The sequence below is a fragment of the Chloroflexus sp. genome (assembly GCF_049970315.1).
Taxonomy (GTDB): Bacteria; Chloroflexota; Chloroflexia; order Chloroflexales; family Chloroflexaceae; genus Chloroflexus.
The window spans coordinates 1-57,671 of record NZ_JBMFNE010000024.1 but is presented as its reverse complement, the minus strand read 5'-3'; the positions used below and the strand labels follow the sequence as shown (position 1 = coordinate 57,671).

Sequence of the window (57,671 nt, the reverse complement as noted above, 5' to 3'; positions counted from 1 at the left end):
TCACGCCATCTGGCGCCCACGCGACGGCGCGTAGTCCGGGGGCCACGCGGCGGACTGCCTGGTGGTGGAGCGAATTGATCATCAGGTCGGTTGTCCCCAAGAAGCAGGCGAGGCGGGCATCGGGAGCGATGGTCATTGTATGGGCCAGAAACGTCCAATCCTCGCGCGCATACGACTCGTTATGGTCGATGGTTGATCCGATTTGCGAAGGAATATCCTGATAGAGCGAGCCGCCGAGTGCGACATTAATCAACTGGACACCACGACAGATACCGAGCAACGGTTTATGATCGGCGGTGGCCCAGCGTGCAAGGCGCAATTCGGCCATATCACGAGGCAGATCGATCACACCTAGTCGCTCGTGAGGTTGGTCACCGTAGTGATTAGGCGATATATCGCCACCACCGGCGAGGAGCAACCCATCCAGACGGTCGTAAATGGTGCGCAGCGCAGTTGCGTCGAGCAGTGGTGGGATGAGTAATGGTACGCCACCGGCGCGCAGCACAGCATCAACGTAGGTTTTGCGGTGACCATAAGAAGGTGGGCACCAGTCGCGGTCGTGGAAAGTACCGCACGATATTCCAATCAGAGGCGTCATGCGCGCTTCCTCCATCGTAGCGATTCGTTATTATGAGTGCGCATTATAACACAAGACGCTTGTGAATCATCGGTCGAGAGGTTGATTAAGCCCGTTCGGCAGCAACCGGGAGCGCAATAGAGAAGGTACTCCCTTGACCAACTGTACTCTCAACCCAGATGTGCCCACCGAGCAACTGCACCAGTGGTTTAACAATCGACAGACCGAGACCCGTTCCACCGGCTTCTACTTTAAGCGGGTTTTCGGCGCGGAAGAAGCGGTCGAAAATGCGCGGGAGATCTTCAGGGCGAATCCCCACACCGGTATCACTGATACTGAGCAACAAATAGCGGTGATTCGTATTCAGGGTACTGCGCACCGGTTCAGGAAAATCAACATTCAGAATTTCGCGGACGGCAATGGTGATTTTGCCACCGGCAGGAGTGTACTTTACGGCATTGAGTAGCACGTGATAGAGGATTTGGTGTAAGCGCATTGCGTCGGCCCGGATGAGTGGTAAACCGGGCGGAATCGAAATAGTCAATTGATGCTGGCGTTGGCTAATGTGCGATTGTAATTCGGCAATCACACCACTTAGCGCCTCGGCAAGATGGAGTGAGCGCCATTCGAGGTGAATACTACCCGACTCGATCTTGGTAATTTCGAGCACATCGTTGATAAGGTTGATCATGCGCTCGGTATTATTGTAAATCGTATTCACAAACTCGCGTTGGGTGTCATTCAACTGACCAAGACCACCCATCGCCAACAACTGGGTAAACCCTTTGATGGCTGTCATTGGGGTACGTAGTTCGTGCGACATCGTGCCGATAAACTCATTTTTCATCCGGTCGGCCTCGACCTCGCGGGTAATATCACGCAGTACCAGCAACGCACCGAGGGTACGGTCATTTTCGTTGAGCACCGGACTCAGTGAAACATTGATCGTCGCATTCCCAATTGTCGTAGTCGTCGAAAAGGTGCGCGGTGTGCCATCGGTGGTCAACGGCCGACGAAAGAGTTCCTCGAGCGGCAAGTCCGCGGCGTGGGTGCTGAGGCAATGCTGAATCAGATCGTGCATATTCCAGAGCAGGAGTTCTTCCATCGGACGGTGCAAAATGCGACCGGCTGCCTGATTCACACTGAGGATACTACCGTTGATGTCGCATACCAGTACACCATCGAGCAGGCTTTGCAGGATGGCCGTAATCTGGCTCGTCTCACGCTGTTGACGTTCGAGCAATTCAGAGCGCCGGTTCGACTCATCGATAATCATCCGGTACAGCTTCGCGTTGTTGATCCCAATCGCGATGGTACCGGCGCAGGCGTTGAGCAACCGCACGTGCCCTTCGTGAAAAAAGTTGGGGCGCGAATGGGAGAGGGTCATCACACCGAGCACCTCACCCTGCACGAAGAGTGGGACCGCGATCATCGAGCCTTCACGCTTGCGGTTACTACCGGGTATCGTTACCCACCGATCGTCTTGTTGCACATCGTTCACCAACACCGTCTGCCCGTGTTGAGCGGCCCAGCCGGCAATTCCCTGTCCAATTGCAAAACGAACCGTATTATCCGGGGTGACTTTCCGTCCCAAAATAGCCCGTGTTGCCAGCAAGCTCGGTGATTCCTCCTCGGTGAGTAAGATCGAGGCATGTTCAGCTTGCACAATATGTGCCAGCATTTCGAGCGAATTATTCAAAATAAGGTCAAGATCAAGCGAGCGATTTACTTCAGAGGCAATCGCGTGGAGGGTCGCGAGGCGATCTTTCTCCTCCTCCAATTCGCGTGTTCGTTCGGTAACGCGCTGCTCAAGTTCGGCGTTGAGGGTCCGGATCGTATGGTACAAATCGGCATTCTGCAATGCAATTGCAGCTTGGCTGGCGATGCTCTGCGCCAAATCCTGCATAAAGCGTAGATCGAGCGGATTATGCCGCTCTTGCAGGGTCACTGCACCGATCACCCCTTCGCCACCGGTCATTGGAATCACCAGCACGCTACATCCGGCTAAAAGCCATTGATGGCTGGGATCGGTTGGTGCAGTCGGCCAAAACATGCCAGACGTACCGGTAAATGCAGCCTGGATCACCGGGTTGGTCTCCGGTAAGACATACCCGATTGAAGGCCCTTCGGTGCTCCCACGACAGGCAACTACTCGGAACCGCCGGTCGCTATCGGTCAGCCAAAGGGCAACGTGATAAGCATCGGTGAGGCGGTGTAGGCTATCGATCACGATCTCGATCAATGCATCATGGTCGAGCGTTGCCGAAAGACGTTGTGAAATATCGTTCAGCGCCTTGAGTTGCAGGGCACGATGGTCGGCGGCGGCTGAGGCAGCATCGAGACTAGCGGCAATAAATTCGCGCTCATGGATCAATTGGTTCGTGTGTTCCGACCACACCTCGGCCAGGATTACAAGTGCGTGCTCAAACAACTGGGCGAGCGAATCGATCGTAGCCGGATCGGCATTATCGTGCAGCAGGGCTGTGCGTGCAATCCGATGCAACTGATTGAGATGGCGCACAAGCGTGGGCAAATCAGCATCGCTTTGATCGGCGATCAACTCGCTGAACAACGCACGGAGCGATTGGTCATCGCCATTCGCCGCAGCAGTGAGCGCACTAGCAAACCGTTGAGGATCAAGGTAGGACAGAATCGCCACTGAACCTGTTGTGACATCGTGTAGATGAGACCACCATTGCAACAGATTGTTCTGCTGCATTTGTAACCAGTGGCTTAAGACGTGTTTCATATGTGCGCCAGGAGGCTTCCGTTATTCACAGCGTACCACCACAACGGTTGCGTCATCGTTCTCTTTGCCGAAGCGGGTCAGGATTTCTTCAGCAATCTGCTGTGGCGGTTGGTGTAGATCGGGTAGCGGTTCGGTAACAAACCGACTGGTGATGCCATCACTGTATAAAACGAAAATGTCTCCCGAATTGTAGGTGTACGTGAGCCGTAGGAGTTGGGGTAAACGATAACCAACAATGCCATTTTTCGAGATCGGTTTAATCACGAGGTTGCTATGCACGTGGACGCCGATATTACCGACACCGACGAATTCTGCCGTGCGGTTACGGTCGTCGAGTCTCAGCAGCGCCATCACCGCACCACGGCTACCGGAGAGGGCGCGATCGACACGTTGCATCAAGTCATTTAGATCAAGGTTTGGATGGCTCTCTAATACGGTGACTGCACGGCGGGCTGCGTCGGCAGCCGCTTCACCACCACCCAACCCGTCGATCACCGACACAAGCACCTGATCGGTATCGTATGGTAAGACAAGATAGGCGTCACCGCTCACATGCTGGCCTAGTTTTGGGCGCAGCGCCGCTCCCCAGGTAATCGTCATACTGCCTCATCAACGGTGGCTTGTTCGCCATTTCACCGCCCGGACCGTTGTTCCAACGCCGGGTGTCGAATCAATATAAAAATCATCCATCAACCGGCGTACTCCGGGCAAGCCTGCACCGAGCGAGTTGGTTGTGCTAAAGCCATCACGCAAGGCCAGCTCGACATCGGGGATACCGGGACCGGTATCGCGTGACTCTACGGCCAGCCCGATCTTGGCGGGATCACGATGAACCTGGGCAAGCGTGATCTCCCCGCCACCGGCGTGACGAATCAGATTGTGCGCCAGTTCGAGAATGCAGATTTCGATCCGAGTACGGTCGGTCTCACTAAATTGTAGTTCGTTAGCGAGTCGGCGACCGGCACTCAGCGCAACATAGATATCTGCTTCACGCTGAACGCGAAACGTTATCGATTCCATACCCTTCATTATACCGGAATTGGAGAAAGGGGGTGTAACCATACAACTACTTTACCCGACGTGGTAAGCGTAATTCGGCACTATCCATCACGATCGTGACCGGGCCATCGTTGACGAGGGCAACCTGCATCATAGCACCAAAGACGCCGGTAGCAACCGGGATGCCGTATGTACGTAGCGCTGTGGTGAACGCATCGACCAGAGGGGCAGCGATTTCGGGTCGAGCAGCAGCGGTAAAACTCGGACGGCGGCCCTTGCGGGTGTCGGCATAGAGGGTAAACTGTGACACGACCAGTGCAGCGCCACCGGTATCGAGCAGCGAGAGATTAAATTTGCCTTCTTCATCGCTAAAAATACGAAGATGGGCAATTTTTTCGGCAAGGAGCGCAACATCGTCGCGCGTATCGGTCTGGTTGACACCTAATAGAATCAGGAGACCGGGGCCAATCGCTCCGACAACTTGACCGGCTACCGTCACCGATGCTTCAGTGACGCGCTGAATGACGGCACGCATTATTCCTCCTCAACTGGGACGGCAAACACCAGGCGACCGGTCTGGGTTTGGTGAATGCGGGTCACAATCACTTCAATCGTTTGCCCGATCAGATGACGGGCATTTTCTACGATCACCGGGGTACCATCATCGAGATAACCAACCCCTTGCTGGCGCGTATTACCTTCGTTGCGAATCAGCACGTGCAGTCGTTGGTCTTGCATAACCGGTGGGCGGAGGGCATCACTCAACTGATTCATATTCAGGACAGTTATCCCTTGCAGACCGGCGACCCGATTGAGATTGTAATCGTTGGTGATAATCGGGCAGTGATATTGGCGCGCCAATTCGATCAGTTTGTCGTCAACCCGCAGGGCATCGGGTAGATCGTGGTTGATAATCTCGATAGGCAGAGGTGACGATTGCTGCATCTGATTAAGCAACTCAAGCCCACGACGTCCCTTTTGGCGGCGGAGATCGTCGTTCGAGTCGGCCAATATCTGAAGTTCGGTAAGAACAAACGAAGGCACCAAGAACATTCCCTCTAAAAATCCGGTACGGGCGACAGCAGCGATGCGACCGTCAATGATTGCGCTCGTATCGAGCAAGTACCGACGTTGAGGTGTTTCTGGCGCTATCGGCGATACCGCTTCAGGCGAAGGTTTCGCTAGTGGAGTGGAAGCCGCGCGTTGTTGACGGAAGAGAGCGATCAACTCCATCAGGTCACGTTTACGCAAATACAAAATCGATGCACCAAAGTAGACAAAGATCGCAGTAACGATAGTGGGTAAAACGTTACCGTAAGGTGCGGGCAATGTAGATAATGGAACAGTTGCAAAGACGCCGGCGAATAGACCGAACATACACCCCATGATCACCAATATAACGTCGCTGAGTGGCACCGTGCGGGCTTGGCGAAAAAGTGAGCGAAGCGGATTGATAATTAAGCGCTGGGTGAGAATGAGGCCAATCGAACCACCGGCGATCGTGAGGAGTGCCGTTGCCCAAACCTGCTCTGCATTCGGATTGGGGCCTGAAAGAGTACGGCCTAGCAAAAAACCGAGATAGGCCATCCAGCCGAAGCCGAGCCAACGCACGATAAAGTCGAGACTCAGTCGCATGGCTCACCCTTAATCGGTTTCAGTCTGCGATGCATTAGGTTTGCGGGTGAGGAGTTCAACGGCTTCAGTCAGCGAGCGCACCAGCGTGATTGTCAAGCCGGGGGGTGTTTCGAGCGTCGTATGGGACGGTACCACTGCGTGGCGGAAGCCGAGTTTGGCCGCTTCGCTGAGGCGACGATCGATCTGGCTCACGCTACGCAATTCTCCCGATAGCCCAACTTCACCAAGACAGACCACGTCGGGATCGATGCGCTGATTGCGGTATGAAGAGGCAATTGCCAATGCCACGGCGAGATCGGCAGCCGGTTCACTAATCCGTAGTCCACCGACAATATTGACGTACAGGTCTTGATTAAACAGTGGTAAGCCAACCCGCTTCATCAACACGGCGGTCAGCATCAGCAACCGATTCAGATCAAAGCCATTGGTCGTGCGGCGAGGTTGGGAATTGGCTGTATGAGAAGTGAGGGCCTGCACTTCAACCAGCAATGGGCGAGTCCCTTCGAGGGTCACGGCGACGGTGGAGCCGGGACTGTGGGTATTGCGTTCGGCAAGAAAGACTTGTGATGGGTTGCGTACTTCGCGCAACCCATCACCGGCCATTTCAAACACTCCAACCTCGTTGGTGCTCCCGAAGCGATTCTTCACGCCGCGCAAGAGACGAAATTGGTGAAATCGATCACCTTCGAGGTAGAGCACGACGTCGACAATATGCTCCAGTACGCGCGGGCCGGCAATTGCCCCTTCTTTAGTAACATGACCGACTAGCACTATCGGAATCGCCGTCTCTTTCGCCAGTTGCATAAGGCGCAGCGCACCTTCGCGGACTTGCGAGACACTGCCGGCAGCGCTTGTCAATTCGGGCAGGTAGATGGTCTGGATCGAGTCGACGATCACCAGACGTGGGCGCAAGGTACGGATGTGCTCGATAATCAAATCAAGCGATGTTTCGGCCAATACGAAGAGGTCATCAGCGGTAAGACCAAGGCGTTCGGCCCGCATACGGATCTGTTGAGCCGACTCTTCGGCGCTGACGTACAGGGCCGGGCCAACACTGGCGGCAAAATGGGCGGCCACTTGGCCGAGTAACGTCGATTTTCCAACACCGGGATCACCACCGATTAAGACGACTGAACCGGGAACTAACCCACCACCGAGGACGCGGGCGAACTCTTCAGCGTAAACAGGTAATCGTTGAAAATCGGCCAGTGGAATATCGCGTAGGCGCGTGGGTTGGTTCTGGCCGAGAACAGTCGGGCGACCGGTACCGGTTGCGCGCGCAGGAGCGATCAATTGCTCAACCAAACTATCCCATGCACCGCATTCTGGGCATCTGCCCATCCAGCGACTCTGCTGAGCACCACACTGTTGACAGACGAAGATAGTACGTATTTTTGCCATATATTCATTATACCACCGCGCTTGCTCACCGATGGCATGTCCAGGTAATGGGGGCTTCCGGTGGCGGAACGGTCTTGGTACATTATGTTTGAGCCGGCGATGATTGAGCAAGCGCTAATGAACTTAGCCCGATTCGGCTACTCATTGCGAGGAGCCAGAAGCTCATCGCCAAATCAGGCCAGAAATAGAACGCATCGACCGATCCATGCACGAGTGCCCCGGTCATTGTTGCGGTAATCCCAATAGCGAGTGGTAGGGTAGGGTAGCGAACTGCGGTACGGATCATACACCACGTAGCCCAGCCTAACCCGATGAGCAGCAGGGGGCCGCCTCGCAAGAGGAGATCGAGGATCAGATTGTGCGGATGGGGAGTGTAGATCTCGTTGGTATTCGTCAGGGTCGGATCGATGTAACGAGGATAGACAACGAGAAACTGATCGAGTCCTATCCCCAGCGGATGATCGACCAACATTGCGAACGCAGCACGCCATGTGGCGAGGCGAATAGTGCTGCTACCGGTCATGAGACTAAGCCGTTCGATACCAATGGTAAGGCCAGCTCCGGCTGCGAGAACGATGACGACGCCACCGGCGATCAGCGACAGGCGACGATAGCGCGGGGGTGTGGCGAAAAAGAGTAGTACCCCGCCGGCGACGATTGCGCCGAGATATGCCCCACGGGAAAATGAAACGCCAAGGGCAGCGAGGCTAAGGATTGCGCAGGATGCCAACACCATTGCCAACCAACGTCGTTGCCGCTGCCATGCAGCCCACGCCAGTGCTGCCGCTAACGGCCAGACCCGACCCATCGCCAGACCGAGGTTGTTGGGATGACCGTAGAAACCGGTGGCGCGTATCACACCTTCGGTGGCAATCAGGTCTTCGCTATACCCGATTTTGACACCGAACAACGGTACAAGATTGATCCCGCCGGCTTGAGCAAGCGCTACCAGTGCCGAGATGGCGCCGGCAGCGATCCAGCCGATAAGAGTTGGCGTAATAACGGCGCGACCTTGCCGTTCGTGCCACCAGAGGAGGACAGCAAACAGCAGCGGTTCGACGATCATCCAGCGCAGCTCACGCAGAGCGGGGCCGCGTGCTTCGGCAATCAGCACACCCCATACGCCGGCGAGCAAGACGAGCAACGCAGGTGTGAGTGCGATGAGGGTGGTTCGCGAGCGGAGGATGGTAGGATTAAGGTACAGGAGATGTGACCGGTCGCGTACCACCGTCGCAATGGCGGCAATGAGCAAGACTACTTCGTGGAGTGGCAGATAGATGCCGCTCTCACGAATGCCAAATCTGGCGTCAAACAGACCTTTCGGCAAAAAGTAGAGTGGCACCGTTATAGCTACCCAACGCACGGTAAGTGCAGGATAGGCAATAGCTAAACCGATAAACGGTAGGAGACCAAGCATCGTGAGCGGGAGTTGTGCCGAAGCGCGATAGGCCACTGCGAGGGTGAGACCTTGGGCGAGAAAGATGATCCATTCGCGCCAATGGGCAGGGAGCGTTTGCCAACGCATCAGCAGATGATCGAGCACGTGCAAGGCCGTGCGCATTGTCAGCGCAGCAGTCGCCGCTAAAGCCACAATTAGCACCAACGGCCCGTAATCGGCAAGCGGACGCCATGGCAAGCTCCGCACCACGACAAACTCGGTTGGCGGCATACCGCCACGCAGTTCGAGGGTATGCACCGCATCGGGTAAACCGCGCAGCGCGTGCCCCGCTAGTTCTACCGGTGCACCATCGAGCAATGCCGCTGCCGGCGCGCCGCCACGCAACTCGATGTCGGTGCCGGCAAATCGCACCTGCCAGCCATCAGCAGTGCTCGTCACAGCGGGGTGATCCCAGCGATGCACGCCAACGGCAGCAACCGCGGGAGATTTGACATAATCGCGCAGAATGGCATACGAAGGCAAGGGCTGCCAATCGCGGCTCACCAGCGCAAAGTACGGGGTGGGATCATCAGGATGCGGCTCGGCATAGCCGCCGTAGCGCAACATCCAGACATTCATCACCCCCATCCACGGCCACTCGCGGCGGGCGCGCTCGATTTGGGCTGTGAGATAGGCGCCCTTAGTCGCTTCATCCACCGGCGGTCCCCAGACAAAGCGACGCTCAGGCGGTATTCGATCCGGCGCAGCGTTATAACCAAACTCGGTGACCCAAACCGGTGTTGCCAGATCGCCGTGGCGCTCCATCACCTCGCGCAGCAGCACTACCCGGCTGACATCGTTGCGGGTATCGATGGGACGATCCCAGCGCCAATTGTCGCGTCCGCGCAAAAAGACGTAGCGATGTTCACTCGGTGGTTGGCCGAGGCCATAATTCTGTGCAGCCATAATATCGAAATAGGCTTCGCCGCCAAGCCGATAGATTTCATCGAGGTACTCCAACTCGGTCATTGGCGCCCGCGGATCAAGGCCATCGGTGGGAGCTAGACCGGGGAAGATCACGACTGCATCGGGGTTAGCCGTCTTCACTGCTTCGTAAGCAAGGCGGAGCAGCGCGAGAAAATCGGCAGGTTTGGGTGTTTGCCAACCCCATTCATTCTTGAGATTCGGCTCATTCCAAATCTGAAAATAGCGTACTTGTCCGCGATAACGCTCAACGAGGATGGCGAGAAAGCGGGCATAATCGGCCAGATCATCGGGTGGAGCCATCGAGTTGCCATCGATGGCCAGGCCGGCCTGAAATTCCGGGGTCGAGCATGCAGCGGCGCAAGCCCACAGGGGAGGCCGGTCGACGCGCATAATCAACTCGATATCGTGGGCCACCGCCGAAGCAACGATCCGGTCATACTTCGCCCAACTCGACACCACACCGATCGTCGCCGCGTTACGGTGGTCGGTAAAATCACCGCGGCCGTGAATCTCGATGTCATCCCACGGTACCTGCATACGGGCATAGCGTGCACCGAGATCGCGGGCAAAGGCGAAGGTTCGGTCAATAGTGGCGGGATCGGGTTCGAGATGAAGGTTGAACAGATTGACACCGAGGGTGGGGCCGTTGCTGTATGGGAAGGGGGCCGCGATAGGCGAACGTTCGGCGACACCGCGCAAGGAGGCATTGTCAACCCAGACGGCAACGCCGAGCACAGCGACAAGCAGCGCATTGAGAAGAGCAAGCCAGCTAAAGCGGGTCAGTGCAGTACGCATAGCGCAGAGAGTATAGACGGCGAGCGGAGCGGTGTCAAGGCGGGACGCTATTGCTGAAAGGCATCGTTTTCGCTGAAGGGGGAGATTGCTTCAGGGGCGGGGCGCGCCACTGCGCGGGGTGGCCCTACCCTTGCAGTGACAGATGGGCTGCTTCCCACTGCGCGGGGTGGCCCTACCCTTGCGATGACCTTCAAGGGTAAACAGAACGTATGAGCGCAGATGTGGTTGATGGCTTTGGAAAGCGTCGTTTTGCCTTCACTCCCGGCTTCTCTCCTACTGGCGCGAAAGAGGGGAGCGTAGCGCCGGGCGTTGCGGCATCGCACAGCGATCAATCAATGGTTGTGCTCGGCTACATGTTTTTTTCATCCCTCAACCTCTGTTGCGAGGCGTTGTGCTGAAGAGGGAGATTGCTTCGGTTGGGCGGTGCCAGCCCTGCTGGATGCTGCCCAACCGAAGCAGTGACAGATGGGGGTGTGATGGCGCGTCGTTGGCAGTGGTGGAGCGAGCTGTGGTGCGGGCGGGAGGGATAAGCTCAGCATGGTTCGCACTGAAGGAGGGGATTGCTGCGGGGGCAGGGCGTCTGAATCCAGTGACATTGGGTTGCAATGGTGCAGTATATGATGATAAAATATCATGGGTGTTCATTATTTCTGCTGAAGCTATAGGATCCAAATATGTCTTCGTCTTCCCAAGATTGGCCCAACATAACGTTCAGCGGTCATGAAACCTTTACCCCGCGCAGCAATTGGCTCAAGAAAGCTTTTGATCTCCTCCAAGACATTCCCGATCTATTTCGTCGGGATGATGCGTTTATATTGCTCGGTGTTGGCAAAAATATGGCGCAGTCAATCCGCTTTTGGGGTCGAGCCACCGATCTCTTCGAGCGCACCGAGACGGGCGATATGCGGGCGACTGAATTGGGTGCAGCGCTGTTAGCGGATAACGGATGGGATCCGTTTCTGGTTACGGCAGCGGGGCGGTGGCTGTTGCACTATCAAATCGTTTCTAACCCTGATCGGGCATTTACATGGTATTACACGTTTAATCTCTTAAAAAGAGGAGATTTTACGGTCAAATCACTTCATTCAAATATTATTGATTTCATAAACCAGAAAATAAATAAAATACCATCAGAAAATACATTAAATAGAGATATTGAATGCATGGTGCGTTGTTATGTGCGCACACCGGCCCGATCACGTGCGCAACCGCTCGAAGAGGTATTGCATTGCCCGCTCTTGGATTTGAACCTGATACAGGCATTGCCCGAACAGTCAGGCTATCGATTGGCGAGCGGCGCGCGGCCTGACCTGCCTAACGCGCTTGTAGCGCTTGCTGCGTTCCGGCAAGCACGTTGGCACCAACGAGCAACGCTCTCGTTCAATGATCTGGCGTATGGCGAGCGTTCACCCGGACGCATCTTTCGGCTTGATGAGGATAGTTTACTCAGTCGCCTCTTCCTGTTAGAAGAGGTTACAGGCGGTATCGCGTCGTATAGCGACAGCGGCGGTATTCGCCAAGTCATCTGGCGTGATTTGAGTCAATCTCAACTTGCGTTCAAGCTGATCGAGTCTGCCTTTGCCTCAGAAAACACCTATGCCTAATCTGATTTCAGTTGCAGCGCGTTTTACGCGGTCTGTTCATATTCGCCATGATTTCCGTGATCTACGCCATCGGCTTGATGGTTATATTGTCACACCATTGGTTTTGCAAACAACCGCACGTATTGTTGGTGGCTTGCACCCTGAGAGCCGTGAACGCGCGTTCTCGATTACTGGCCCGTTCGGGGCTGGTAAGTCGGCGTTTGGCGTATTTCTCACGCATTTTTTGGTGCGTAATTCCAGCTCGCGCCGCACGCTGCTTCGTTCGCTGCATGTTGATGAACATCCATTGCCGCTTGATGTACCGTCGTTGGTACCGGTGTTAGTTCCGGGCAACAATAGCTCGTTGCGGCGTGCATTGGTGCAAGCGCTCGTCGATGCGTTGCGTACATGGCACCCCAACGTGTCTGAGCAACTGAGCCAACACATTGCGGAAGCGCTCCATGAACCGGCGCTCGATCCGGTGCAGACAGCGATGCTCGTTGAGCAGACGGCTCAGTATCTACGGGCACACAGTGATTATGCCGGCCTTGTGCTCATCATTGACGAACTTGGGCAGTACCTTGACTATGCCGCTCGCCACGATGATGAGCGCGATTTGTTTGTCCTGCAAACGCTCGCCGAAATGGCGGCGCGGAGCGGCGATGCGCCGGTGCTCGTGGTAACAATGCTGCACCAAGCATTTGAGCACTACACGGTGTATGCCGGTGCGCAGCGCCGGATCGAGTGGGCTAAGGTGCAAGGCCGGTTTGTTGATCTCGCGTTTCAAGAACCGCTCAGTCGGATGGTGCGTCTGATTGCGGCGGCGCTGCGTCCGGCGGGGACTGATCCGCTCCGTGAGCAACGCTTGCAGTGGGCCGAGCGAATGGTACCGCTGACAGAAGCTTTGGGGCTGCGTCCAGCCGAAATCGGCAGCCACGAATGGCGCCAGATCGTGGCCGACAGTTTTCCCTTGCACCCGATGACGATGCTGGCTCTACCCGGCATTGTGCGCCAATTAGCGCAGAATGAACGGTCATTATTCGCGTTTCTCGCTTCTGATGAGCCATGGGGTTTGCGCGATGTCACGAGGCAGGCGCCGGATGGTACCGTGCCGATATACCGTCTCAGTCATTTGTTCAATTATGTTGAAACAAACCTGGGTGCTCGTCTCTTTGCCCGCAGCCTTGGGCGACGTTGGGCTGAGTTGGTAGAGGCGCGTGCAGATTTGACAGGCGTTGATCCGCTGCTGCTTGATACATTAACGGTGGTAGGAGTGTTAGGGGTGCTCGAACGCGCTGCCGGCATGCGTGCCTGCCAATCACACGTTGCGTTTGCGCTTACCGATGATCCATCTGATCCAACAGTAGCTGCTGCGTTGGCAACGTTGCAGAAGCGCCAGCATATTATCTACCGGCGTTTCCGCGATAGTTTTGTGCTTTGGGAAGGGAGTGATCTTGATCTTGAGCTGCTGACACAACAAGCGCGCCGCACGCTCGCTGAGCGGTATTCGCTGTGCCAGCTTTTGATGCGGTATGCCGATACCACGCCACGGATTGCATACCGTCATAGTTATCGCACCGGTGCTACTCGCGCCTTTGCAGTACGCTATGTTGATGTGCAACAGCTCGCCGATACGATGACCGTACCAGCAGGGTTGGCCGGCGAATTGCTGTGCGTCGTACCATCTGATGAAGAAGAATTGAGCCGAGCAGAGCATTGGGCGTGCCATCCTGACCGGCGACAGGAAACGGCCCGGATTATTGTTTTGCCGTGCCATGTTCACGAAATGCGGGAAATGGCACTAGATGTAGCAGCATTACGAATGCTCACCGAGGAACATGAAGCGCTCGAGCACGATCGGGTAGCACGGCGTGAGATCCATAGCCGGTTGATCGAAGCTGAACAGATATTGCGCGATACGCTGGCCGAAGCGTATGGCGTGCAGAGTCGCTGGTTTTACGGCGGCCAGCACGTACCGGTGGCAAATGCGCGGCAGATCGATGATCTGCTTTCCAAGGTGGCTGACGAAACCTATCGGCTAGCGCCGCACATATGGAATGAGTTGGTCGGGCGAGATGCCATTTCCTCAGCGGCGGCCAAAGCGCGCCGGAATGTTGTGGTAGCAATGCTCGAGCAGGCAGACCAAGCGTTGCTCGGCATTCAAGGGTATCCGCCGGAACGGGCAATGTATGCCAGCATTTTGCAGCGTGGTGGGTTGCATCGCCAAAATGAGCAAGGTACATGGGAAATTGGCCCGCCACCGCCCTCCGATCCGCTTCGTCTATTACCGGTATGGCACGCCATTGAAGCCAAATTGATGGAGGCTGGTACGCAGTCATTGGCGCTTGCGGCGTTGTATACGTTGCTTCAGCAGCCTCCCTATGGCATCAAAGCCGGTATCATCCCAATCTTATTTGTCGCCTTCTATGTTGCACGCGCCGGTGAGATGGTCTTCTACGAACACGGGAACTATGTTCCGGTTCCTGATATGGCGATGTTTGAGCGTCTCTTAGCGCGGCCTGACTATTTCGCCGTTCGTCTTTGCCGAGCCGAAGGCATGCGTTTCGTCTTCTACCGCCAACTTGCCGAGACGTTTGCGCCACAAGCGTTAACGCATCAGGTGCAACCGGCGCTGCTAGCGGTGGCGTTGCCTTTGCTTCGTACCTATCATCAATTGCCGGCGTACAGCAAGCAAACGAAGCAGCTTAGTCCGCAAACTCAAGCGGTGCGGCAAGCGCTGCGCGAGGCGCGCGCACCTGATGAATTGTTGTTTGAACTGCTGCCGCTAGCGTTTGATGTACCGCCAGTTTCCGAGCATGCGTCCGTGTCGTTGGAGCAGATGCATACGTTCATCGAACAGCTCCGGCAGAGCATGCGTGAGCTGCAAGAAGCCTTTCCAAGATTGCGACGCACTCTTCTGGCGCGTACCATGCGCGTATTCGGGCTTAGCGATGATGGCGTCGTAGCGCACCGTGAATTACTGCAACGATACCAGCGCATTGCTGCTTTCACCAACGATACCCAATTGCACGCGCTCGGCGCCCGACTTGAGACAGCCGTGCCTGATGGTGAAGCGTGGGCATTGAGTGTAGCCGCGCTGGTCGTAAAGCGACCACCTGATCAGTGGCACGATGCTGATGTACCGGTGTTTCACGCGGTAATTGCCGATCTCGCCCGCCGTTTCCACGCTGCGGAAGAACTCAGTGTGACTGCGCCAATGTTGCCATCGTCTTCTCGTGAAGTGATGCGAGTCGGCATTACGAACGGCAATGGCGAAATGAGCCGTGTGATCCATCTCTCCGCGCAGAGCGATGTCCAACGCTTGCGCAGCGAGGTGCAAGCACTTTTACACCGTTATGCGCATCTCAGTACGGAGCAACAGCTCGGCGCACTTGCGGAAGTATTGCAGCAATTGCTGCTCAATGAGCAACAGGTAGCCTAAGGAGTCTTTATGCTGATGAAATCCGACGTGATTGACGAATGGGCAGCGCGCCCCGGACGCCATATTGTCAATTTAAGTGGCGGGAAAGACAGCACCGCGCTTGCCATCTTTTTACACGACAAAATTCCGTGCATTGAATATGTGTTTTGCGACACCCATAAAGAATTACCGGAGACGTATGAGTATCTTGACCGGCTCGAAGCGTTCTTGCAGCGACCCATCACTCGCCTAAACGCGCAGCGTGGCTTTGATCACTGGCTTACTATGTACGGCGGGATGTTGCCGTCAGCCCAAGTGCGCTGGTGTACGCGCAAGCTGAAGATTGAGCCGTTTGAAGCGTTTGTCGGTGATGATACGGTATGGAGCTATATCGGTATTCGCGCCGATGAAGGGCGTAGCGGGTATATTTCGACCAAGCCGAACGTTCACCCGGTGTATCCTTTTAAAGAATTGGGGATGACCATTGCCGACATTGAACGTATTCTCGAAACGAGCGGGTTAGGGTTGCCGGCGTACTACTCGTGGCGACAACGGAGTGGTTGTTTCTTCTGCTTCTTCCAGCGCACCGGCGAGTGGGTCGGTCTCAAAGAGCATCATTCTGAGTTATTTGAGCAAGCAAAGCGCTACGAGACGGAGCGCGGCGGTGAGCACTTTTATTGGCGACAGCGAGAAAGCTTAGCCGAACTCGAACGACCGGAACGGATTGCGCAGATTAAGCGCGAGTATGCACTGCGCCTTGAGCAAGAGCGCAAAAAGCGCCCGAATCGCCCGTTGATCGAGTTGCTTGGCGCTGTGTTGGATGCTGAAGATGATGAACGAGGTTGTGATATCTGTCATCTGTGAGGACGGCTTATGGGTTGGGTTAGCAATCGCTTTGTCGCCTTGCTCAATCGCTATACCACTGCATCGCCCGATCACGAAGCGGCGTTTGATGAATACGTTTCCAACGGACCGGAGCCGCCGGCAGGATCGTTGCGGCTGACAACCAAAATTGAACAGTTTCTGACCAACCGGTTTCGCCAACCCCACCCACCCTCAGTGATCCTAACCGGTAATGCTGGCGATGGGAAAACATATTTATGTCGGCAAATCGTGAACGTATTACGGGGAAAAGAACCAGAACAATGGGAGGTGTTGATCGATCAGCCGATTGAATACAATACCATGCGGTTTTTCATTGTAAAAGATTTATCGGAATTGAGCGAGGAGAAGGGTAAAGAAATTCTGCAACGTCTGAGTCAGACGTTGCAAACCTCGGATCTGCGTGATCGGTATCTGATAGCGGCAAATGAAGGTCGATTGCGGGATCTGATCAGCACTATTGCCGGTCACAAGGAGCTAAAGGAGGCCGTTCAAACTCAGCTTGATCAAGGGCCGGCTTATCATCAGTCTCTCATTGTCCTCAATTTGAATCGCGTTGCAACTTCGACCTTTGTGCCGGCAGCGTTGGCGTGGATGACTAATCAGCGCAATTGGCAGGACTGCGACGAATGCCCTGTCCGAGAGAAATGTCCTATTCGCTTCAATGTGACCCGATTAACTGCGCAATCGGTGCAACAACGTATCAAGATGTTGTACGAGTTGCTTGAGCGAAGCAACGAGCATGTCACTATTCGGGATATGCTCGTTCACTTGGCGTACACCATTAGCGGTGGGTTTGATTGCTCTCAAGTGCAACAACAGGTGCAAGAGCGCGAAGATATGTATATGTCGCGTCTTGCATACTATGAGAATATCTTTGGGCGTGACGACGATGTAAGCTTTCGCCAAAAATCGCATGTTGCGCGCTTGCTGCATCGGTTCAACATTGGTTCGCAATCGATCTTTGCCATTGACGAGTTTATTATTAACGGCGGCGAAACGATTGCGGAGCAACAACACCAAGCAATATTTGGCGAGACGGTTGATCTGCACTTCAAAGCGTTTCATCAGGCGCGCTGGGCTTATACCGAAGGCATTGAGAGCGAACGTGACCAAGCGTTGTTACGGTGGCTGCCGCATTGTCGGCGTAAACTGTTCTTCGAGCGCAATCATCCAGATGATCAGCAGCTATTACCGTTTCGCTACTTTTCCATCTATCAACGACTGCTCGATCAACGGCAAGGCACACACGAAGGTATCGTTAGCCAGTTGATCAAAGGTCTCAATCGGGCATTCTCACGCCTCTATTTGACGCAGACCGAGCAACTTCGGGCCAATGAAAGACTGTACATTACTACCCAATATGTTCATAGCGTCAATCAACCGCATCCGATCGTGTTACTGACGTTGCCGATTGAAAATATTAGGCTTACTGTGAACACAACTAGTGATCAACACCTTGATCTACCAGAGCGCTCCCTCTATCTCCATATTACGCCGCCACCGATCCAGCGTCATGCTGAGCCAGTAGAGTGGCCATTAAACATCTTGCTCTTCGAGCACCTGATGCGTATTGCCGACGGCTGTCACATCTCGATCTTGGCTGACGAATGCGAACTCGAGGTACGTCGGCTGAAGAACGTCTTGATTCAACAATTCACTACGGTTGATACTTCGGCCAACGAAGTGGCATTTTTTGTGCCGGCGCGCCACCGTTACGAGTTGCGCCGGTTACGGATCGACGAACAAGGACGGCTGGCTATTAGCTGACCGCTCAGGCTGGTGATGGTATGAATACATACGGTAATTTTAAGAATGATAAAGGTGATGAATATCAACCTGAGGTCATGGTTTGGGGCCACCGGTTGCGAGAGGGCCAGCACTGGATGGAGTATTTGCTGGAGTTTTTGAGCGTACTAGCGGGATATGGCTATCAGTTTGGCCGTACCGATGATTACCGGGTGCCAGCGCGGTTAGGGTTGAAGCGGTTTGTGTTCTACGATGAATACGAAAAGACCCAAGATCCGCGTGATCGAAAGGCGGTCGATTTATTGCGGCAAGAGCTAGCGAAGCATGTGCAAGCCAATGGCCATCAACCTGAAGCAGTCTTGGAGCAGTTGCGCACATTACTGCGTTCATTTTCCGTGATTGAAGCGAATCGTTCTTGGTTTGCCAAAAGCTTGTTCCCTGTGCATGAAGAATTGTTGCTATGGGAAGCGTTGCGCAAGGGGTCAACCAAAAACGTTTACCGGGCTCAGGTTGATAGTCTGACAATCGAACTATTGGATGCGGGGATTGAGTTTTTGCCGAGAAATTTTTTTGCGCGCGGCGGTGAGTTGTACTACTTGATGATTTCAGCCGGAACTGAACAATCGCCGGAGCAGCGCCAGCGTATCGGTCATCGATTGCGCGAACTCTTAGTCGAGCGCAATCAGACGCTAGGGCGATTTGCGCAGATGATCAACGCCTGTTATTCGGCATTGATCGGTGAAGAGCAGGTCGTTAAAACGGAACCGGGATGGCTGCCTGATCCGACTTGTTCGTTGTACCGGCAATGTGCGAAGGATGTTGATCATTTGCTCGATAACAGGCTTGATGCGCTAGAGAGCCTTGAACTGCTAGCTCACCTGATTGGATTTCATATCATTATTTATATTTACCATCGTGCGCATCCCAATCATAACGATCACATTCATCACACAGGACAATGTCTTGATCAGTGCCGGCCTGAGCTCCTGATTGATATTCCCGGTGATGAGGATAGCCGGGTTATCCGGCAAATATCGGCCAGCCAACTATTACGGCACGAACAATGGCAGATTCATCGAATTCGGACATGGTTCCGCAGTGATGCTGTGGCGATAGCACAGCATAAAACCGCCGAAGCATTGATAAATGCACTTGTTGATCGAGCAGAACAACGTGTCAAGGGTAAACGTAAGGTTACTCCCCAAGCCTTTCAGGACCGCATTACCCAATTTCGTTGGCAAGCGCTCCAACTTAAAAACAATACGGATACGATCATCGAACACTATAGCCAGATGATGTATGAAGTGACAGAACATAACTTCCGTCAGCATTTTATTCCCATCCATCGCCGGCTTGGCCGGTCAATTGGCTTGATCGCACCACAGCGCGGCCCGCAGCCACGGTTTGTGTTGGGTGATACGTTACTCAAGACATTGACGATGACCGTTATCAAGCCGCTTGAGCAGGCCATAAGCTTTGGCGAATTTCTAACCCGATTATATGAACAGTACGGCATTATCATTGGGCCGGGGGAAGCGCGTGCTTCAAGATTGCTAGAGCGGGCTGGGGTAAATGAAGGTGTGTTTGCCCGTAATCGTGAGCGGCTACTTGAGCGGATGAAATTTGCTGGTTTGGCAACCATCTATTCTGATGCGACGGCAATGGTGCATCGAGCGTAGGTAGCGGAGGCGCTATGATAACGAGTCCTAATCAGATTATTGCCAATGCAATTATGCACTGCTTAGATCGTTTTGTTGCGCATGATCAAACTAGCCGGGTATTTGTGCGCTTAGAAGATTTTTCAGTCGACGTGTATCGTCACGTGCTCGAAACGATCCGGTCCACCCTGAAGGGTCGCCCCGTGACAGTGCGGACGGTTGGTCCGATTAAGGGTTTTGAACAATTTCAAATCGAATCTGACAAATCAGCCACCTGGTATCGCAACAACTTGAAAGCAGGACACATGCTCCTACTGATTTTTAACCGGCGTGCGAGCGATGCGCAAAGCCTAAAAGATATGTATGTGCTTAATAGCACAGCTCTGCTGCGTGACTATGTAGATGAATTAATCGAAGCCAGTCTTCAGTATTATCAAGTAAGTCGAGATGAACAAAAAGTATTGAGCAACTTCGTGCGTGTTCGCTTGCATCAGTTAGGAATCGAATCGTCACTTGAACATATAGTATCGTTTTTTATCGAAATCGATCGATTATTAAATGATCACGTCACCATCGAGGAGGCAATTGCCCAAACTTTACCCCATCTGCGCTTATTCCGTTGTGCTGAATTAGCCAAACACTTTCATACCGCACGCGCCCATAAGCTGCTGTGTGACGTGCGGGATGCAGCACGGATCGGTTTTGAGATCATTGATAAGCAACGAAGAGAACAGTACCTTAGCAATCTTGAGCGGGCCGAACTGAGTGACGAGGAGGAACCCGACGGTTTATCATCTGCGCAGAAAAAGCAGTTGCTCCGCACTTTTATATTGGGTGAACTTGATGATCCGGCTCAGCTTCGCCAAGCCCTTGCGCTTGATTGGGCCGAGGTGCAACAGATCATCAAGCCGCGCCGCAAGAAAGCGAGTCTTGAGCAGGTTATTCAAGAACTCGATACAGATGATAAGTCTGTGCAAGAATTAATCATCCAACTCCAGAATGGGTCTGAGGTTGAGCGATCGCTGATCGAGCAGATATTGGCAAATTACGGTGGGATACTGTCGGACGAGAGTCGAAAGGTACTCCGCGCGACTATACGACCGCATGAAGTTAGAAGTGCTGATTTTTTGACCGGCTTGCTATCAGCATTGATAGATCTGCGCCATTTGCGTGAGGATAACGAGGCTGCTGGCGCACAAGTAGTGGTGCAATTTCAGCCGTCGAAAGAAGAGCAAGCGTTGACGGAGGCCGTGCAAGTGTTTCGCTGTTTATACGGCGGTATTGAGACAGTCATGAGCTCCATTCGGTGGGAATTAGCTGAGTTATGGAAGTTAGCTGTGGATCAAACCGAAGAAGAGGATCTAGGTAGTGATGAGACCGAACGGGTGAAAACGGGTAAGCTGGCCTTCAATGTTCTGCTTCAGCGTAAGAATCGGACAATCGCGTCAACCACATTGATCTGGGAATATCGCTCAAATAGTCTAGCAGCAGCGACCTATCAAGCGCTAGCATACGAGAACAGTTTATTTCAATCGTCTCTCCACAGCCCTCTATTTGCCGCTGCATCGCCATCGTTACGGATTCCATTCTACACTTCTTGTAAGCTTCCGGCTAACACTGTCGATCTTGATCTTCATCGTCCTTTGTATACATTCGGCAATTGGCACCAACAAGCGGATGTTGAACGCAATAACCTGCGGTACGCGCTCGAAAAAAACTTCCGCGATCTACGAGTGCCCGCTGAAGCGGGATCTGCCCTGATGAACGCCCTCGATAGTCTTGAACAGGCATGGGCTAACGTTGTGCAAGCGGCATTGAAAGGATTGTTTGATGCACCGATTATTCAATTTATACAGGCATACCAACAATTTCTAGCGAAAACTCTCGAATATTTGTCAAAAAAGCAATATAAAGAAATTTATCAAACTATCAATAAAGCTTGGATCATAAGCGAATCTTCGCAAACAGATTGGGCAGTAATACCGCTCATCCATCCGTTGAAATTAGATTGGTGGTATAAACGGGCAATATATTATCACGATATTATTACCCAGATGTTTCGTGATTCAACACCAGCGCGCGCCATTGACGACAAACGGTTTCGGCGGGAAATGAGTCTCATCGACAGCGCATTAGCGACTCCGCCGGTTATTGCGCTGGCCAATGATCTGCATCAAGGGTATTGGTATGTAGCGCATGAAGATGTGCAGGGGTACACGCTCTTCCGTGGGGTACGCGAGGCTGACAACATTACCGGCACTAATGTTCACGAGCTAGCCACAGATGAACAAGAGTTGATGGAAAGTCAGGCCGTCGAAACACTGGTTGGGATTCTGCAAGACTATATTGAAACATACCCCTTTGCGCGAGAGGGCATCACGGTCGTACTCCTCGAATGCCATAACAGCGCTCTGCCGGTATTGATGCTCAAACGCTTAAGTAAAGCAACAGAGCGTAATCCTGAGCGAATTCATCTTATTGTGCATACATCCACTTACGGGGGATCGATCTACCGGCGGCTAGATGAGTGGCTTGCTAGCGAGCCCCCGGGAACCAAGCGTGAAGGGGCGGCCTATTTGCCGCGCATTGTGGTTGAAGTACGCGAGTGCGCGCTTAATGAACTCTTACAGTCAGTGAAAAGGTCAGATGTCGTTGTATTGGTCGATCTGTTCAATCGGGCGAATCAACCGCTCAAAACAAAGCTTAATGGGCTCACCCAGTGGGATGCAGGCAATACAATCATTGACTTCTATCCCGCGCGACCGGAACCGTTCCGAGAAGGTGCAATTGAACGGTTGTTGCAGTTAATCCCGAACAATAAACCGGATGTATTGCGCCTCTTCCTGCTCTGCCAGTATGCCGGCAATCTGCAGCCGGGAGCTGAAATGCCAGCGGTAATGAATGATCTGGAGTTAGCGCAAGTGCTCTCGCTCAATGCATGGCAAGCCGATCTTGAACGGTTGCATCATCACTTCAATTGGGTGGTGTGCTACGATCAAGTTATTGATCGCTTCTTGCTCAAAGCGGCGTGCCATAATCGCATCCAAATCGTTCGCTATGCGCTAGGGCTAGGCGTACAACGGCTGCATCATTTGACGGTCTCTTCTGCTAGTCGAACCCAAGAGATTGTGGTCAAACGTCTCGCCAACAGGCTAGCTAACATGGTGCCGCGCATCGAGCGAAGCCAGTGCCAACAGATTGCGGCTCATTTAGCTGAAATGGCCAATCGGATTTCAGGTAATATTGTGTTGCGGGCCGCCGGGCCGGGATTGTTTCTCAATGAGTTGATCGGTCTCGTTGTGGCAATGTTTCAAGCTGAGCAGGCGTTTCAGCGCCAATATACGCAGGCGCTTAGTGTATGGATCTTGCTTGATGATTATAAGCATTGGTTCCGAAGCGGCAAAATGCCTGATTTACTCTTGATTGGATTGCAGAAAGTGGATGAACGGGCTCTAGTTCATTTACAGCTCGTGGAAGCAAAATGCGTTAACGCGACCGCATTCGAGCGAGAAGCAAAAGATGCGTGTTTGCAAGTGCGGAGCGGGGTAAGCCGATTAGCCAGCATCTTTGCCCCCGGCGGCCGCCATCTCGATGCGCCATTCTGGTACGATCAACTCTATCGTGCTATTGCCGGCAATGTCCAATTTAATGATGAGCAGTTTGAGGTTTGGGAGGTAGTTTCTGAACAGATCCATCGTGGTGAGTATGATTTCGTCATTAGTGGCGCTAGTTATGTTTTCTGTTATGATGATCAAGTAGGAATTTTCAATGGTCCAGACATTCGTCCATTTACCGAAACGGCTGCTGACGCCCCAGCGGCATCATTGACTGAACATCGCTATGGGCGCAATGAGTTGATAGCGGCGCTGCGCCAGCTTGTGCAGCAGACGAGTGCGCTTGATCCGCAACAGATATTTGATTGGACGCCTGATCCGGCTAAACGTTCGCACGATGTCGCTGCGGAGGCGGTGGGTCTGACCGCAAATGTGCCCGCCTCTCATTCCCGAGTGCTCTCGCCGATATCAAACACGCCGGGTGAACAAATCTATCTCTCATCACCTCGTGTCACACCTCAGGTACAGCAGTTCGCGATTGCCGAAGGTCAAAATAATAGTCCAAGTGTTCAATCCAACGAGGAACCGCTAGCCCCTATCCCACCGGTCGAGACCGCATGGCTTGAACAAAAAGCGCGCGATATCGAGCGTGCCCTCCGCCAGCGCGGTGTCCAACTCTATTCCATCAATGCCAATGATGCGGATCACGGACCGAGTATTGTGCGGTTCAAGTTTCGGCTAAAGCCAAATCAGCAGTTGAAACGAGTGCAGGCAATGGCCGAAGATCTGGCACGCGATTTGAAACTATCTGCACCACCGTATATCGACAATGTGCCGGAAACAGACTTTGTCGGAATAGACATTCCACGGCCACGGCGTGAAACGATCTATTTACGTCCATTCCTTAAGCGATTACCTTTGCCAAAGCCAGCAGAACTGCCGATTGTGATAGGGATTGCACCGGATGGCCAACCAATTATTGAAGATTTCGCGGAATTTCCTCATCTGTTAGTAGCCGGTGCTACCAAGTCGGGTAAGTCAGTCTTCTTACGTAATCTGTTGCTCAGTCTGTTAACGGTCTATCGTCCGGGAGCATTGGAGCTGCTGATCATCGATCCGAAACAAACAGACTTTACTTTATTCAATAAGCTGCCCTATTTGCGAGGGGGTAAGGTCATCGTTGATCGCAAGGCAGTACAAGAAGCATTGCTTGACTTAGCGCGCACCGAAATGCCGCGCCGGCAAAAGATTATGGCCAATCGGAGCATGAATATTAAAGCGTTTAATCAACGGTATCCCGAAGAGGCATTGCCGCCGATTATCGCTTTGATCGATGAATATGGCCTATTAACAAGTCACATGAGCAAAAAAGAGCGAGAGGCATTTGAGCAAAGCTTAGGTGAGCTAGCCGCAGCCGCGCGTGCGGTTGGCATTCATATCATTTTGGCTACCCAGCATCCGAGTGCTGAGGTCATTACCCCGATTATCAAAGCCAATTTAGATGCTCGGGTAGCGTTGCGCGTAGCCTCTCAGGTAAATTCGCGAGTAGTATTAGATACGACCGGAGCCGAACATCTTCTCGGTCAAGGCGATATGCTCTTCCGCCGGCCAGATGGCCGAATTCTGCGCTTGCAGGCACCGTTTATGGATGAAGAGGAGCTAATGCGGTTGTTAGACATGTACCGTTAAACTCGCTCCCCCACTACATTGATCCATTGGATGCCGGGCCGGCTAGTATCAGGCGTCTCCTCCACCAACAGTACCCGCATGCCCACCGATTCGAGCAGGAGGATGAGGTGGGTAAGGGGAATATCGGTATACAAGCGGCCATCGGGGGTGCGTTCGCCGTCGGGGAGCGGGGTGCGATACGAGACGATCAGGCGCCCGCCGGGACGGAGGATGCGGGCGAGGTTGACGGCAGCGCCGATGAGTTCGGCGGCGGGGAGATGCATGAGCACGGCGACGCAGAGGACGTTGTCGAAGCTGGCGTCGGCGATGCCGGCGAGGTCGGGGAGAGCGGCTTGTTGGACGTTGATGCCGGCGTAGGCGGCCCGGGCTTCGTTGATCATGCCCTGCGATGGTTCAAAGCCAATGGTGGGGTAGCCGTGCTGTTCGAGCCATGCCACATCGCGCCCGCTGCCGCTGCCAATGTCAGCGGTGGGGCGCCCCGGATGGAAGAATGTTTTGATCAGGCGGTAGATCGATTCCGGGCGCCGGTTGCGCTGGAATGCAGCCTGTTGGCGGGCCAGTTCGTCGTAGGTGCGAATGGTTTGTTGGTCAGGCATACGTCATTAGCCGGTGCAGGTGATAGGTTTGCCGATTTAAGCTGCCTAGCGAAGATCTGGCACACTTGGTAAGACGGGTTGTGGTTTTTTGGTCATCATGGTTGCTTTCCGGCAAACGACATCATCGGGTATGTGCGCTCTGGTATCCAAGAGCCGGCAATCTAGCCAGTGTTACCCCGTTTCTCCGGCGTCGGCCACGTCGAGGGCGTAGCGCAGCAACGTTTCGCGCGGAATGACCGTCAGTGCGGCTTCGTGGGTGGCAGCGAGGATCACCGGTGGAGCGACGCCGGCGTCGTAGGCTTCGAGCCAACGGAGTGCGCAGAGGCACCAACGGTCGCCCGGTTTGAGGCCGGGGAAGCTATATTCGGGCCGCGGCGTTATGAGGTCGTTGCCGCGTGATCGGCTGAAGGCAAGAAATTCAGCGGTGACTTGAGCGCAGACGACGTGGAGACCAGCATCGTGCGGGCCGGTATCGCAGCAGCCGTTGCGATAAAAGCCGGTCAGCGGCTGCATACTGCACGGCGTGAGTGCATTGCCAAGGACATTACGGGCTGGTGATTGTTGACGTTCGTTTGAATACATCATAGTTCGTGTGATTGCTCAATTGCTGGGTTCGAGTGCAACATCACTGCATGCTGGTAAACGGAATCAAATTCCCGGCGTCGTCCAGTGTCCAGACGGTGCCGTCATTGGCGGTGATGCCGGTTTGGGTGCGCCAGCGTTCGGGCAGGGGGCGCGGTATTGCCAGCATCCCACCAGACGGCGTGCTGAGTAGGGTGAAATCGAGGGTACCGGTGGTTTTGCCCTGCACGGTGACCCGTACCTTCCAGCAACCGTTCCATTCGCGGTAGAAGTCGTAGCTGAGTTCAACCGGGCCAAGCCGACCGGTGAGCAGCTCGGCGATCAGTTTTTTGGCTTCCGGTACTCGTTTGCGCAAATCGGTGAGCGGTTGCGGTGTTGACATATCGTTCATACTGTTATACGTGTGCGTAGTTGTGGAACGGTTTGGCTCCATAGTAAGCCTGCCGCAGGCTACATTAGAGTGGACGTGTAATGCCATTACGGTTGAGCTTCGCTTCGCGCCAGACGCGAACCGCGCCGCGGATGAGGCGGTAGGCAACGAAGGCAAGGATTAACGTGATAATGAAGGCTATGACCGGGAGGAAGATAGCGAGAAGACTGAGCACAAACGAGAGTGCGTCTTCAAAGAAACTGAGGAGTGAGTTGGCGGTGCCGCCGGTGGCAACGGTAACGGCAGGTCGGATGCTAGCGCGGGCACTTTGGGTGCCGGCGGCGGCGATGATGGCGGCGATGGCAACGACTGCCGGGTGGATGGCGACAACATCTTGGGCGGCAGCAAGGGCAACGATTGCCCCGGCGATCGGACTGATGACAAGCCCAATGATGTGGAAGACGCTGTCAACCGCCGGTACTTTGTCGCCGATGAAGTCGAGGATGGCAAGGACGGCAAGGACGATCATGGTGATCGGGTGGGCGAGCAGATCGAACGGTTCGCTGAGTTGAATGAGACCGAGGCGGGAAAGCACACTGACGGTGAGCAGGGGTAGGTATGCGTTGAGGCCGGTGGCGGTGGCGAGGCCAAGCGAGCTTGCCAGTGCGATGATTGTCTCCATGACAGTACTCCGGTGGCGGGTGAATTGCGGAACAACCGCGTTCGATCCTCTTGCGCCGTGCGCGAAACGAATGCCTAACTGCGGTAGGATTCTACTCCTTTTTCCTATCAGACGCGCAATCTCTCTACAGAGTTGCATATCTGATAGCATATCATGCTACTACGTTCCGGTAGCATATTGTAAGGACAGGGTATGACAGAACCTCCGCGTGGTCGTCCGCGTCTGATCCCGTCGCTGTCGCGCCCGCAGACGCTGCGGCAGTGGGTGGTTGAGACGCGGCGAGTGTTGCGCAATGTGCCGGCGGCGTTCCGGCTGGTGTGGCAGGCCGATCGTCGACATACCGTGGTGATGGCGATGATTACGTTGCTGGCGGCGGGGTTGCCGCTGGTGCAGGCGTACATCGGTAAGCTGATCGTGGATACGGTAGTGGCGGCGGTTCAAGACAAGGTGGGTGCGCTGACTGGCTTGCAACAGGCGTTGCTGTGGCTTTTGAGCGAGTTTGGCTTGATCACGCTGGGGGCGGTGTTGGCGCAGGGTCGGTCGTTGAGCGAACACATCTTGCATGCCCGCCTGAGCAATCTGGTCAATTTGATGATCATGCGCAAGGCACTGTTGCTCGATCTGCATTATTTTGAAGATGCGCAGTACTACGACAAATTGCAAAATGCGCGACGCGAGACCAATTGGCGGACGATGGCGATGGTCAACACCGTGTTTAGCGCCATCCAACAAGTGTTGACCTTGATCTCGTTTGCGGCCAGCCTGCTCTGGTTGAGTCCACTGATTGCGCTGTTGCTGTTTGGCGCGACCATCCCGGCGTTTCTGGCCCAAACCCACTTCAGCCGGCTGCGGTTCCGGCTCTTGACATGGCGGGCGCCGGAGTTTCGTCGGATGCAGTACCTTGAACACCTCTTGACGGTGGATACGGCCGTGAAAGAGGTCAAGTTGTTTGCGCTGGGCGGGCCGCTAATCGAGCGCCATCAAGAGCAGTTTCACCGTTTCTTCCACGAAGATGCAGCGCTGGCCCGGCGGCGTTCGCTGATCAGCACCTTGTGGGGGATTGTGGCGAGCGCCGGCTATTACGCCGCTTACGGTTGGATCATCTGGCAGACGGTGGCCGGCGTGATCACGATTGGCGGTATGACCTTTTATCTCACCCTCTTCCGCCAGAGCCAATCGGTGGTGCAGACGCTGTTTGCTAATCTGAGCCAACTGTATGAAGGTGGACTGTTTTTGACGAATCTCTTTGATTTTTTGGCGATTGAGCCGCGGATGAAAGAGGGCCGTAATCTTCCAGTGCCACGCCCGATTCGGCGGGGAATTGAGTTTCGGAATGTGAGCTTTCGTTACCCTGATCGTGACGAGTGGGCGTTGCGCGAGATCAATCTGCGGATAGAGCCGGGAGAAAAGATCGCGCTGGTGGGGGCGAACGGGGCCGGCAAGACGACGTTGATCAAGCTGCTGACCCGGTTGTACGACCCGACCGAAGGCCAGATTTTGCTCGACAGGGTTGATCTGCGCGATTACAATGTTGATGACCTGAGGCAACGAATTGGCGTCATTTTTCAAGATTTTGTACGCTATCAGACGACTGCCCGTGAAAATATCGGGTTTGGTCAGATCGACGAACTAGCGAACGAACCGCGCATTCGCTCGGCGGCGGTGCGAGGCGGGGCCGATGAGGTGTTGGCACAACTCCCCCACGGTTATGATACGATGCTGGGGCGCTGGTTTGAGAACGGGGCCGAGCTGTCGGGTGGGCAATGGCAGAAGATTGCGTTAGCCAGAGCGTTTATGCGCGAGAGCGAAGTACTGGTGCTCGATGAGCCAACGGCGGCGCTCGATGCTGAGCGCGAATACGAAATCTTTCAGCGGTTTCGGGATTTGACCGCGGGGAGGATTGCGGTGCTGATCAGCCACCGCTTCTCGACCGTGCGCATGGCCGACCGGATTGTGGTGCTCGAACATGGCCGGATCACCGAAATGGGTACGCATGAGGAGTTGTTAGCCCGCGGTGGGATGTATGCCCGTTTGTTCAATATGCAGGCCGAAGGCTATCGTTGAAGCAAGAGAGGTCATCACGGCGATCGGCGCGCTGCTCAAGCGGGGGCGCGGTTTGGTGGCGGTACAAGGTGTTGTGGGGGCTGGGAATTTTGTTGGCGTTAGTAGGGCGGAGCGGATACGGTGTGACGATCAATTTTGGCGTGAGCGATCCGGGCCAGCCGCCGGATGAAGCCGTGAGCTGGATACTGCTGGCCTTTATCCCAGAAGACTTAACCCCAGAGGCGGCGACCGGCTGGGTGTTGTCGTTAGGGCTGATTGTGCTGGTGGGTTGACTCGTGATGCTGTTTATCGGGAGCATTGTGGAAGGGGCGGCAATCGTGCAGACTGTTCTGCTCGATCAGCGCGGGCAGTTTGATCTGAGCAACAGCTTTGCGGTTGGGGTCAGCCGGATGACGTCGTTGGCGCTGATGGATTTGCTGTTGGTGCTGCCCGTTCTGGTGGTATGGATTGGCATTCTGGTGGCGTTTGGCGCCGTGGTTGCCAGTGTCTTGACTATGGCGAGCGATGGGCTGTCAGCTTCGATGCTGGGACTGGGGGTGCTCACAATCTTGGGTCTCATAATTTGTCTGGCGATTCCGATCCTGCTATGGAGCCTCTTCTTTGCCGTCTTCCGCCCGCTGGCGGCGCGGGCGGGCGTGCTGGAGGGGCAAGGGCCGGTGGCCGGCATCAAGCGTGGCTGGCAGGTCTTGCGGCGCAATTTGGGGCAGGCGGTTGTGGTTTGGTTGGTGACATTTGGGATCGGGCTGGTCTATAGCTTGCCGGTGGGGGCGATTGGGGGCGTTGTCGTTTGCAACCGGCGCCAATTCGGTGACGAGTTTCGGTGCGTGGGACATCATCACCGTGTTGTTTAACATGATCTTTGCGATCATTCTGGGCGGGTTGTTGGCTAGCCTGAATGTAGCACTTTGGACAGTTGGCTACCGGCAATGGACGATGGCGACGCCGGCGATGCAGCAGGTGTATGCGCCGGTGCAGATACGATAAGCGGTGTATGTGACCGATCTACCCCTCCTCGTCAATAAGGAGGGGCAGATCATTGATAGCGAAGTTGTCAGTCAGGGTACGTAGGCCTGAATCGTCTCTCCAAAAGCGCGCTCGGCGGTGGCAGCGTGACGGAGCAATGCCGCGATCTGACTCGGCTCGGTTGCAGTTGATGCCTGTTCATAGTAAGTTGCGGCTTCGGCAAGATACGTCGCTGCCTGCACAATATCCGGTTCGGCAGCAAAAGATTCACGGAGGAAGGTGGCATTCTCACGACGTAAGCGAGCGGTTAAGGCTAACGTTTCTCGGATCCGCTGTGGAGCAATGTGGCCGCGTTCAAGCGCCACGATGAGTTGCTCAAGGGCGGCCAGACCGGTTGGTGGACCGTACTGCTGATTGCCGAGCGTAACGCGAGCAATTTGCTGCCACACTGGCTCTATATCGGTTGATGGAGTAGTCGGCAGAAAGATGGTCAGGTTGTACCGCCACGGATACCCAAACGCCGCCGCGTGTGCCTCCATTGCCGCCAGTACCTGCTCGTTGGTGACATAAAGACCGGTCTCACCGGCTCGATGGTGACCGGGTTGGCAATTAGCGGGCGCGACGCAAACCGTTTCGTAGACAAAAAACCCTTGTTGATCGTAACCGGCAAGGACATCGCTATGCGGAATGAGTTCGTTAGCGCCATAGAGCTGCCCCATATCGAGGGCTACCCGTACCGGATGACCCTGAGCGATGAACGAGCGGGCAGCCGTGAGCCAGAGATTGGGGTCATCGGTGGTGTAATAACGACGTTGCAAGCCAAGGTAAGGTGCAGCTACCTGCAGACCGATTTCGGGGTCTTGACCGAAAGGAGTCACCTCGGTACTATCGGGCAGAGCGGAGAAACCATACGTAAATGCCATCAACCAATCAATGGCCGGACGAGGTTGGAGATTACCGTGGTGGGCAGCCATCATCTGCAAACTTGTTGATTGACAAACCGGCAAATCGGCAGCAATCCACGGGGTATCAACCAACATCCACGAATCGGGGGCGGGAACAAGCGTGGCTGTGGTTAACGGTTGTGGTTCATACGTTGATGAAAAATACCAATGAAGCAGTGTCCGATTGAACCATTGCCGACCAACTATCAGCACAGTGGTGAGCAAGACGAGACTAATACCAACAATAATTGCGATTCGATACCGGCGCATTGGTTTGTTCCTTACGCGGCCCAATATCAATATACAGAGCCAGCATAGCACCGGCAAAGTGGTGTGTGGCGAAACATTCAGCTACTGTAAGGAAAGAAACCTCCCTCGTACCAGCCGTAGGCAGGAGGGGATCAACTTTCGTGATGAGACCAGAACGGAGCAGGTCGGCGGGTTGTACGTGGTGGTAGTGCGCGCCGATGACGACGTTGGCGGGTGCGCATAGTCAGGGCCACGAGAGGCCAGACCAAGCCGGCGATGATGAGAACCCCAAGACCCTGGATAAGCGCGATCAAGCCGGCCATTTCCATAATGGTATCTCCTTGGATAAGACAGTGCTTATGATCTAATTACGTATATACTAACTCGCGCAGACGTAGTATACTGCAATAAAATGATTTTGTAAACCATTTACTGTAAAAACCTTTTAACCGGCGGCGTGGCGTACAGTAGTCCGAACGTGCGGTGCGAGTTGTCCGATCTACGCATCGGCTACGGCGGTAAGCACAATAGATGTGCCCGGAGGCCAACTTCTTTAGCTTTTCTTCAGTTTTTCTTTGGATTTGATTAAGACTGGTCTGCTACGCTACCATTGCCGGCAATGATGTAGTCAGGCATCGCATCAGCACAAAGGAGAACCTATGCGAGTAATCCTAGTAATACTATGTATAACAATGTTCGGAATGTGGGCTATCTCGCCAAGGGCTGCACACGCGCAGCCGGGGCGGCCCCCGGCTCAGCCCCCAGCTTTTTCCGAGACACCAGTGACAGTGATCGGCAACGTGACAGCGTTTAAGTACACGCGACGAGGCGAAGTAGATGGGTTCTACCTTAACGATGGCACGGAAGTACGTTTTCCCAAGCACCGGGCATGGGAAGTAACGCAAGTAGTAGCGATTGGATCATCTGTGCAAGTCGATGGCATCCAGCGTTTTGGGCGACGGGGCGACATTCACGTGAAAGCGCAGGTCATTACCAATCTGACGACTAAGGCCCAGGTAGTCATCGAAGAGGTGGTGTCGGTTCGCGGTCAAATCGAGAACTACACGTATAGCCGTAGCGGTCGGATAGACGGTCTCATCCTTAGCACCGGTGATACAGTGAAAATACCAAGGCATATGAGCGCTTATATCAGTAGTAGCTTGCCGATTGGAACACCGGTACAAGTCGATGGCGTCCGTAAAACCGGCAAGTGGGGTGATGTGCATATCAAGCCCGATACAATAACCAATCTCACTACCGGTGAGGTATTCGTTATCCCATAACAATCGGCTCGTGTCAGATCATTTGCCGGTATGGTGTGGGTGCGACATTCGCGTCGCATCCACATTCCTGTATGCGGGAGGTGAACAGTGCACACAACCGATGAAACCGTACACTTGAGCAACGAGAGGCGCGAGCTGCATGTCGTGGTCATCGAAGATGAACCGACCATTGCCGAGTCGCTGCGGATCGGTCTTACTTACGAAGGCATGCGCGTAACAGTGACCGGTGAAGGGCGCAGTGGTCTTCAGATCATCGAAGAGCAAGGTGCCGATCTGGTCATTCTCGATCTGATGCTACCTGATATTGACGGCATCGTCGTTTGCCGACGCTTGCGGGCACGGTCGAGTGTCTTACCGATCATTATGCTCACCGCGCGGGGCGACGTACAGGAACGGGTACAAGGGCTACAGATGGGTGCCGATGACTACATCGTCAAACCGTTTAGCTTCGATGAACTACTTGCTCGGGTGTATGCCATTCTCCGGCGGGTAGGCATCTCACGTCCGGTAACGGTATTGCAGGTAGCCGGACTGAGCCTGAATCCGGAGACACGCGAAGTAACACTGCATGGTCGCTCCATCGAATTGACGCCGACCGAGTTTGCATTACTCGAACAGTTTATGCGTCATCCACGACGTGTCTTCACCCGCCAGACCTTACTGAGTCGGGTGTGGGGGTTTACTTACGTCGGTGATTCGAATATCGTTGAAGTCCATATCAGCAATCTTCGTGAGAAAATCGGAGATCATGAACGCAAACTTATTCGTACCGTCTACGGTGTCGGCTACAGCTTACGGCCTGACGATGAAACAATGGTGGAATAGGCTATCGTTGCGACAGCGGCTAGCCCTACTCTACAGCAGTTTGCTGGCGCTCTTGCTTGGCGTGCTGGGGTTTGGGTTCTACATTGATATTCGGCGGTTTCTGGTGAGCAGCACCGAACTACGGATTCGGGCACAAGCCAAGCCGGTCATTGAGCAATACATATTTGCGCAGACCGATCCGGTGACAGTGTTACCGCAAATTGCCGTTCAGTTGAGTCGCGATCTCACCTCACGTGATACCACAGCGTTGGTCTTTGATCGGGAAGGCCACTTGCTGGCCGATGGCCGGCGTTTGCCGGAGGAACCGGCAGCGATGCCGGTTGACCCCGACTATCTTGTCCAGGCCCTTGCCGGCCACAATGACATAACCGTCATTCAACTGGTTGGCGAACAGCGTATGTTCAGTCTGCTCATTCCGTTACGGTCGGAACCGGGAGCGGCAGAAGTATTCGGCGTGGTACAGATGAGCACACCACTCGCACCGATTGAAGAAATGTTACAGCGCCAGTCCGTCATCATCGTAGCCAGCGAGATGGTCATTCTCGTTGTAGGCAGCATCATCGGCTATTGGCTTACCAGTTCAACCTTACGGCCATTACGTGATCTGATCGACGCCTGTCGCAATATTGCGCGTGGTAATCTTCGTCAGCGTGTTTCAGTGATCTCACCATACGATGAAGTCGGGCAACTGACGGCGGCGTTTGATGAGATGGTCGAGCAATTAGAACAAAATTTTCAAGCCCAACGGCGATTTATTGCCGATGCCGCGCATGAGATGCGTACACCGCTGACGGCATTACGAAGCGGGCTAGAGGTGTTACTCCGCGGTGCGCAGGATGATCCACAGACGGCTTTTTGCCTGATTCAGAATATGCATCGCGATGTTGTTCGTTTATGTAACGTAAGTGAGCAACTGCTCGATCAAGCACGCTACGAATCGGGACGGGCACTCTCTTTCCAAGCAGTCGCGATTGCCGACGTTATGGCCGAGTTTGTTGCCCAAGCGCGGTTACTGGCCGGTGAACGGACATTGGTGCTTGAACCTGGGCCGGTAGTAGAAGTTATGCTCGATGTGGATGGGATCAAGCAAGCGTTATTTCACCTGATCGATAATGCAATTCAGCATACCACGCCGCAGGGCGAAATTAGACTGGGCTGGTCGGTTGAGCGAGGGGTGGTGCAGTTTTGGGTAGCCGACAACGGGGAAGGCATTGCTGAAGCCGATCTGCCGCACGTATTTACGCCCTTTTATCGGGGCGACCGTTCGCGTTCACGGCGCACCGGTGGTACCGGTTTGGGCTTAACGCTGGTGCAGAGCGTTGCCCGTGCTCATGGTGGCGAGGTTACGATAACGAGTCGGCTGAGGGAAGGAACGCGGGTCGTCATAGCGATACCCTACCGGATGAAGTAGTGAGTGTGTAGGGTACAATCGTCGTTTGTTTTCGGTGAGAGCGCGCTCCGGTGCGCTTTTTGTGTTTGATTGAGGGTGAAAACCATCTCGTTTGGACCGACCAGGTGATCGAATTGAGCAATTGAACAGGGCTTCCCCCCACTTGACAGCCGTCGTATAATTTGTTTAGAATAACTAAATAGATCAATAGCCTTAATTTTATACTTCTAAGATATGTAGAAACACTAAATACTATGTCACCTTTCGATCCCTCCCACCGACGTACACCAACCGAACGTAGCGTGATTGCGCTGTACCGAATTGCCCATGCCATCGAAGTGTTGCTGCGCCAACGTGGCAAAGCGGTACGGTTGACAACAACTCAAATCGATACCCTCCTGTTTTTGAAATATGCACGTCCGGGTGTGCGGACGGTAGGTGGATTGGCGCAACGGTTGGGGGTGTCGTATGCGACGGCGAGTGTGGTGGTGGATGGGCTTGAGCGGCGCGAGTTGGTAGCCCGTCACGGCTTGCAGAACGATCTGCGCGTAGTTCGGTTACGGTTGACCGAAAAGGGTGAAGCGCAATTGGCCGAGATTGAAGGGGCGCTCGATGGTTTACAGGCGGCATTAACAGAGTTGACCCCGAACGAGCAGGCGTATCTAGATAGTATGCTGCGGACAGTGGTACGTTCGTTGCAACGGATCGGTGCCGTTCACGTGTACGAGATGTGTTGGGGCTGCCAGTTTTTCCGGGCGTATGCGCATCCCGATAATCCAGCAGCGCCGCATCATTGCGCCTTTGTTGATGCACCGCTCGCCGATAATGAGACGCGGTTTGAGTGTCCTGATTTTGTGCCGATGCCTGAAAGGAGGTGAGGGTATGGCGTGGCAATTGACGCTCTACAGTGCAGCCGATTGCGACGATACAGCTCAGACTCGGGCATTGCTGCACGAGCGTCAGATCGTGTTCCATGAGCATTCGATCGACCATGATCCGGTGGCCGAACAGTTTGTCGTGTTTATCAACGGAGGCTATCGTAGCACGCCGACATTAGTCTTTGCTGCAGGGCGGTTTAAGTTGGTGGTAACCGAACCGACCGAAGCTGAGCTGGAAACGGCATTGCAGATCGCTGCCGGTTTACCGCCGGCTCATTGACGAGCAGGAGGCAGCCATGACAATGATGTCGATTCCTGGGTATGACTACGGAACGGCGCAGGTCGCACACGCACCGTTTAGCTTGGCCGATTTTGACCTGCTGAAACAGGCGGTTATGTTTGGGCCTGAAGACGAGCGTTATTTGCGGATGGCCGGTGACGTACTGGCCGATCAGATTGATGATGTGCTTGATCTCTGGTATGGGTTTGTTGGCTCGCATCCGCACCTGCTCTACTATTTCACCGATGGGCAAGGCCATGCGCAGAGTGAATACCTGGCTGCGGTGCGTCGCCGCTTTGGGCAGTGGATCCTCGATACATGTCGGCGACCTTACGATCAGGTGTGGCTAGATTATGCCTATGAAATCCGGTTGCGCCATCATCGCCGCAAGAAGAATCAGACCGATCATGTGCAGGCTGTTCCGCACATTCACTTCCGCTATATGGTCGCCTTCATTTATCCGATTACGGCGACGATCCGGCCGTTTCTCGCAAAGAAGGGACACTCGCCTGAAGAAGTGGAGGCTATGTATCAGGCATGGTTTAAGTCGGTGGTGATGCAAGTAGCGCTCTGGAGTATGCCTTACGTTGCACCGGAAGATTTCTAAGTCGACTCTCAGCTTGGCTTGAGCAAATCTTGAGTTACACGCTGTATCCTTCCTACCGTGTCAGTTCGATATGGAGGAAGGGTATGCAGCGTGTTGTTTTGTTGTGGCTTTTGATATTGGTAGCCTGTAGCCAACCGGCAGCGCCAACACCGATGGCGGGTATGGATCATGCGATGGGGCATGGAAGTGAGGCTCCGTATGATGCGCTCTTTATTGACAGCATGATTGAGCATCACGAGGGTGCGATCAGGATGGCGCAACAGGTGTTGCAAGAGAGCCGTGACGAGCGAATTCGTCAACTGGCCGAAGCGATTCTGGCGACGCAAGCGGCTGAAATTGACCAAATGCGTCAATGGCGACAGGCGTGGTACCCAGATGTGCCGCCGACCGGCGGGATGGGGATGGAGATGGGGCCAATGGCGGTACCTGATGGTGATGAACCATTTGATCGGCGCTTTCTCGAGGCGATGATCCCCCACCACGAGGGGGCAGTGGCGATGGCGCGCGATGCGTTGCAAAAGGCTGAGCATGCCGAGATTCGTGAGCTGGCCCAAGCAATTATCACGGCCCAAGAGGCTGAAATTGCCCAGATGAAACAATGGCTGACCGAGTTTGGTCGGTGATATGGTGATATGATGATAGTAGCGGTGGATTGTGCTGCCACCGCTACGAGACACACCCTGACGTATGCCCACACCGACGATTCTGATTGTTGATGATGAAGCGCGCTTGCCCGAGTTGGTGCGACGCTATCTCGAGCAGGCCGGCTTTCAGGTTATGCAATCTGCCGATGGAATAAGTGCGCTCGATCAGGTGCGCGCTTGGAATCCTGATGTCGTGATCCTCGACATTATGTTGCCGGTGTTGGATGGTCTTGCGGTGTGCCGGCGTTTACGTACCTTTTCCGATGCCTACATTCTCATGTTGACGGCTCGGGCCGAGGAGGCTGATCGGGTTACCGGGTTGGAAACAGGAGCCGATGATTATCTTACTAAACCCTTCGCCCCCCGCGAGTTGGTTGCACGGGTACGAGCCTTGTTGCGACGACCACGGCATACACAGGTGTCGACTCCATCGTCGTTGATTCACTATGGTGGTTTGGTGATCGATCCGGTGGCGCATACGGTAGCATTGGATGGACAGTTGCTTACCCTGACACCAATCGAGTATACGTTGCTCTCAGTGATGGCTGCCGCACCCGGACGGGTGTTTTCGCGCACGCAATTGCTCGACCGGATATGGGGTAATGACTATTTCGGCGATGAACACGTTGTTGAAGTTCATATTGCAAATTTGCGCAAAAAGCTAGGTGATAATCCGAACCGACCACAGTATATCTTCACCGTGCGAGGGATCGGTTATCGGTTTGGGGAGCGCCGATGAATGCTTGGTTGCGACGTGGTAGTCTACGACAAAGATTGTTGCTCACGCATATAGTCACGATTGCAGTGAGCGCATTGACATTAGGTGGCATGACCATCCTCTTTGCGCCAAGCATCCACGACCGCCTCATGATAGCTTGGTTAGGTCCGCAGTGGGTCGAGACGGCCGATGCGAGTATGGTCGAGATGGAGCGGGCAACCAATGAGATCTTCACCCTTGCCATGATGCAAGCACTGCTGATCAGCAGTGGGGTCGCAATCGCTGTCGCAGTCCCGGTAAGTTTGGTAGCATCGCAGGGGATTGTTCGGCCTATCGCACGCCTGTTGGCGACTGCACAGCGGATTGCCGACGGTCATTACCACGAGCGTGTACCGCTCCAGGGTGAGCGTGAGCTAGTGCGGCTGGCCGTGCAATTCAATACAATCGCGGCGGCGCTCGAGCAGGCCGAGCAACGTCGCGTGGCTCTCATCGGCGATGTCGCACACGAGTTGCGCACACCATTGGCGACCATTGCCGGTTATGTTGAAGGGATGCTCGATGGGGTGGTGGAGGCAGATGAAGGCACGTGGGTATTGGTACTCGATGAGGTCAACCGGTTGCACCGATTGGCAGGTGATTTGCAAGAACTGTCGCGGGTCGAGGCCAAACAGATCGTGTTAGCACGGCAAAACGTTCATCTCGAAACCTTAATCGAAGCGGTCTGTGTTCGCTTAGGACCACAGTTTACCGAAAAGGGTGTGCGATTGCAGGTACAGCTTGCCGACGGTCTGCCATCGGTTTGGGTTGATCCTGATCGAATCCTCCAAGTGTTGATAAATCTCGTCGGAAATGCGTTGCAGTATACGCCGTGCGGTGGTTCGGTCACGATACGAGTATCGGTAGTGGAGCAGATGGTCCACGTGTGCATACACGATACCGGGATCGGGATTGCCGCCGAACATCTACCGCATCTCTTCGAGCGGTTTTATCGAGTTGACAAAGCACGTGCACGGGCTACCGGTGGTGTCGGTATTGGCTTGACCATCTGCAAAGCGTTAGTTGAGTTGCATGGCGGGCAGATTGGGATCCATAGTGATGGCCCGGGGCAAGGGGCGACGTGTTGGTTTATCCTACCCCTATTCGACCACAACGTACAGCGCTTGGGCGATGCGTTGGCCTAACACGATCGGTCGTTGATCGAGTTGGATAACCGTCTTGGATAACGGATCAGGGACCCGGATCAGTGTGCATCCCGGTACGATTTCATAACTCCACAGACGCCGGATGAGTTGTGGATCGTAACAGATCCATTCGGCAATGCGTGTGAGACGACAGCGTTGACCGAGCGGTGCATTTGGTAACGACACTTCGCCTGCGGTAAACGTGCTGCGTCCGGGGATAGGGTTGCCGTGTGGGCAGACAGTTGCCTGGCGCGTGTGTACAATGACTCGCTCAATGAAGCATGGTGAAACGACTGCGGCTAATCGCGCAGCCTCACGATGGACGAATATCCACGGCACACCGACAACGTCGAGGAGAAATCGTTCGAGTAATCGGTGTTGGATGAGGTGGTGGTGGGCCAGTAGCCAACCGTTAGCGGTGAGTGTAAGCGATCCAACCGTAGTCGCATTGATGAGTTGTCGCTTGAACAAGCTCTGCAGCGTGAAGATCATCGTTTCGGGGGCGAAATGCAGACAACGCGCTAATTGGTCGGCAGTCGTGGTTGGTTCTGTTTCGATCAGATCGGCCAAGGTGGTTAAGCAAGCCGCTTCGGTGGTAGTGAGTTGGATAATTCGGTTTGATGCGGGATAGGAAAAGGTTTGCATAGGACAACTGAAGTGTTGTACGGCGTGTGGGGGGTGAGGTATGCTACCCCCCGACACAAATGCGACTGATTACTGATGATGGACTTTAAACGGTTTGCCGCGTGGTTCGACAACGAGATCGGGACGGGTTGTGTCCATAATGATTTCGTGCAATTCGAGCTTATTCGGCGCTGTAAATGCTTCTTTCGGCAACGTACCGGAACGAGCATGACCTTGGCGGAACTCGTCTGATCGCACCCACGCCTCGAAGTGGGCTCGGCTTTCCCACGTCGTGAGGACGATATACGGATCACCGGGATTGACCGGGCGCAACAATTGGTTACTGATAAAACCGGGCATACGGTCGACCAATCGTGCGCGTGTGCGGAATGTCTCTTCAAACAGATCGGCGTAATCGGGATGAACGTAGATGCGGTTGGCAGTCGTGATCATGCAATCCTCCTAATGAAACCCATAGTGCTTTCGGCTACGTAAGATTAGGGCGAGGAAAAACGGCCCACCGGCGAAAGAGGTAAAGAGACCAACCGGAATCTCGGCGGGGGCAGCCAGGGTACGGGCAAGCAGATCGGCCAAGACGAGCAAGATAGCACCACCCAAAGCGCAAGTTGGGATCAATCGGCGGTGATCGGGACCGATAGCAAGACGTACCATGTGCGGTACGATCAAGCCGATGAACCCAATCGGGCCGGCGAGAGCCACAGCAGCACCGGTGGCTAAGGCAGCCAGTAAGACGACCGCTCGTTTGATCCACTCAGTATTGACGCCAAGATGGCGGGCTTCGGTCTCGCCAAGGGCGAACAGATTGAGGTGCGACCCCAAGCGTGGGGCGATGAGAAGTGCCAAAACAATCGGTGGCACTGCCGTCAATACCGTTTCCCACAATGCCCCACCGAGCCCGCCAAGAGTCCAGAAGACAATCGAGCGCAACTGGGCATCATCGGCCAGATAGGTGAGTAGACCGGTTGTAGCACCGGCCAGCGCGTTGAGCGCTAGTCCGACCAACAACAGCATCGCGACATCGGTACGACCAGAGCGGTGTGATAGCCGGTACACAAGCAGAGTTGTCGCGGCGCCGGCAAGGAAAGCGGCAATCGGCAAAGTATAGATCCCGAACACAGCAATCCCGCTGATAATCGTAAAGACGGCACCGAGAGCTGCGCCACTGCTCACGCCGATCAAGCCCGGATCGGCGAGAGGATTGCGAAAGATTCCTTGCAGGAGCGCACCGCTCACTGCTAATGCAGCGCCGACAAACGCGCCAAGGATGACTCGTGGTAGTCGGATGTTCCACAAGACAGCCACTTGCTGCTGAGTAACAGCCGCATCGAACGGGAGACCAACTTTACTCAAGATAACGGCCAGCACCACATCCGGTGGAACGGCAACGGCGCCGATCCCGACAGCCAAGAGTAACGTACCGATAAGGGCGAGGATCAACCCGGGTAGCACGTAGGTACGTCTTCTAACGACGGTGTGGTGGTAGGTTGACATCGTCGTTGCGCTCATGATCCCTCCGTCTGAGCAACTGCATTGCGAAACGCAGCGACGAGATCGGCCAGCGCCTGCCCGGTGCGTGGTCCCATTCCGTTCAGATAGAGATCATCGAAATCGATAACTCGTCGTTGTTGGCCGGCAGGTGTATCGGCTAGACCGGGAATGCTGAGGAGACCATCAATACCGCCGACCGATTCAAGACCCTTTGTAAGCACGAGTATCACGTCAGGCTGAGCAGCGATCACCACTTCTGCGCTCAACGGCGCGTAATTGACAATCCCGGCTTCGGCACCGGCATTGATACCACCGGCAGCCGTAATCATTGCATCGATCGATGTATTTGCACCGGCAACTTGCTGGACATCGGTACCGCGCAAGTACAGGAAGAGGACCCGTGGTTGGCGCGTCAAGGAGCTAGCTTCGGCACGAGCACGGGCAATGTCGGCCTCAACCTGTCCGGCTAGCTCATAGCCGCGTTGCGGAATACCGAGTGCACGCGCCACGAAGAGGATCTTCTGGATAGGCGATTCAAGAGTTGGTGGGGCAGCAGTGAGGGCAATGGGTATCCCGGCTGTACGCACTTGTGCTAAGACTTCCGGTGGGCCAGCCGACTCGGTACCGATCACGAGGGTCGGATTTAACGACAGAATACCTTCGGCATTCAGACGGCGCTGATAGCCGATACTAGGGAGGGCCTTCACTTTATCGGCGGGATACGTCGCGCTAATATCAACCCCGACAATGTTATCACCCATGCCAAGTGCAAAGATGATCTCAGTTATATCACCGGACAAACTCACAATCCGTTCAACCGACTCGATAACAACCGTTTCACCTTGATAATCGGTGACGGTAGCTGGCAGTATCGGTTCGACGGTTGAGGCGGGTTGGGTGGTGGGTACCACAACGGGCGCGGTAGTCGGCGCAGGTGCGGTGGTCGGCGCAGGTGCGGTGGTCGGCGCAGGTGCGGTGGTCGGCGCAGGCGCGGTGGTCGGCGCATTAGCGCTAGAATTCGAACCACATGCACTAAGAAGTGCGAGCAAAACCAGCAAAATAAACGGCTTAGTGAACTTCGATACCATAGGTGACGGAACTCCTTGTACTATGCTCCGGTAGACTAAGCACAAGAGGTGCTGCCGCATGGGGATGTTGTTGAACCTTGATCGGCACACCGTACACGTCGCTGAGCAGTGCAGCTTGCAAAACATCCCATGGTTTCCCGATAGCGCACAAGCGGCCCTGATGCATCACTCCGATCCGGTCGGCGTACAAGGCAGCCAGATTCACATCGTGCAGCACGATCAGGGCGGCGCCTCCCTGAGCGGCTGCTTGCCGGGCCAGGTGTAATACGCGGTGTTGGTGACGTAAATCGAGGGCTGCGGTTGGTTCGTCGAGAAGCAGGACGGGAGTCGTTTGAGCCAGAACACGCGCGAGCTGGACACGTGCCTGCTCGCCGCCGGAGAGGGTTGGCAACGAGCGCAGAGCAAATGTAGCCGTCTCAGTTTGGGCCATTGCTTCACGGGCAATGGCGAGATCGTGTTCACCTTCCCGTTGCCCACAGAGATGCGGCGCGCGGCCCATGAGAACCACTTCAAGCGCGGTGAAAGGAAAGGTAACGACAACTTGCTGACGCAACACAGCACGTCGTTGGGCTTGTGCCGTTGCCGATAGCCGACCCAATTCTTGACCTTCTAGTCGGATCGTCCCGGTGGTGGGCGGCCAATCACCGGCCAGCAAGCTTAATAACGTACTCTTGCCGGCACCGTTTGGCCCGACGAGAGCCACCACCTCGCCGGCGGACAAGCTCAGGGAGACGTCTTGCACCAGCCAGCGCCCGTCGATACGGTACCCAACGTGTTGTGCAACCAACAGTTCCATGGTGGTGTGTACCTCGGTGGTGTGTGCCTCATTCACTACGTGCTAAGCGACAAAGTTAGAATATACTAATTTGACAAATTTGTCAACCAAAAACACAAAAAACTCATATAACGCTTTGGTAAGCGATAAACAACACCACCAGCCGTAAGCAGGCAGAGGTTGTTTGCTCATGTAACCGATGACTTGACACACTACCTGAGCTGTGCTATACTTCACCGCGTTGCGAGGGCGTATAGCTCAGCCGGTTAGAGCGCGATCCTGATAAGATCGAGGTCGGTGGTTCGAGTCCACCTACGCCCACCAGCACGAGAGAATAGGGAATGAGCTGGCATTCTCTATTCTCTCTTGTTTTGGGGCGATAGCTCAGTTGGTAGAGCATCTGCTTTGCACGCAGAAGGTCAGGGGTTCGAATCCCCTTCGCTCCACCACCTCAATCCTTCCTCCTGCTGTACGAGCGGGCCGTAACTATGCTACGGCCCACCGTGTTTTATGCTGCTCTGAACTGTGGTGAGGCATAGCCCACGAACGCACGGTCTGCTATGGCGGGTTGGTGCGCTCCAATCTCCATCGCAGCCGTGGCGAACAGTGGCCCGGCGGTGAGCGTGCGGTAGCGGGTCGTTTGTGAACTACTGAGAAATAACACACGCAACATACTGGCGACGGTCATCTGCTTATTTCAAGTTTCCTGTCAATTCGTAAAATATCGAAAATACTTGACAGATTTTGAAAATTACTCTAGACTATGAAAATAGTAGTAACGCAATATTCAGCGATTTATGAAATCGAGAAAGGTTGATAATCTGTGACGAAAAGAGATAAAGTATCATAAAATTAAAATAAATGATAAAATATAGATCTCGTATCTACTGAACCATCCATATCTGCCAAACATCATGTGTGCTACTACGGCAAGCATGGTTATCAAAGCCAATGGTTTCTTGGACGTATCTATAATTGATAAAAACGCCTGTTATTATGATGAGTAATAAAAATGTTAGAGTAATGCCCGGTTTTGTGTATAAATTTATCATTATATTTAATCCGGTATTAAATATCCCGCTTTGATCTAGTTCCACTTTTGATTTGACAATCACTGATGCGGGCAGCGGCGCCAACCCTAGTGACATCAGGAAGAGCGAAAAACCGCCTACCAAAAGGCCAATGCAGACGATGGTTCGATACCAAGCCAGCGTTTGCCTTGCGTAATAAGGAAGATCGCAGCTAAGAAGGAAATCGCCAGATTTTCATACTGCACCAGTGGCGCCAAAACCAATACAACAGGCATCCATCGCGGTAATTGCTGATAGCGCGCGTACCTAATTAAGCCGTGGGCAATGAGCTATGTGCAGAGCACTTGGAGCGAATGCTCTATACCGCTAAAGACAAGACCGATAATATTCGTAGTAAAGATAATGAGTAATGATAGAAATAAGGTAATCGTGCGATCTTTTCTCGTATCGGTGAGGTCTAGGGCGATTTGCACTGTTCTTGGCAGTAATAGAGCAATACCAATAGGAACCAGAATATTAATCACCAGTGGTGCGAAGGGGTGTGCGCCAAATATGGTCAAGAGAAATGACCAAATGATACTCGATGATGGTGAGGAAAATTCGTGTTCGTTGACGCCGTAATGCTCTCTGGCAATACTCTCGGCTAGGGCAAGATGAATGTAGGGATCGTCAAGTGTGTAGGTGAAGAAGAAATTGGTTTAGATGAGAATAGCGCTGAGGATGACCGTGATCGCAATACCAGTGATAAGAGCGGGGATAGCCATCCATGGTAACGCCGAAACCGTTCGTTGGACTGCGATGCTTTTTGTCATGGGTCTTGCTCTGTGTGGTGTTGTTTGGAAAGGCCAGCCTTCAATATTATAGCTGAGGCATCATCCGGCTACAACTTACCCATCCGTCCTAATCGCGTATGTGACCGGATGGCTTGTGCTCCCCAGTCCGCAGTGTTGAGATGACCGAGATCTGGGACTGCCGGGCTAAGACATGAGGTTAGTACGCTTGAATCTAGCGTGCGGCAGTGTGACCGCCGCACTTCATCCTCGCATCATCCAGCTACAACTCGTTCATTTTCCCCAACACCTCTTCTGCCTGCGCCGCAATTGCTTCCCGCTCAGCGGCGCTGAGCCGGCTTAGCCCTAACACCGCCGGGCCAAGACGAGGGTTAGCGCGCAGGCGCGTTTCGTGGCTGATGAGGAAGTGCCAGTAGAGGGTATTGAACGGGCAGGCGCGCGGCCCAACCCGCGCTTTGCGATCGTAGAAGCACCCCTTGCAGTAGTCGCTCATCTTGTCGATGTAAGCGGCGCTGGCAATGTATGGCTTGGTCGCCGTGCGCCCTCCATCGGCATTCAACCCCATTCCGATCACATTCGGCGTGACTACCCACTCATACGCATCGACATAACATTCAAGAAACCAGTCGTTCACCGCTTGAGGCTGAACCCCGGCCAGCATAGCAAAATTGCACAGCACCATCAAGCGTTCGATATGGTGGCAATAACCATTCTGCAACACCCGTTGAATCACGCAGTGCAAACAACGCATACGAGTCTGACCTGTCCAATACCATGCTGGCAATGGCCGTTCCGCGCCCCAAGCATTGGCCCGTAATAGGCCGGGCATCAATTCCCAATAGCGGTAGTAAATGTATTCGCGCCAGCCGATAATTTGGCGTACAAAGCCCTCGACCGAGGCTAACGGTGCGTGGCCGCGTTGGTATGCTGTTACTGCCGCTTGGGCCGTTTCCAACGGATCAAGCAGTCCAATGTTCAGGAGAGGAGAGAGCTGGGAATGGAAGAGCACTGCGTGCGCACTACTCATCGCGTCTTCAAACGGGCCGAAGTCAGGTAAACGGTGCGTGATAAAATCATCGAGTGCGGTGAGGGCCTGGGCTCGCGTAACCGGCAAATCGAACTCCTCGACACTCCCGATGGCGTGAGGACAGGCAACGACGAGGTCGGCAATCGTCTGCCGGGTAATTGTGTCGGGCGGAAAGCGCAACGGCGGCGGTACCGGTCTTCCATCGTACCGACGACGATTCTCGCGGTCGAAATTCCACACACCACCGGTGGGCTGCCCGTCTGACTCAATCAAGAGGCCGGTCTGCCGGCGCATCATGTGGTAGAACGGCTCCATCAACGCCGGTGAGCGGGGCGGAGGGAAGCGTTCTACGAGGAAGAGGGTATTAGGCAAGATCGTCACCGGAATACCGAGTTCGGCTGCGAGACGGTGTTGGAATTGGCGGGTGGCATATTCGGCGGCGGCGAGGCAGTACAAGTGTTGTACCCCAAACGAGGCGACATGGTCACGCAAGCCGCTCAGAAAATCGGGTGCTCTACGGAGATCGACGTCGTAGCCGGCTACACGTAGTTCAGCAGCGTAATGGCGCATAGCACTGATCAGCAACACCAGCTTGCGACGGTGATACGGGCGTTGATTAAGGCGAGCCAGCGATTCGATCAACACCACCCGCCGCCCGATAGCCAAACCGGGATGGACGGCGCTAAGTTGGTCGCCGAGGATCCAGACCGATTCAGAAAGCGTAGTCATAAGTGATCGGTTGAGAAGGTGTCATCAAGACGCAGAGCGGGCCAAGGCGCGGTAGAGCCGGACGGCTGTCCGGTTCGCAAAGCCGCAAAGGAACGCAATGGTTGGATCATAAGCCTCGGCGTCCTCTGCACGCTCGGTGGTGAGAAGATAGGCACTACTGGCGGAAGAGGCGGTCGAGGGCAGCGTTCCACGCCTTCATCCGTTCGGGATCGCCGCCAACATCAGGATGGTGGAGACGGGCCATTGCTTTGCGGATAGCATTTGCTTCGTCTTCGCTAATCTGGCCAGCGAGCGAACTAATATCAATGACTGCACCGGGACGAGGTTCTTCGTGTCGTAGGGATTCGAGACGCTGAGCGCGAGCACGCCACATATCACGTTCGTGGCAGAGAATCGTATTTTCGCGCATCGTTTCGGTCAGCGTCTCGACCATCTTCGCGTGAGCGCGCTGAGCCTCTTGGGCTGCCGCCATCGTCTTCTCCAATTGGCGGCGCAGCGAACGGATCAGCGCCTGCGCTTCATTCAATTCACGGCGCAGGATTTCTAACTCACGTTGCGTGCAGCCATTGCTCGTTGGCGTCAACTCATCTGAGGTCAACACACCCGACTCCTTAAAGCCTTGCTCGTCGCTACATATTTTAGTATAACGCAATTGCTGCATGAGTGTGCTGTCATTATACTGTATTGCAGATGTCTGTTTTGCAGGTGGGGTACCCACCGTTTGCTCCCCATTCGGCAATCCGTTCCGGCGTTTGTCCCCGATACAGCTATGTCGGTATCAACCCTGTAAAAAGCGGGAGGGGTCGCAGGGCATTGCCGCCGCGACCCGTCACACATGTGGCAACGGCCACTTGCCGGTGGCCGTAGGGGGATTATGGGGAGCAACAGTGAGGATTAGGAGGATTGATGTCGAGCGACGTCTGTTGCTCCATCGCTCGACCTGTGAAAAGTATAGCAAGCTTTGATGCCGGCGTCTATCCGTCTTAAGGCTGATTTTGTTGGGGGAGGACAGTCGTCCGCAACTGACTGGGCCTTGCGCCGATTCCCACCTTTGTTATCGCCGGCTTGGGGATTACCCCATCAACGCCTGCAATTTCGTGCAGAACAAAGTAGCCTATCAGCTGGTTAACATAGTCCCGCTCTAACCTGAGGTAGCAGGCGTAGAGGTCGGCGAGGGGAGGGGTGAGGGGGTGGGTAGTGGTGATACGGGTGTTTGCGGTGGCGGATAGGGGGCAAGGTAGGAGAAGCCGTGCCCGGCGGCGGGTAAGGCGAATCGAACGTGTAAGGAGCCGGTGTAGCCGGGAATGCCAAGAGGCTCACAGCCATGGAAGCGGCATTAGTGGCCCGAGCGCAGGCATCACTGCCCTTAAGAATTCGCACTTCTCGGGCGGTCTCCAGGCAGTGATGACGACCCGCCCGCCACTGCGGGCGACGCGGACAAGTTTGCGCATGGTGACCACCATACCCGCTGCGTAAAAGACGCTGTTGACGACTATCGAGCAGATGATCCAAGGCTTGGTTAGCACTTGAACAACAATCACGATCTCACGCCCTGCAACTTCATCGTGCAGATACTAAAAGAAGCATCGTGGGTGTATTCGGTTTGTTTCCAGTCTAACACTCGAATCACACCAACATGAGATTTTTCATCACCGAGTGTGGCCGTACCATCGGATACTCGCTATTTTAGCATAGATGTTATGGCTGTATTATGATCAAATCGGGCATATCCGGCGTCGGTCTAAGACCTATCCGTACAAATGTTCGCTATTGTGCATGTCGTATCATCGCGCTGCTATGTTACAATTGTCCGCTGATACTACGCTTGTGAACTTGAGGAGACTGCCATGACGCACGGGCCGGCACGGGTCGGCTTGACCGATACCCGTTATTTTCTGCCGTTGTCACGCCTTGAGCGGGTGCAACCGATTGAACGCGGTATCTTGGCCGCGCTCGATCATGAGTGGCTGCGGGTGGAGTTCATCCGCGATGATATCGTTCGTTTGAAGATCAGTCGTGGTGGGGTGTTTGATGAGCATCCGACGTATGCCGTCGCTGTTGATGTGATGGCAACGCCGATTCCTGTGTTTCACATTGTTGAGACGGCGGCGGGCGTTGTTTTGCGTGGGGTACACCTTGAGGTGGTGATTGGGCGTGATCCGTTTTCGGTGCGCGTCTGTCGTGCTGATGGCAGTGTGGTATTAGATACGGCAATCGGTCATGATGGACGGCCATGGGCTTACGCGACCCTTAATGATGCGTTTGCGTTTCATCGTGTGTGTGCCCGTGAAGACGCTTTTCTCGGTTTGGGAGAGAAGACCGGTCGGCTTAATCGTAAAGGGCGCGATTTTATTCTGTGGAATAACGACGTGCTCAGTCCGCAAGGTGAAGCGGAATTCGCCGTTGGGCGTGATCCGTCTGATCCGCGTACTAAAAATACCAGTACCGAGTTCGATCCCTACTATGTCTCGATCCCGTTTTTTTACCATCTTGATCGGCACGGCAACGCCGCGGGCTTTTTTCTCGATAATAGTTATCGGGTGCATGTTGATTTTACCCCGCCGGAAACGTATGGTATCTGCGCGCTCGGTGGTCAGTATACCGAATACATCTTTGCCGGGCCGCAGATGGCTGCAATCCTAGAAGGATTTACCTGGCTAACCGGTCGCCTTGCGCCGCCGCCGATCTGGGCGTTGGGCTATCATCAGTGCCGTTGGCATCGCTACGACCAATCTGAAGTGCTGGCGCTCGCTGCTCGGCACCGCGAACGTTGCATTCCATGCGATACGCTCTGGCTCGATATCGAACATATGGATGGGTATCGGGTCTTTACGTGGAACCATGAGCTGTTTCCCGATCCGCGTACCCTTGCCCAACAATTGCATGACCAAGGCTTTCGCCTGATTACGATTGTCGATCCGGGGGTGAAGGTTGACCCGCAGTTTGCGCTGTATGAGACGGGTCGGGCCAACGATTTCTTCTGTCGCACGAGTAGTGGTGATATCTACATCGGGCAGGTCTGGCCGGGACGCACTGCGTTTCCTGATTTTGTGAAGCCCGACGTGCGGACGTGGTGGGGGCAGCTCAACGCTGACCATGCGCGGTCGGGTATTGCCGGTATTTGGAATGATATGAATGAACCGGCAACCGGTGATATTCCGCCTTACGCGATGCGCTTTAACGGCGGGTGTGAACCGCACGAGCGCTATCACAATCAGTATGCCCTCCTCATGGCGATGGCAACCGTCGAAGGGTTGCGTGCCGCGTTTCCCGACCGGCGCACGTTTGTGTTGTCGCGGGCCGGTTTTGCCGGTATTCAACGGTACGCTGCCAACTGGATGGGCGATAACTGTGCGCGCTGGGATCACCTCTGGCTGAGTATGCCCATGGCGATGGGAATGGGCCTCTCCGGTCAGGCGTTTGTCGGGGCCGATGTCGGCGGGTTTGCCGGTGATACCTCTCCCGAATTGTTCGCGCGGTGGATACAGTGTGCAGCGCTGACGGCGTTTTGTCGGAATCATAGCGCGTATGGTCATATTGACCAGTATGTCTGGTCGTTTGGTCCGGCTGTCGAGCGCATCGCCCGTGCTGCGATTGCGTTACGGTACCGGCTGATGCCGTATCTCGTCACGGCCTTTATGCACACGGTCGAAACCGGTGAACCGGTGCAGCAACCGCTGGTGTTTGCTTATCAGTCCGATCCGCTCACTCACACGATTGATGACCAGTTCTTGTTGGGTCGTGATCTGCTGGTGGCGCCGGTATATGTTGCCGGTGCTACCTCCCGGCAGCTCTACCTCCCAGCGGGCGAGTGGTACGACTGGTATAGCGATGCGTGGTACACCGGCGAGCAGTTTATCGTCGCGGCAGCACCGCTCGACCGTATTCCGCTGTTGGTGCGCGCCGGCGCGGTCATCCCGCTCTGGCCGGACGTGCCCCCTTCCACGATGGACTACTACCCGACACGGCTTGAGCTGCACCTGTTTGTACCACTATTCGATGGTATCTACACCTCCGACTTGCACGAAGATGATGGCTTGACAATGGCTTTCCAGCACGGTGCCTACTACCGTACCACCTTCACCGTCGAACGACGCGGTCAACGGATTACGTTGACGGCAACGGTGCGCGGTGATGGCTTTGCCGAGTTTGTGCGGGAAGCGGTGACACTCGTGATCCACGGTGTGCAGCCGGTTGCCATAACCGTTAACGGTGAACGTCACGCTGTGGTCGGTGAGCAGGTGACGTTTGCCGATCACGGGCAGGGTTTTGTGGTGGTAATTGAGGAAACTGCTCCCGGTGACGTATTGGCTCAATCCGAATGATGGTGTTCCAGGTGAGCTGTATGCCGTAGTGCAGAGAGGCTAATCCTCTCTGTCCTATCTGTTTGGCTTGTAACGTCATCTTCAGTTGGTGCATCTTAATCATAAGAGATTTGTGCTTGAACGGCAGGAGTTCCATCTGATGAAGATGACCGAATATCAAAACCATCTGCGTACCTACACGCAACCGGTCGTGGTTGATGTCTGGGCACCGTGGTGTATGCCATGCCGGGTGACACGACCAATCCTCAAGCGATTGGCCCAAGAATATCAGGGTCGCGTGGCACTGTGGGAAGTGAATGCGGAGGAGCACCCCGATCTGCTCCGCGAACTACGGATTTACGGTATTCCGACGTTGATTGCATACCGCGATGGTCAAGAGGTGACCCGTCAGCTTGGTGCCAAATCTGAGGCAGAGTTACGCTCACTCTTCCAGCATTTGGCCGAAGGCAAGACGCCGCCGCGCTTGCAGCCGCTCGAACGCTTGTTGCGAATCGTGATCGCGTTAGTCTTGGTCGGTCTGGTGTGGTTTGGGGTTGGTGGCTGGCCCTTGTTGGTATTGGCCGGTCTCATCTTCTTTAGCGCGGTGTACGACCGCTGCCCGATCTGGAAAGCGGTTACGTCATGGGTGCGCGATGTTACTGCGAAGCGATCAACTAGGAGGACACCGTGAAAATCGCGTTTGCGACCGATGATCATCATACGATAAGTCCACATCTTGGCCGGGCACAGTGGTATGAGGTGGTGACGATTGAGCAGGGGCAGGTGGTGAATCGGGAAGTGCGTCCGAAAGGGCGGCACCATCATCATGGAGATGAAGAGCACGATCATCATCATCACCATCACCGTCACGATGCGCACCACTGGTTGGTAGAAGCCGTGTCTGATTGCCAGATGATTGTGGCCCGCGGCATGGGTGAACCGGCTTTCCAAGGTGTGCAAGCTGCCGGCATACAGGCCATCTGCACTCCCTTGCGCACGATTGATGAAGCCGTGCAGGCGTATGTGAACGGTACGCTGACCCACCATCCTGAACGGGTGCATCACCGGCATTGAGCAGCGCTGTGTGCTTTGCCCCGATGTAATGGGCTTCGTCTCCTTGGGTGGCCCTTATCTCCCGGATCACTGATCCTGAGAGCGCAGGGTCGCCGGGATGATCGCCATCCCAAATATCTTCGCGTCCTCTGCGTTCCTCTGCGCCTTTGCGTTCCCATCCTTATGGGCGTTTGCTTGCTTTGCGCCGTGATCACCTCCTAGCGAGCAAGGGGTGAGGGCCAAAGCGATTGAGGCAGCCCGTGAGGACTATCGGAATACGTCACGCGATTGAAAAATACAGGATACGTTGCCGAAAGCTTTGGCCAAACTGATTGAAGATGAAGATGATTTATTGCGAGAACTGGTCGCCGAGCCGATGCACGGTTAGAATTGGCTGCCGGTCAGCTCACGCCGATTGTATTTCGCAAGCGGCGCGCGCTAAATACATCCATACTTGCGAAATGGTCTGAACGAAGTTTACTATTCCTTATTCCTACTCGTTATACTCACGCCTCGCAACCACGCTAGCACCTTGGTCTGTGCGATTACCGTCGCTTGAGCCTCGGTGCGCCGGCGCACTTCGACTTGCCCGGCGGCCAGCAGTTTCTCGCTTACCACCAATCGCCACGGCGCGCCGATCAGGTCGGCGTCGTTGAATTTGACCCCGGCCCGTTCGTCACGGTCATCAATCAACACCGACCAACCGGCGTTGCGTAGTTCGGCAGCGAGGGTGTGCGCTGCGGTCACGATGGCTTCTCCGCGTCCAATCGTGACGAGATGAATATCCGCCGGTGCGATGGCTGCTGGCCAGACGATCCCTCGTTCGTCGTGGTGCTGTTCGACGGCGAGATGGATGAGTGGTTCGAGATCGAGTTCGATGCCGGCTATCCATAGGAACCGGTTTTGCCCACCGGCATCTTGGATGGGCAGTGCAGTTTGTTGCGGAGCAGTGATTGTGCCGATCGCTGCACCATACCCTTCAATCCGCGCCGTTCCACAGCGCGGGCACGGATCACCGACCACCGCTTGCGCAATGTCTGCGACCAGCGTCGCTTCCCAATCGCGTCCGTAGACCACATCGCGCAAATGATAGCCGGGTCGGTTGGCGCCGGCCACCAGCGGTGTGCCATTCACGACGGTATAGTCTGCGACAACCAACACATCGTGTACCCCAACCGGTGAAGCGTAGCCCGGCGTTGCACCACAGGCTACGATCTGCTCGGCGCTAGCCGGTGTGAGTTCACCGGCATTAATTGCCGCAGCCAGTTTGACCAGACTCGCTTCGCGGTCGCCGCGCACTACGGCAAACACCAACCGTTGCCCACGATTGTCGTAAAAGAAGAGAGCCTTCGCCGTGGCTGCCGTTGGTATGCCGAGATATGCGGCCAGCGCCGCGATCGTATTCGCGCCGGGAGTCTCGATCAAACTCATCGCCAGCGTAGGACCGGCATACGGCGGTAACGGCGCCAGTGGTGCTTGTTCCAGAGGGGCACGGAATCCGCAAGCTGGACAATCGAGTGTGGCGACCGGCTTAGCCAGGCTATCAACGATAATCGTTGCGGTGCCGGGAGCTTGCAATGCTGCCGCGATATGATCAAGGCCACATTGACGCAACGCGGTGCTCAGCCGGTTGCGAGTTGCCGTAAGGTGCTGCTGAGCCTGCTCCTCATCGAGTGCTAGCACAGCCCAACTCAACGTTGTTGGGGTGGGTAAGTCAAGTAGTCCACGTGGGCGGGTAGCCAAACGTTTGCGGCGTCGCCAACTCCACAGCAATTGTGGCAATTGGCGGTACGAATCGATGTCGCGCCGAGCCAGTGCCGTTACCGTATCGCTCCACGAAGCGGTAGATGTCGTTGGTACAACGATCTCTTGGGCGCCATCGTTCTGCACGGCGGTACCAAGGATCGCAGCGAGTCGGCGAAGTATGGCACTGCCGAGTGGGAGCAGCACCGGTTCACCGTCGTTCAGCGTGCGCAGCATTCCTGCCCGCCAGAGCAGTTGGGTGGCGAGTGTATCTGCTTCAGCGGGTGCTTGGCGCAGTGTGCGACCAAACAGGGTAGCTAGTTGCATTGGTGTCGTTCCCTCTTATCCTCTCGCGTTCTAACCATCTCAAAACAAGTCCAACTGTGCCGGTGGCTCATTCGGCTTCGGCTCTGCCTCGGCGATCGGCGCACCACGGTTCCGCAATCGTGCTGTAATATCGCGGCACAAGCGTGGCGACTGTGCTTCGTCGGGGCAGTGCATAAACAGATATATACGCGGGTCAGTTTGTGCCCATTCCGTCACACGCGCCGCCCATTCCTCAAGAAACGGATCGTTACGCTCAAGATCGGGATGCCCGATATAGCGGATCAACGTCGGCCCACCACCGCGTAATGGGCGGAGCGGCACATCGGGTTTACGCTCACGCGCATCATTGAGTAATGCGCCACCCGGATCATCTGGGTCACGAATGGGACGTACATCCATCACTACCCACCCGATCCGGTAACGGTCGAGCAACGCCATCAGTGGCTTCTCACCCACTGGCACATACCAATCAGGATGCCGTACTTCTACCGCCAACGCAGCTTCTGTCGGCCAACCGGCCAGAAATCGCTCCAGATCGGCCAGTCGTGTTGGACCGTACCCCGGCGGTAGTTGCAGGAAGAAGGGGCCACACCGTTCACCAAGGCCCTGCATCCGTTCGACAAAGGCGCGCGCCTGCGGCACCTTCGCGGCCAGCGACCCACCATGGCTCACCTCGCGCGGCAATTTGCAGCAAAAGCGAAAGGTGGCCGGCGTCTCGGTGGCCCACCGTGCTACGGTTGCCGATGATGGCGTGGCATAGAAGGTCGTATTACCTTCGACGGTCGTAAGTTGCCGACTATAGAGCTTGAGAAATTCGCTACTGCGCGTCCCTGGTGGAAAAAAATCCCCTACCCAACCGGGGTACGCCCAGACAGCACAGCCAATTCTGATCATCGTAGGCTCCAAAGCCAAATGATACTACTTCTCAGTGTATCTTATTTGCCCCTCCGCGCCTTTGCGTTGACACCCTTTGCGCTCTTTGTGTCCTTTGCGCTTTTGCGTTAGACTAAAACCGCTCGGTGATCACCTTTGGCTGAGTGAACAAGCGCAAATAATCACTCCCTCCGGCCTTGCTGTCGGTGCCCGACATATTGAAGCCGCCGAACGGCTGCACCCCCACTAGCGCGCCGGTACACTTGCGGTTAAAGTAGAGATTGCCAACGTGGAACTCTTCGCGTGCCCGTTCCAGCCGTTCGAGATTGCGGCTATAGAGACCGCCGGTCAGGCCATATTCGGTATCGTTCGCGATGGCTAGGGCCTCGTCGAAGTTGGCAGCGCGGATAAAGGCCAGCACTGGCCCGAAAATCTCTTCTTGGGCAATGCGGGCATGCGGCTTGACATCGGCGAAGATGGTCGGATTAATGAAGAAGCCACCATCCTTGACCAGCTCGTGATCGATCACCTCGCCACCGGCGACCAAGCGGCCCTCTTCCTGCCCAATCGCAATATACTGGCTGATCGAATCGAAGGCACGCTGGTCGATCACCGCCCCCATATCGGTCTCTGGTTTCGTTGGGTTGCCCAGACGTAAAGCTCTCGCCTTCTCAATCACCCGTTGCAACACCTGATCGTATACCCGATCGACCACAATGGCTCGCGAACAGGCACTGCATTTCTGACCCTGAAATCCAAATGCACTGATCACGATACCGGTCGCCGCCGCTTCCAGATCAGCCGTCTCATCAACGATGATCGCATCTTTGCCGCCCATCTCAAGGATCGAGCGCTTGAGCCAGTTCTGGCCAGGTTGGCGCACAGCGGCGCGCTGCTGAATGCGCAAGCCGACATTCTTCGAGCCGGTGAAGCCGATAAAGCGCACCAGCGGGTGATCAACCAGAAAGTCACCGATCACCGCATCTTCACCAGTGACGAGATTGACTACTCCCGGCGGCAAGCCAGCCTCTTCCAAAATCTGTACCAACAGATTGGCCGTAACCGGCGCGCGCGGCGACGGTTTCAGCACCACCGTATTGCCAACCACAATCGGGGCAACGGTCAGCGTTGTTGTGATAGCAAGCGGAAAATTCCACGGCGGAATGGCCAACCCCGGCCCCAGCGGAATGTAGCGCAACTCATTACATTCGCCGGGATAGGGCACGAGCGGTTGCCGCTCGCCTTGCAACGCGAGCGCTTGCCGCGCATACCACTCGCAAAAGTCAATCGCCTCGGCCACATCAGCATCGGCTTCGACCCAATTCTTGCTGACTTCGTGCATCATCCACGCCGCCAGCTCTTCCTTCCGCCGGCGCATAATCGCCGCTGCGCGCAGCAAGACCTGTGCCCGCGCGCTCACCGGTGTGCGCGACCATGAGCGAAAGGCGGCATCGGCGGCTACCACCGCCTGATGAGCCTGCTCTTGCGAGGCACTACTTACATAACCAACAACTTTCTTCGGCTCAGCCGGGTTAATCGAGACCAGTTTGCGCTCGGTGATGATGTGCTCGCCGCCGATGACTAGCGGGTAGGTCCCTCCCTGTTGCCCGGCGACGTGCCGGATCGCGCGTTGCATTGCCGCCCGACGATCACCGCTATCAAAGTTCCCAAACGGCTCATTCTGAAAAGGGGTCAGCATATTCTGCTCCTTACTGTTTTAGGATTACCGTCACAGCACCATTGTAGCAGGGAAATAATAAAGATTCATCAAACAGAGATAGTCGGGGATGCGGTTCACAACCGCTCTACCCATCGTGGCAGTAGACAATGGATTACCGTTCAAGGCGGTGGTACCGTCGGTCAGCACAACGATGTCATTGCCAGCGTCAGAGCAACGAAGGCGGCGGGCAAATGTAGATTGCCGTTGGCGGTATTCACATCTCTGCCACATGAGTGCAGTCTGTCTGTTAGCAGTGGGAGGGATATAACTCAGCCGTGGAATAGTAAATAAGGATTGAGCACGACCAACGTAGCAAACGTGCAAAAACACCATCTCCAACATTGAGTAGTATTTTATGCGGGTGATAACTTTTGCTCCATCACAACAAACAGTCGATCCTCAGGTTTAATCATATCAAAGGTAAAACCGCTAAACAACTGTACATTCTGGAAGCCTGCTTTTTCAAATAAATCTTTTACTTGAGATTGGCTGTAAGAACGTGTTGCTGGTGATCGTTTATACAATTCTTCTATTACAACTTTTTCGTCAATCATTTTTTGATATAAATCTTCTGTACTCTCACATTCGCTAATAGGATTGAACCAAGAGCGAACCACTCTACGAAACGTTACACCATCTGCTTTACGAACTGCTGTTTGCTCCCATTCCGACTCAAGCGACTCTCCTTCTTTCCATAAAGTCATAAGTGATGCAACTAATATACCACCTGACAGTAAGTGTGCATATAGTCGTTTCATTACTCG

At 54.7% G+C, this 57,671-nt stretch carries 48 protein-coding genes, 2 tRNA genes and 1 pseudogene (1 of these 51 running past the window's edge); 24 read left to right on the top strand and 27 right to left on the bottom strand.

Going from position 1 to position 57,671, the window contains the following annotated elements:
- From ACP5OT_RS14645 to ACP5OT_RS14610, 8 genes are all read right to left on the bottom strand, one after another.
- On the bottom strand, positions 1 to 598 hold the 5' portion of the coding sequence (locus ACP5OT_RS14645; RefSeq protein WP_424677336.1) for a gamma-glutamyl-gamma-aminobutyrate hydrolase family protein. It extends 155 nt beyond the left edge of the window; the window shows 598 of its 753 coding nt (coding positions 1-598); its start codon is at positions 596 to 598; the stop codon falls past the left edge of the window.
- Between the two features lie 85 nt (positions 599 to 683).
- On the bottom strand, positions 684 to 3,326 hold the full coding sequence (locus tag ACP5OT_RS14640; RefSeq protein WP_424677335.1) for a GAF domain-containing protein: 2,643 nt from the start codon (positions 3,324 to 3,326) through the stop codon (positions 684 to 686).
- 21 nt (positions 3,327 to 3,347) lie between these two features.
- A complete protein-coding gene (locus tag ACP5OT_RS14635; protein ID WP_424677334.1) occupies positions 3,348 to 3,926 on the bottom strand; it encodes a SpoIIE family protein phosphatase in 579 nt (192 codons plus the stop codon).
- 9 nt (positions 3,927 to 3,935) lie between these two features.
- Positions 3,936 to 4,346, bottom strand: coding sequence for an anti-sigma regulatory factor (locus ACP5OT_RS14630; RefSeq protein WP_424677333.1), 411 nt, complete (start codon positions 4,344 to 4,346; stop codon positions 3,936 to 3,938).
- A gap of 46 nt (positions 4,347 to 4,392) precedes the next feature.
- Positions 4,393 to 4,860 carry a D-aminoacyl-tRNA deacylase gene (gene dtd, locus ACP5OT_RS14625; RefSeq protein ID WP_424677332.1) on the bottom strand — a complete coding sequence of 156 codons (468 nt, stop codon included), beginning with the start codon at positions 4,858 to 4,860 and terminating at the stop codon, positions 4,393 to 4,395.
- The gene (locus tag ACP5OT_RS14620) at positions 4,860 to 5,960 is read right to left on the bottom strand and encodes a PIN/TRAM domain-containing protein (protein WP_424677331.1); all 1,101 of its coding nucleotides are present in this window, start codon (positions 5,958 to 5,960) and stop codon (positions 4,860 to 4,862) included. The genes dtd and ACP5OT_RS14620 overlap by 1 nt, the downstream gene beginning before the upstream one ends.
- A 9-nt stretch (positions 5,961 to 5,969) precedes the next feature.
- On the bottom strand, positions 5,970 to 7,361 hold the full coding sequence (radA, locus tag ACP5OT_RS14615) for a DNA repair protein RadA (RefSeq protein ID WP_424677330.1): 1,392 nt from the start codon (positions 7,359 to 7,361) through the stop codon (positions 5,970 to 5,972).
- A gap of 82 nt (positions 7,362 to 7,443) precedes the next feature.
- Positions 7,444 to 10,521 (bottom strand): O-antigen ligase family protein, encoded by a 3,078-nt coding sequence (locus ACP5OT_RS14610; protein WP_428112208.1) that lies wholly within the window; start codon positions 10,519 to 10,521, stop codon positions 7,444 to 7,446.
- Between the two features lie 674 nt (positions 10,522 to 11,195).
- Here ACP5OT_RS14610 and ACP5OT_RS14605 point away from each other — a divergent pair.
- The 6 genes from ACP5OT_RS14605 (at position 11,196) to ACP5OT_RS14580 (ending at position 25,057) form a co-directional block, all read left to right on the top strand.
- The gene (locus tag ACP5OT_RS14605) at positions 11,196 to 12,125 is read left to right on the top strand and encodes a DUF4007 family protein (protein WP_428132548.1); all 930 of its coding nucleotides are present in this window, start codon (positions 11,196 to 11,198) and stop codon (positions 12,123 to 12,125) included.
- Positions 12,118 to 15,546 (top strand): hypothetical protein, encoded by a 3,429-nt coding sequence (locus ACP5OT_RS14600; protein WP_428132546.1) that lies wholly within the window; start codon positions 12,118 to 12,120, stop codon positions 15,544 to 15,546. The genes ACP5OT_RS14605 and ACP5OT_RS14600 overlap by 8 nt, the downstream gene beginning before the upstream one ends.
- Positions 15,547 to 15,555: 9 nt before the next feature.
- Entirely contained in the window at positions 15,556 to 16,389 is an 834-nt protein-coding gene (locus ACP5OT_RS14595; RefSeq protein WP_424676152.1) for a phosphoadenosine phosphosulfate reductase family protein, read from the top strand.
- A gap of 9 nt (positions 16,390 to 16,398) precedes the next feature.
- Positions 16,399 to 18,177 carry a hypothetical protein gene (locus ACP5OT_RS14590; protein ID WP_428132543.1) on the top strand — a complete coding sequence of 593 codons (1,779 nt, stop codon included), beginning with the start codon at positions 16,399 to 16,401 and terminating at the stop codon, positions 18,175 to 18,177.
- A gap of 20 nt (positions 18,178 to 18,197) precedes the next feature.
- Positions 18,198 to 19,835 carry a hypothetical protein gene (locus ACP5OT_RS14585; RefSeq protein WP_424676154.1) on the top strand — a complete coding sequence of 546 codons (1,638 nt, stop codon included), beginning with the start codon at positions 18,198 to 18,200 and terminating at the stop codon, positions 19,833 to 19,835.
- Between the two features lie 284 nt (positions 19,836 to 20,119).
- Positions 20,120 to 25,057, top strand: a complete 4,938-nt coding sequence (locus ACP5OT_RS14580) for a DNA translocase FtsK (RefSeq protein WP_428132540.1) — start codon at positions 20,120 to 20,122, stop codon at positions 25,055 to 25,057.
- Here ACP5OT_RS14580 and ACP5OT_RS14575 read toward each other — a convergent pair.
- From ACP5OT_RS14575 to ACP5OT_RS14560, 4 genes are all read right to left on the bottom strand, one after another.
- Positions 25,054 to 25,653 carry a class I SAM-dependent methyltransferase gene (locus tag ACP5OT_RS14575; protein WP_424676156.1) on the bottom strand — a complete coding sequence of 200 codons (600 nt, stop codon included), beginning with the start codon at positions 25,651 to 25,653 and terminating at the stop codon, positions 25,054 to 25,056. The two genes, ACP5OT_RS14580 and ACP5OT_RS14575, sit on opposite strands and share 4 nt — an antisense overlap.
- 171 nt (positions 25,654 to 25,824) lie before the next feature.
- Complete coding sequence (locus tag ACP5OT_RS14570; protein WP_424676178.1) at positions 25,825 to 26,235, bottom strand: DUF2237 family protein; 411 nt, start codon at positions 26,233 to 26,235, stop codon at positions 25,825 to 25,827.
- 43 nt (positions 26,236 to 26,278) lie between these two features.
- Positions 26,279 to 26,617 (bottom strand): hypothetical protein, encoded by a 339-nt coding sequence (locus tag ACP5OT_RS14565; RefSeq protein WP_424676157.1) that lies wholly within the window; start codon positions 26,615 to 26,617, stop codon positions 26,279 to 26,281.
- Positions 26,618 to 26,690: 73 nt separating this feature from the next.
- Complete coding sequence (locus tag ACP5OT_RS14560; RefSeq protein ID WP_428132538.1) at positions 26,691 to 27,287, bottom strand: DUF4126 domain-containing protein; 597 nt, start codon at positions 27,285 to 27,287, stop codon at positions 26,691 to 26,693.
- 192 nt (positions 27,288 to 27,479) lie between these two features.
- Here ACP5OT_RS14560 and ACP5OT_RS14555 point away from each other — a divergent pair, with 192 nt between their 5' ends.
- From ACP5OT_RS14555 to ACP5OT_RS14540, 4 genes are all read left to right on the top strand, one after another.
- Positions 27,480 to 29,351 carry an ABC transporter ATP-binding protein gene (locus ACP5OT_RS14555; RefSeq protein ID WP_424676159.1) on the top strand — a complete coding sequence of 624 codons (1,872 nt, stop codon included), beginning with the start codon at positions 27,480 to 27,482 and terminating at the stop codon, positions 29,349 to 29,351.
- A 68-nt stretch (positions 29,352 to 29,419) separates the two neighbouring features.
- Positions 29,420 to 29,623 (top strand): hypothetical protein, encoded by a 204-nt coding sequence (locus ACP5OT_RS14550; RefSeq protein ID WP_424676160.1) that lies wholly within the window; start codon positions 29,420 to 29,422, stop codon positions 29,621 to 29,623.
- Between the two features lie 3 nt (positions 29,624 to 29,626).
- Positions 29,627 to 30,202 carry a hypothetical protein gene (locus ACP5OT_RS14545; RefSeq protein WP_424676161.1) on the top strand — a complete coding sequence of 192 codons (576 nt, stop codon included), beginning with the start codon at positions 29,627 to 29,629 and terminating at the stop codon, positions 30,200 to 30,202.
- A 1-nt stretch (position 30,203) separates the two neighbouring features.
- A complete protein-coding gene (locus ACP5OT_RS14540; RefSeq protein ID WP_424676162.1) occupies positions 30,204 to 30,335 on the top strand; it encodes a hypothetical protein in 132 nt (43 codons plus the stop codon).
- A 71-nt stretch (positions 30,336 to 30,406) separates the two neighbouring features.
- Here ACP5OT_RS14540 and ACP5OT_RS14535 read toward each other — a convergent pair whose 3' ends face one another.
- Both ACP5OT_RS14535 and ACP5OT_RS14530 read right to left on the bottom strand, forming a co-directional pair.
- Positions 30,407 to 31,528: a hypothetical protein gene (locus tag ACP5OT_RS14535; RefSeq protein WP_424676163.1), complete on the bottom strand. Its 1,122-nt coding sequence runs from the start codon at positions 31,526 to 31,528 to the stop codon at positions 30,407 to 30,409.
- A gap of 131 nt (positions 31,529 to 31,659) precedes the next feature.
- Complete coding sequence (locus tag ACP5OT_RS14530; protein WP_424676164.1) at positions 31,660 to 31,836, bottom strand: hypothetical protein; 177 nt, start codon at positions 31,834 to 31,836, stop codon at positions 31,660 to 31,662.
- Positions 31,837 to 32,166: 330 nt separating this feature from the next.
- On the opposite strand from ACP5OT_RS14530, the gene ACP5OT_RS14525 reads away from it, so the two are divergent.
- The 9 genes from ACP5OT_RS14525 (at position 32,167) to ACP5OT_RS14485 (ending at position 39,313) form a co-directional block, all read left to right on the top strand.
- Positions 32,167 to 32,790 carry a hypothetical protein gene (locus ACP5OT_RS14525; RefSeq protein WP_424676165.1) on the top strand — a complete coding sequence of 208 codons (624 nt, stop codon included), beginning with the start codon at positions 32,167 to 32,169 and terminating at the stop codon, positions 32,788 to 32,790.
- 87 nt (positions 32,791 to 32,877) lie between these two features.
- Positions 32,878 to 33,615 carry a response regulator transcription factor gene (locus ACP5OT_RS14520; protein WP_424676166.1) on the top strand — a complete coding sequence of 246 codons (738 nt, stop codon included), beginning with the start codon at positions 32,878 to 32,880 and terminating at the stop codon, positions 33,613 to 33,615.
- Positions 33,539 to 35,026, top strand: coding sequence for a sensor histidine kinase (locus ACP5OT_RS14515; RefSeq protein ID WP_424676167.1), 1,488 nt, complete (start codon positions 33,539 to 33,541; stop codon positions 35,024 to 35,026). Before ACP5OT_RS14520 ends, ACP5OT_RS14515 begins: the two co-directional genes overlap by 77 nt.
- Positions 35,027 to 35,259: 233 nt before the next feature.
- Positions 35,260 to 35,883, top strand: coding sequence for a MarR family winged helix-turn-helix transcriptional regulator (locus ACP5OT_RS14510; RefSeq protein ID WP_424676168.1), 624 nt, complete (start codon positions 35,260 to 35,262; stop codon positions 35,881 to 35,883).
- 4 nt (positions 35,884 to 35,887) lie between these two features.
- On the top strand, positions 35,888 to 36,163 hold the full coding sequence (locus ACP5OT_RS14505) for a glutaredoxin family protein (RefSeq protein WP_424676169.1): 276 nt from the start codon (positions 35,888 to 35,890) through the stop codon (positions 36,161 to 36,163).
- Between the two features lie 16 nt (positions 36,164 to 36,179).
- A complete protein-coding gene (locus tag ACP5OT_RS14500; RefSeq protein ID WP_428132535.1) occupies positions 36,180 to 36,770 on the top strand; it encodes a protoglobin domain-containing protein in 591 nt (196 codons plus the stop codon).
- An 83-nt stretch (positions 36,771 to 36,853) separates the two neighbouring features.
- A complete protein-coding gene (locus ACP5OT_RS14495; RefSeq protein ID WP_424676171.1) occupies positions 36,854 to 37,393 on the top strand; it encodes a DUF305 domain-containing protein in 540 nt (179 codons plus the stop codon).
- A 64-nt stretch (positions 37,394 to 37,457) separates the two neighbouring features.
- Positions 37,458 to 38,153 (top strand): response regulator, encoded by a 696-nt coding sequence (locus ACP5OT_RS14490; RefSeq protein ID WP_428132532.1) that lies wholly within the window; start codon positions 37,458 to 37,460, stop codon positions 38,151 to 38,153.
- Positions 38,150 to 39,313, top strand: a complete 1,164-nt coding sequence (locus ACP5OT_RS14485) for a sensor histidine kinase (protein WP_424676173.1) — start codon at positions 38,150 to 38,152, stop codon at positions 39,311 to 39,313. The genes ACP5OT_RS14490 and ACP5OT_RS14485 overlap by 4 nt, the downstream gene beginning before the upstream one ends.
- On the opposite strand, the gene ACP5OT_RS14480 is transcribed toward ACP5OT_RS14485, so the two are convergent.
- The 5 genes from ACP5OT_RS14480 to ACP5OT_RS14460 all read right to left on the bottom strand — a co-directional run bounded on the left by ACP5OT_RS14480 (position 39,269) and on the right by ACP5OT_RS14460 (position 43,330).
- Positions 39,269 to 39,958 (bottom strand): metal-dependent transcriptional regulator, encoded by a 690-nt coding sequence (locus ACP5OT_RS14480; protein WP_424676174.1) that lies wholly within the window; start codon positions 39,956 to 39,958, stop codon positions 39,269 to 39,271. The two genes, ACP5OT_RS14485 and ACP5OT_RS14480, sit on opposite strands and share 45 nt — an antisense overlap.
- 69 nt (positions 39,959 to 40,027) lie before the next feature.
- Positions 40,028 to 40,390, bottom strand: coding sequence for an antibiotic biosynthesis monooxygenase family protein (locus tag ACP5OT_RS14475; RefSeq protein WP_287904111.1), 363 nt, complete (start codon positions 40,388 to 40,390; stop codon positions 40,028 to 40,030).
- Between the two features lie 9 nt (positions 40,391 to 40,399).
- A complete protein-coding gene (locus ACP5OT_RS14470; RefSeq protein ID WP_424676175.1) occupies positions 40,400 to 41,464 on the bottom strand; it encodes a FecCD family ABC transporter permease in 1,065 nt (354 codons plus the stop codon).
- Entirely contained in the window at positions 41,461 to 42,534 is a 1,074-nt protein-coding gene (locus tag ACP5OT_RS14465) for a heme/hemin ABC transporter substrate-binding protein (protein ID WP_428132530.1), read from the bottom strand. The genes ACP5OT_RS14470 and ACP5OT_RS14465 overlap by 4 nt, the downstream gene beginning before the upstream one ends.
- Complete coding sequence (locus tag ACP5OT_RS14460) at positions 42,515 to 43,330, bottom strand: heme ABC transporter ATP-binding protein (RefSeq protein ID WP_428112191.1); 816 nt, start codon at positions 43,328 to 43,330, stop codon at positions 42,515 to 42,517. The genes ACP5OT_RS14465 and ACP5OT_RS14460 overlap by 20 nt, the downstream gene beginning before the upstream one ends.
- Before the next feature lie 226 nt (positions 43,331 to 43,556).
- Between ACP5OT_RS14460 and ACP5OT_RS14455 the strand changes: the two genes are divergently transcribed.
- Both ACP5OT_RS14455 and ACP5OT_RS14450 read left to right on the top strand, forming a co-directional pair.
- A tRNA-Ile gene (locus ACP5OT_RS14455) sits at positions 43,557 to 43,633 on the top strand.
- 49 nt (positions 43,634 to 43,682) lie between these two features.
- Positions 43,683 to 43,758: transfer RNA gene (locus ACP5OT_RS14450), tRNA-Ala, on the top strand.
- Positions 43,759 to 43,817: 59 nt separating this feature from the next.
- On the opposite strand, the gene ACP5OT_RS14445 is transcribed toward ACP5OT_RS14450, so the two are convergent.
- From ACP5OT_RS14445 to ACP5OT_RS14430, 4 genes are all read right to left on the bottom strand, one after another.
- Positions 43,818 to 43,997 (bottom strand): hypothetical protein, encoded by a 180-nt coding sequence (locus tag ACP5OT_RS14445; RefSeq protein WP_428132528.1) that lies wholly within the window; start codon positions 43,995 to 43,997, stop codon positions 43,818 to 43,820.
- Positions 43,998 to 44,477: 480 nt separating this feature from the next.
- The gene (locus ACP5OT_RS14440) at positions 44,478 to 44,615 is read right to left on the bottom strand and encodes a hypothetical protein (protein ID WP_424677422.1); all 138 of its coding nucleotides are present in this window, start codon (positions 44,613 to 44,615) and stop codon (positions 44,478 to 44,480) included.
- 778 nt (positions 44,616 to 45,393) lie between these two features.
- A complete protein-coding gene (locus tag ACP5OT_RS14435) occupies positions 45,394 to 46,887 on the bottom strand; it encodes a cryptochrome/photolyase family protein (protein ID WP_424677421.1) in 1,494 nt (497 codons plus the stop codon).
- Positions 46,888 to 47,041: 154 nt separating this feature from the next.
- Positions 47,042 to 47,488: a hypothetical protein gene (locus tag ACP5OT_RS14430; protein WP_424677420.1), complete on the bottom strand. Its 447-nt coding sequence runs from the start codon at positions 47,486 to 47,488 to the stop codon at positions 47,042 to 47,044.
- Between the two features lie 1,246 nt (positions 47,489 to 48,734).
- On the opposite strand from ACP5OT_RS14430, the gene ACP5OT_RS14425 reads away from it, so the two are divergent.
- From ACP5OT_RS14425 to ACP5OT_RS14415, 3 genes are all read left to right on the top strand, one after another.
- Positions 48,735 to 51,212, top strand: a complete 2,478-nt coding sequence (locus ACP5OT_RS14425) for a glycoside hydrolase family 31 protein (RefSeq protein WP_428132526.1) — start codon at positions 48,735 to 48,737, stop codon at positions 51,210 to 51,212.
- A 139-nt stretch (positions 51,213 to 51,351) separates the two neighbouring features.
- Complete coding sequence (locus tag ACP5OT_RS14420) at positions 51,352 to 51,882, top strand: thioredoxin domain-containing protein (protein WP_424677418.1); 531 nt, start codon at positions 51,352 to 51,354, stop codon at positions 51,880 to 51,882.
- The gene (locus tag ACP5OT_RS14415; RefSeq protein WP_424677417.1) at positions 51,879 to 52,265 is read left to right on the top strand and encodes a NifB/NifX family molybdenum-iron cluster-binding protein; all 387 of its coding nucleotides are present in this window, start codon (positions 51,879 to 51,881) and stop codon (positions 52,263 to 52,265) included. Before ACP5OT_RS14420 ends, ACP5OT_RS14415 begins: the two co-directional genes overlap by 4 nt.
- A 459-nt stretch (positions 52,266 to 52,724) precedes the next feature.
- Here ACP5OT_RS14415 and ACP5OT_RS14410 read toward each other — a convergent pair whose 3' ends face one another.
- The 4 genes and pseudogenes from ACP5OT_RS14410 to ACP5OT_RS14395 form a co-directional block, all read right to left on the bottom strand.
- Positions 52,725 to 54,314, bottom strand: coding sequence for a proline--tRNA ligase (locus tag ACP5OT_RS14410; RefSeq protein WP_428132523.1), 1,590 nt, complete (start codon positions 54,312 to 54,314; stop codon positions 52,725 to 52,727).
- A gap of 39 nt (positions 54,315 to 54,353) precedes the next feature.
- On the bottom strand, positions 54,354 to 55,208 hold the full coding sequence (locus ACP5OT_RS14405) for a DUF72 domain-containing protein (RefSeq protein WP_428132521.1): 855 nt from the start codon (positions 55,206 to 55,208) through the stop codon (positions 54,354 to 54,356).
- 112 nt (positions 55,209 to 55,320) lie between these two features.
- Positions 55,321 to 56,886, bottom strand: coding sequence for an L-glutamate gamma-semialdehyde dehydrogenase (gene pruA, locus ACP5OT_RS14400; RefSeq protein WP_424677414.1), 1,566 nt, complete (start codon positions 56,884 to 56,886; stop codon positions 55,321 to 55,323).
- A gap of 374 nt (positions 56,887 to 57,260) precedes the next feature.
- A pseudogene (locus tag ACP5OT_RS14395) lies at positions 57,261 to 57,671 on the bottom strand (class I SAM-dependent methyltransferase); the annotation flags it as partial.

Bases quoted from the DNA above. Each gene is read 5' to 3' on its own strand.
- ACP5OT_RS14500 (WP_428132535.1), top strand. From the start codon at position 36,180: ATGACAATGATGTCGATTCCTGGGTATGACTACGGAACGGCGCAGGTC.
- ACP5OT_RS14635 (WP_424677334.1), bottom strand. From the start codon at position 3,926: ATGACGATTACCTGGGGAGCGGCGCTGCGCCCAAAACTAGGCCAGCAT.
- ACP5OT_RS14470 (WP_424676175.1), bottom strand. From the start codon at position 41,464: ATGAGCGCAACGACGATGTCAACCTACCACCACACCGTCGTTAGAAGA.
- ACP5OT_RS14405 (WP_428132521.1), bottom strand. From the start codon at position 55,208: ATGATCAGAATTGGCTGTGCTGTCTGGGCGTACCCCGGTTGGGTAGGG.
- ACP5OT_RS14540 (WP_424676162.1), top strand. From the start codon at position 30,204: ATGATCTTTGCGATCATTCTGGGCGGGTTGTTGGCTAGCCTGAATGTA.
- ACP5OT_RS14580 (WP_428132540.1), top strand. From the start codon at position 20,120: ATGCTCCTACTGATTTTTAACCGGCGTGCGAGCGATGCGCAAAGCCTA.
- ACP5OT_RS14530 (WP_424676164.1), bottom strand. From the start codon at position 31,836: ATGGAAATGGCCGGCTTGATCGCGCTTATCCAGGGTCTTGGGGTTCTC.
- dtd (WP_424677332.1), bottom strand. From the start codon at position 4,860: ATGCGTGCCGTCATTCAGCGCGTCACTGAAGCATCGGTGACGGTAGCC.
- ACP5OT_RS14620 (WP_424677331.1), bottom strand. From the start codon at position 5,960: ATGCGACTGAGTCTCGACTTTATCGTGCGTTGGCTCGGCTTCGGCTGG.
- ACP5OT_RS14510 (WP_424676168.1), top strand. From the start codon at position 35,260: ATGTCACCTTTCGATCCCTCCCACCGACGTACACCAACCGAACGTAGC.
- ACP5OT_RS14425 (WP_428132526.1), top strand. From the start codon at position 48,735: ATGACGCACGGGCCGGCACGGGTCGGCTTGACCGATACCCGTTATTTT.
- ACP5OT_RS14565 (WP_424676157.1), bottom strand. From the start codon at position 26,617: ATGTCAACACCGCAACCGCTCACCGATTTGCGCAAACGAGTACCGGAA.
- ACP5OT_RS14585 (WP_424676154.1), top strand. From the start codon at position 18,198: ATGAATACATACGGTAATTTTAAGAATGATAAAGGTGATGAATATCAA.
- ACP5OT_RS14495 (WP_424676171.1), top strand. From the start codon at position 36,854: ATGCAGCGTGTTGTTTTGTTGTGGCTTTTGATATTGGTAGCCTGTAGC.
- ACP5OT_RS14465 (WP_428132530.1), bottom strand. From the start codon at position 42,534: ATGGTATCGAAGTTCACTAAGCCGTTTATTTTGCTGGTTTTGCTCGCA.
- ACP5OT_RS14480 (WP_424676174.1), bottom strand. From the start codon at position 39,958: ATGCAAACCTTTTCCTATCCCGCATCAAACCGAATTATCCAACTCACT.
- radA (WP_424677330.1), bottom strand. From the start codon at position 7,361: ATGGCAAAAATACGTACTATCTTCGTCTGTCAACAGTGTGGTGCTCAG.
- ACP5OT_RS14640 (WP_424677335.1), bottom strand. From the start codon at position 3,326: ATGAAACACGTCTTAAGCCACTGGTTACAAATGCAGCAGAACAATCTG.
- ACP5OT_RS14570 (WP_424676178.1), bottom strand. From the start codon at position 26,235: ATGTATTCAAACGAACGTCAACAATCACCAGCCCGTAATGTCCTTGGC.
- ACP5OT_RS14535 (WP_424676163.1), bottom strand. From the start codon at position 31,528: ATGCGCCGGTATCGAATCGCAATTATTGTTGGTATTAGTCTCGTCTTG.
- ACP5OT_RS14460 (WP_428112191.1), bottom strand. From the start codon at position 43,330: ATGGAACTGTTGGTTGCACAACACGTTGGGTACCGTATCGACGGGCGC.
- ACP5OT_RS14600 (WP_428132546.1), top strand. From the start codon at position 12,118: ATGCCTAATCTGATTTCAGTTGCAGCGCGTTTTACGCGGTCTGTTCAT.
- ACP5OT_RS14445 (WP_428132528.1), bottom strand. From the start codon at position 43,997: ATGACCGTCGCCAGTATGTTGCGTGTGTTATTTCTCAGTAGTTCACAA.
- ACP5OT_RS14575 (WP_424676156.1), bottom strand. From the start codon at position 25,653: ATGCCTGACCAACAAACCATTCGCACCTACGACGAACTGGCCCGCCAA.
- ACP5OT_RS14610 (WP_428112208.1), bottom strand. From the start codon at position 10,521: ATGCGTACTGCACTGACCCGCTTTAGCTGGCTTGCTCTTCTCAATGCG.
- ACP5OT_RS14515 (WP_424676167.1), top strand. From the start codon at position 33,539: ATGAACGCAAACTTATTCGTACCGTCTACGGTGTCGGCTACAGCTTAC.
- ACP5OT_RS14505 (WP_424676169.1), top strand. From the start codon at position 35,888: ATGGCGTGGCAATTGACGCTCTACAGTGCAGCCGATTGCGACGATACA.
- ACP5OT_RS14485 (WP_424676173.1), top strand. From the start codon at position 38,150: ATGAATGCTTGGTTGCGACGTGGTAGTCTACGACAAAGATTGTTGCTC.
- ACP5OT_RS14525 (WP_424676165.1), top strand. From the start codon at position 32,167: ATGCGAGTAATCCTAGTAATACTATGTATAACAATGTTCGGAATGTGG.
- pruA (WP_424677414.1), bottom strand. From the start codon at position 56,886: ATGCTGACCCCTTTTCAGAATGAGCCGTTTGGGAACTTTGATAGCGGT.
- ACP5OT_RS14440 (WP_424677422.1), bottom strand. From the start codon at position 44,615: ATGCCTGTTGTATTGGTTTTGGCGCCACTGGTGCAGTATGAAAATCTG.
- ACP5OT_RS14605 (WP_428132548.1), top strand. From the start codon at position 11,196: ATGTCTTCGTCTTCCCAAGATTGGCCCAACATAACGTTCAGCGGTCAT.
- ACP5OT_RS14435 (WP_424677421.1), bottom strand. From the start codon at position 46,887: ATGACTACGCTTTCTGAATCGGTCTGGATCCTCGGCGACCAACTTAGC.
- ACP5OT_RS14595 (WP_424676152.1), top strand. From the start codon at position 15,556: ATGCTGATGAAATCCGACGTGATTGACGAATGGGCAGCGCGCCCCGGA.
- ACP5OT_RS14420 (WP_424677418.1), top strand. From the start codon at position 51,352: ATGAAGATGACCGAATATCAAAACCATCTGCGTACCTACACGCAACCG.
- ACP5OT_RS14410 (WP_428132523.1), bottom strand. From the start codon at position 54,314: ATGCAACTAGCTACCCTGTTTGGTCGCACACTGCGCCAAGCACCCGCT.
- ACP5OT_RS14555 (WP_424676159.1), top strand. From the start codon at position 27,480: ATGACAGAACCTCCGCGTGGTCGTCCGCGTCTGATCCCGTCGCTGTCG.
- ACP5OT_RS14590 (WP_428132543.1), top strand. From the start codon at position 16,399: ATGGGTTGGGTTAGCAATCGCTTTGTCGCCTTGCTCAATCGCTATACC.
- ACP5OT_RS14490 (WP_428132532.1), top strand. From the start codon at position 37,458: ATGCCCACACCGACGATTCTGATTGTTGATGATGAAGCGCGCTTGCCC.
- ACP5OT_RS14560 (WP_428132538.1), bottom strand. From the start codon at position 27,287: ATGGAGACAATCATCGCACTGGCAAGCTCGCTTGGCCTCGCCACCGCC.
- ACP5OT_RS14630 (WP_424677333.1), bottom strand. From the start codon at position 4,346: ATGGAATCGATAACGTTTCGCGTTCAGCGTGAAGCAGATATCTATGTT.
- ACP5OT_RS14475 (WP_287904111.1), bottom strand. From the start codon at position 40,390: ATGATCACGACTGCCAACCGCATCTACGTTCATCCCGATTACGCCGAT.